This window comes from Bacteroidia bacterium (genome assembly GCA_039924845.1).
Classification (GTDB): domain Bacteria; phylum Bacteroidota; class Bacteroidia; order DATLTG01; family DATLTG01; genus DATLTG01.
Window position 1 is genome coordinate 1 of record JBDTAC010000089.1, and the last position, 57671, is coordinate 57671.

Sequence of the window (57671 nt, forward strand, 5' to 3'; positions counted from 1 at the left end):
GAATGTAGATCCAGAAGATTCACGCTCGTATTATTCTGTTTCTTCGCGTTTGGAAAAAGAAGTTCCGAACTCTTGGAAACCCAATCAATAAGATAATTTATCCAATTCAATAGCGCATTACGAACAAACGGGTCCTGAAATTTGGGAACAAACGGAGGGGAAAATTACGCATTTAGTTGTTGGAGTTGGAACAGGCGGAACTATTTCTGGAACCGGAAAATTTTTAAAAGAAAAAAATCCGAATATAAAAATTTGGGGAATTGATACGTATGGCTCTGTTTTCAAGAAGTACAAGGAAACAGGAATTTTCGATAAAAATGAAATTTATCCATACATCACGGAAGGAATCGGCGAAGATTTTTTACCGAAAAATGTGGATTTTAGTATCATCGATCGTTTCGAAAAAGTAACGGATAAAGATGCAGCATTGATGACGCGCGAAATCGTAAAAAAAGAAGGGATATTTGTTGGAAATTCAGCCGGAGCAGCTATGGCTGGCTTAATGCAATTGAAAGATCAATTGAAAGAAACAGATGTTGTGGTAGTTATTTTTCACGATCACGGAACGCGTTATTTAGGTAAAATGTTTAATGATGATTGGATGCGCGATCGCGGATTTTTGGAAATTAAAAAACCAAAAGCGATTGATTTAATTCGCAAACACATTAACAGTCCTTTACTTACAGTAGATGCGGATGCGTCGATAAACGATGCCGTTCAGATTATGACGAAATACGATATTTCTCAAATTCCAGTAATGCGAAAAAATGAAATAATTGGTGCATTAAACGATAATCACGTATATACGCAATTGCTTGCTAACGCAGATTTGAAGCAAGAAAAAGTAGAAAAATTAATGCAAAATCCATTCCCGTTTGTGGAGTTGCAATCGTCTATTGAAGAGGTTTCTAAAAAAATTACAAAAGAGAATAACGCTGTGTTGGTAAGGGATTTGGCAGGAAATATCCACATCATTACCAAACACGATATTATTGATGCGATTAGTAATTGATGAAATTATTTTCATCGTAAAATGAAAAATACTTTTCAAAAAAATAATTTTTTCGATCAGACAAATCGAGAAATTATTTTACGCGAAATTCCGAAAAAAATAATTTCGGTAGTGCCTTCTCAGACTGAATTACTCTACGATTTAGGTTTAGATGAAGAAGTAATCGGAATCACCAAATTTTGTATTCACCCCGAAAAATGGTTTCGCGAAAAAACACGCATTGGCGGAACAAAAAAACTTGACATCGAAAAAATAAAATTGCTAAATCCGGATTTAATTATCGCGAATAAAGAAGAAAATGAAAAATCGCAAATTGAAGAATTGGCGCGCGATTTTAATGTTTGGATCAGCGATATAAAAACGCTGGATGATGCGCTACAAATGATTCTTCGAATAGGAGAAATTACTAATAAAAAAGAAAGAGCTGGAGAAATAAAACAAAAAATAGAAATCGAATTTGAAAAAATAATTTTTCGGCAAGTGAAAAAAAAATTTTTGAGAACGGCTTATTTCATTTGGAAAAAACCGTTTATGGTTGCTGGTGAAGACACCTTTATAGATGAAATGCTGCGTATTTGCGGACTGGAAAATGTGTTCCCGAAAAATATTTTTTCAGACACAAGAAATACGCGTTATCCTGAAATCTCGGCAGAGCAATTGAAAGCGGCAAATCCGGAAATTATATTATTGTCGTCGGAACCTTATCCATTCAAAGAAAAACACATCGAAGAATTTAAATTGATTTGTCCGCAAGCAAAAATTAAAATTGTGGACGGTGAATTATTTTCGTGGTATGGCTCGCGTTTGTTGGAAAGTCCTGCGTATTTTGCAGAATTAATAAAAGGTTTTTAGTGCCATCAAAAAAATAATTTTTCGAAAGCATTTTATCTTCACAAAAAATTCACGTGGTAATTTTATATTTATCCTTTTAAAATCTTGTAGATTTGCAAGAGCTTATTGCTAAGCATTTATGAAAATACAAAATGTTCGCTGTAAAAAAATAATTCTCGAAAGCATTTTTTCGATTGCTTTGATGACTTTTTTTATGAATACGGTGAGTGCTCAAAAAGTAGGATTGGTGCTGAGTGGAGGAGGAGCGAGCGGTTTGGCGCACATTGGCGTTATCAAAGCCTTGGAAGAAAATCACATTCCGATTGATTACATCACTGGAACTTCTATGGGTGCTTTAGTGGGCTGCATGTACGCGATTGGATACACGCCTGCGGAGATGGAAAAAATTGTTACGTCGGATCAATTTAAACATTGGGCGTACGGACAAATCGAAAATAAATACATTTATTATTTTAAGAAAAAAGAAGAGGATGCTTCGTGGATTACAATTAAACTTTCTTTGGATTCGGCTTTAGAAACAACGCTTCCGACAAATATTATTTCACCCATTCCAGTAGATTTTGCTTTGATGTCAAAATTATCCGCACCGGCGGCTGCGGCTCATTATAATTTTGACAGTTTAATGGTTCCCTTTCGCTGCGTAGCCGCGGATGTAGAAGATAAACAAACTGTGGTTTTTAGAAGAGGAAATTTAAGCGAAGCCGTTCGTGCTTCTATGTCTTATCCATTTTATTTAAAACCGATTTCAGTAGATGGAAAACTTTTATTTGACGGAGGTTTATACAATAATTTTCCATCAGATATAATGAAAAAAGATTTTTCGCCCGACTATGTTATTGGCAGCAATGTTTCAGGAAATGTTCCTCCGCCTAAAGCAGATGACATCATTTCGCAAATTAAAAGTATGCTCATGAGTAAAACAGATTATGCACTGAACTGTCCAGATGGGATTATTATTAATCCAAAAACAGACATTGCTTTGTTTGATTTTGATAATCCTCAAGAGCTTATTGACAGCGGTTATGCGGCTACAATGCGCCAAATTTCAGAAATTAAAATATGTATCCAACGTCAAGTAGACCCAACAATTTTAGCAGAAAAGCGCGCTGCTTTTATCCACAAGGAACAGCCTTTGAAATTTAAAGATATTGACATTAAGGGATTAAATCGTGTTCAAATTGCGTATGTAAAAAAAATATTGCGACATAAAACCAAAACGATTCCTATTGATAGCTTAAGACCAGAATATTTTCGCTTGATAGCGGATGATAAAATAAAAAGTATTTATCCGACGGCAAGTTACAATCCAGATGGATCTTACACGCTCAATTTAAAAATAGTTCAAGAAAAAAAATTATTGGCAAAGTTTGGTGGCGATTTTTCAAATCGTCCGATTAGCGAAGGTTTTGTGGGATTGCAATACAATTATCTTGGCAAAACGGCCACATCCATTAGCGGAAATACGTATTTCGGAAAATTATATACTTCGGCACAGTTAAGTTCGCGTATTGATTTTCCGTTTAAAGAGCCACTTTATATTGAACCGATGATGACTTATAACCGCTGGGATTATTTTAAAAGTAGCACTGCTTTTTTTGAAGATGTAAAGCCATCGTACTTGATACAAAACGAACAATATGGAGAACTAAATATTGGTTTCCCTTTTGGTAACAAAGCAAAAATGGTTGCTACAGGTGGGATTGGAGACATTGTAAATAATTATTATCAGACAACACTTTTTACACAATCGGATACCGCCGATCAAACCAATTTTAGAAATTTTTATACCCGATTAACATTTGATGTGAATAATTTAAACAGAAAACAATACGCGACTGAAGGTGCTCGTTTTTTTGTAAAGGCAACGTATGTAAACGGCATCGAATACACACAACCCGGTTCCACATCCATCAACAAGCAACAAACTACAGAAGGACATCAATGGATCCAGCTAAAAAGTGCGTTTGACAATTATTACAAACGACGAGGTACGTTGCGTTTAGGCGTTTATTTAGAAGGGGTTTATTCTAACCAGCCATTTTTTAATAATTACACATCCACCATTTTAATTTCTCCTGGTTTTCAGCCTACGCCTGAAAGTCAAACACTTTTTTTAGAAAACTACCATGCAAATATTTATGCCGCAGGCGGTTTAAAAAGTATTATCACAGTTAAAAAGAATATCGAACTTCGTTTTGAAGGCTACGTTTTTCAACCGTATCAAGCCATTAGCAAACAAACGGATTTAACAGCTGTTTACGGAAAACCACTTTCGATAAGGCATTATATTGCAACGGCAGCAGCTATTTACGAAACGCCTTTCGGTCCATTTAGTTTGAGTATTAATTATTACGATAGCCATACAGTAAACACTAATTCGCTCAGTTTTTTATTCCATTTCGGATACATTATTTTTAATCGAAAATCAATTGATTAATAAATACGGTTTTATTGAAAATTAAAAAAATACTTTTTGACAAAGAAATGCTATATTTGCACTCTTTTTTTAACCTATTATGCTGAAACGAATTCATATCATTTTCTTTATTTTAGTACTTGCTGGAACCTTTTCTTCGTGTAGCAAATACAATAAAATGATTAAAAATGCGGACATCAGTAAAAAATATGAAATTGCTATTGACCTCTACAATAAAGGCGATTATGTTAGAGCTTTGCCTTTGTTTGAAGAATTAATGACCGTTTACAAAGGCACAGATAAAGCAGAAACCGTTTATTACTATTACGCCTATACCAATTATAATTTAGGTGATTATGTATTGGGCGGTTATTATTTTCACGCCTTTGCGAAAACATATCCAAATAGTCCGCATACAGAGGAATGCGAGTACATGTATGCCTATTGTTATTACTTAAATTCCCCCACGTATAGTTTAGATCAAAGCGATACAAAGACTGCCATTCAAGCCTTTCAGGAATTTGCCAATCAATTTCCGAACAGTGATAAATTAACAAAATGCAATCAGTTGATTGATAATTTGAGAGCTAAATTACAACGGAAAGCCTACGAAAATGCCAAATTGTATTATTACATCGAAGATTATAAAGCAGCCATCGTTGCCTTCAAAAATGTATTAAAAGATTATCCAGATATCAAACAAAAGGAAGAAATTAATTTTCTGATTGTGAAAAGTAATTACTTGCTTGCCATCAACAGCATCGATTTAAAAAAGCCGGAAAGACTTCAAAATACAGTAAGTGCCTATCTTAAATATGTGGATATGTTTCCACAAGGAGCATTTTTAAAAGATGCCGAGCAGATTTACAACAGTGCTTTGAAAGAACAACAAAAAATAAAAAAACAATCATAAAAACACACCCCATGGATTACAAAAAAACACACGCAGAATTGACTACAACTACCAGAGATCTTCGTCAAATTGACTCTAAAACTGGCAATGTGTACAAATCACTTGTGGTTATTGCCAGAAGATCCAATCAAATTAGTGCGGAGATAAAAGAAGAATTAACGAATAAGTTAGCTGAATTTGCTACTCATACCGATAATTTGGAAGAGATCTTTGAAAACAGAGAACAAATAGAAGTTTCTAAATATTACGAGCGTTTGCCGAAACCTACTTTAATCGCAACACACGAATTTTTGGAAGACAAAATCTATTACCGCATACCCGATTCGGAACCTACAAAATAAGTTTTAACCGTTCGAAAAATTAATTTTTCGAACGCAATTTTTTTGTCATGCTTTACGGACGAAATATACTGGTCGGGATTTCCGGCAGTATTGCTGCCTATAAAAGTGCTTTCTTAATTCGGTTGCTGGTAAAGGCAGGTGCGAATGTGAAAGTAATAATGACACCTGCCGCCAAAGATTTTATTACTCCGCTCACACTTTCTACGCTTTCAAAAAATACGGTTTACTCCGAATTTAGTAAGCCAGATGGATCATGGGTAAACCATGTGGATTTAGCTCTTTGGGCGGATGATATCATCATTGCTCCAGCATCTGCTAATACCATTGCTAAAATGGCACATGGGCTTTCCGACAATTTATTGATGGCAGTGTACTTATCTGCTAAATGTACTGTTTGTGTTGCTCCTGCAATGGACTTAGACATGTATAAACATCCTTCTACAAAAGAAAATTTTAAAAAATTGGCTGCTTTTGGGGTTAAAGTGATTCCTCCTGGAACTGGCGAATTAGCAAGTGGTTTACTTGGCGAAGGACGCATGGCAGAACCAGAAGATATTATTCGTTTTATAGACGAACAGAAATTGCTTTTACATAAAAAAAAAGTATTGGTAACAGCTGGTCCCACTTATGAAGCCATTGATCCTGTTAGGTTCATAGGTAATCATTCGTCTGGAAAAATGGGCTTTGCCATTGCAGAGGAATTTGCAAAAAATGGAGCGGATGTTACCTTGGTTACTGGTCCGGTTGCCTTGCAGCAGCAACATCCAACTATTAAGCGGATAGATGTTACATCCGCCGACGAAATGTTTAAAGCCTGTACAACAAATTTTAAAAATAAAGACATTGTTGTAATGGCGGCTGCGGTGGCGGATTATAAACCGCTTGTTGTTGCGAAACAGAAAATAAAAAAAGCATCCGAAACCTTTACTATTCCATTAAGTAGAAACAAGGATATTTTGATGGAACTCGGTAAAATGAAATCGAATAAACAAATTTTAGTTGGCTTTGCGCTCGAAACAGAAAACGAGCTTGCCAATGCCAAGGAGAAAATGAAGAAAAAGAATTTAGACATCATCGTGCTCAATTCCTTGCAGGATAAAGGAGCCGGATTTAAAAACGATACAAATAAAATAACGCTGATAGACAAATATAATAAAACGACTACTTTTGAGTTAAAATCCAAAACAGAAGTAGCCAAAGACATTGTTCAAAAAATTATTTTTTTACAGGCACACAACCATGCGTAAGTTATTAAGTATTATTTTAGTTATTCTCAGTTCTATTTCAATTGTTTCTGCTCAGGAATTAAATTGTCAAGTATCTGTTGTATCGCCTGCCATATCTGTATCTGCTACCAAATTGGTGCTGCAAACCCTGCAAACTTCTATCTTCGACTTTATGAACAATACGCGTTTTACCAACGATGTTTTTAAAAACGACGAACGTATTGAATGCAGTATCCTTATTAATGTTACGCAACAGGTTTCTACCGACCAATTTCAGGCAACCATTCAAATACAATCGCGGCGACCTGTTTACAAAAGCTCATACAATTCGACTATGATTAACTTCATTGATCAGGATTTTGAATTCTCATACCTGCAATATCAACCGATGGAATTTGTTAAAACAACAGTGAATCCCAACTTGATGTCCGTTTTGGCTTTTTATGCTTATACTATTATCGGAATGGATTACGATTCGTATTCTTTGAATGGTGGTTCGCCTTATTTTCAACAAGCACAAACCATTGTAAACAATATGCAAAACGCTGCTGAAAAAGGCTGGAAGCCTTATGAAAGCGACCGGAACCGCTATTGGCTCATCGAAAACATTTTGGATCCTTATTTTAAGCCTTTGCGGGAATGTATTTATCGCTACCATCGCCTTGGCTTGGATATTATGTCGGATAACAAAGATGCCGGTAGAGCTGTCATCCTACAAAGTTTGCAGTTATTGCAAAAAGTTAACAATGATAAGCCTGGTTCTTTCGGTTTGCAATTTTTCTTCAATGCCAAATCCGATGAAATTGTCAATATATTTAAACAAGCTTATCCCGAAGAAAAAACGAAAGTCGTCAGCGTCCTCACGGAAGTAGATCCCGCCAATTCCAATAAATACGACACCATTACGGGGACACAGTAAAAAGAACTGTCCAAAAATTAATTTTTCGAAGCTCTTGTTTCAATTAACAAAATTTAATTTTTACTCGCCTAAATTATTTTTGAAGAAAGCCATACTCATTGCCCACGTTTCGGAAGCTGCATGTTTGTTATAACTTGCGCGGTCGTCGCAATTAAAACCGTGATCGACATTAGAAATCACTACATTGGTATACGGTTTCTCCGCAGCTTTTACAGCATTGATTACAATGTCTATCTGTTCAGCAGAAATGTGTTTATCCAAACCTCCCCAAAAGAATAAATGAGGCGCATGTAAATCTTTCGCTTTATCCGCATAATCGGATGTTTTTCCTCCGTAAAAGGAAACAGCCGCAGCAAGCGGTAACACAGCGTTTGCCAAGAAGGAAACTCTGCCTCCCAAACAAAAACCAATACTTCCTATTTTCGCGTGTTTTACATTGGGTTGTTTTTGTAACCAATCGTACGCGGCTTTCATATCAGCCGACATCCCCTCTACGCTCATCGCTTGAAAATGGGGCATAATAGATGTCATATCTCCATAACTGGCTTCAAAGCCGGGCGCGGCACTGCGGTGGAATAATTCTGGCGCAATAGCCACATATCCTTCTTTCGCGATGCGATCTGCAATGCTACGAATGTGTGCAGTTATTCCGAAAGCTTCCTGTAAAACAAGCATCGCCGGAAACGGACCTTTGCCTTCGGGCATCGAAACGTAAGCTTGCATACTTGTACCATCGCTTACTTGTAAACTTATTTTTTGTGTAGCCATTTCTTTGAATTGGTATTGATAGTAGCGCATTTATTTCCCTTCCACCAATTGCTTGATAGCAACTAAAATCGAGTTCCAACCTTCGCCTTTGTTATAGGTATCGATGTATCTTTTTTCGCCTTCAGCTGCGTTTTCGAAACCGTCTTGTAGCACCATTAAATGAGTTACTCCGCCCTTCTCCGACAAATCATACGTAACGTTCAAATAATTTTCAGGCACATCAGGATAAGACGCATTGGGGTCTATCACCGAGTATTTTAACTGACGATTGGTTTGAATGTGCAACACAATTCCTTTTACGAATACCACTTCTTTGCCTTCTACCTTGGCGCGCCAAATTAAAGGATTACCCACTTTCCAGTCGGATACCGCTTCGCAACCAAACATATACATTTTTGTTTTTTGTGGATTCACCAACGCATCCCATACTTTAGCCAATGGTGCATTGATTTTAATATCGCTTTTTACGATTAATTGATGACTCATATTCAGGAAATTATTAGGCGTTAAATTGTTGTAAGTGATGATCGAGATGTTTGTACATGCCTTTACTCCATTCTTCGGACGTTGCTTTTCCAAAAAAGGAATGCGGCTGTGTAGTACATTTTGCTGCACCACCTTCGGAGAATTGTGTTACAAGTGATTTCAACTTGCTTTTTTCTTTTTCAAAATCACGTTTGTCAGTAATTATAAACTCTTTACCTGTCGGACTGTTTTTACCATACGATTTATCATTATACATCATTGGTTTTACGAAAGGTGCAAGCACTCTGCCGATAAAAATACGTGGAATAACCAATTGTCCAGTTGCTGTTTCCATACTAACAGAACAATGTGCCAGCATTTGTGCTACATTCATCTTCCCCCATTGGCGTTGTGAAGCAGGATTTAATTTATCTATCCGTTGTTGTATTTCTTGCGCGGTTGCTTTATCAAATAAGTTTTTCATTTGTGCTGAATGTTATGATGTTTGTTGTCAAATGTAGCTGAAATAAATTCACCTCAACAAGAAACCACACCAAAACGCGGTGTGGTTTCCTGAAAATTAAACGGAATTTACTCTTTAGCAATCTTAATGCTTCTGCCTTTTGGCGAAAAGGAATTGGTAACTACCTTAAAGCCGTACTGACTCAGTTGTTCCTCTTTGCCGCGATAATGAGCGAGCAAAACATCTCGCATTTTGGAAACTAAATACGTGAGGGTGTTCGGACTACTGGCTGTTTGCCCCTTCTCGATACCTAAAGCGATGCGCGCTGCTTGCATATCCTTTTCGCTTTCTTCGCGTAAATGTATGCTGCGAATGCGGTTGGTTTCGGCTTCGGTAGCAAGCGATTGTAAATCTGCCAAATCGGATTGGGCAATCGGACTTACTTCCTCATTTGTTGCGCTCTTTTCCATGATGCGTTGAGCGAGACGCAATAACTCTTCCGGCCTGTTGTGCGGAAGGGTTACACTTACGGTTCTTTTCGACATTTTCTTTTGTTTTTAGGGTTAAACTTGTTTAAAAACGTCAAGTACTAACTCATTATTGTTTAGTATGTGTTAAAATTTACTAAAAAAGAACTAATAAACAGATAGTATCAGTTCATTCTTGCCAAGTATCAACTCATCCTGAGAAAGAATAAGCTGTTAGTGTCTTACTAAGAGCTGTTAGTGTCTACTTAAGAACTGTTAGTGTGTTACTAAGAGCTGTTAGTGCCTTACTAAGAACTGTTAGTACCTACCTAAGAACTGTAAGTAACACACTAAGAACTGTTAGTGCCTTACTAAGAGCTCTAAGTGTCTACCTAAGAACTGTAAGTTACACACTAAGAACTCTAAGTATCCTGCTAAAACTTCATTCTTTGATGTACTGAGAAAGAACTCTTTTAGAACCGTTACTAAACGGATAGGTCTCAGTAACAAAATACAATAACAAAACAGAATGCTTTTAAAACGAGCATACTGACGCGCTATTTTCACTTTAATTATTATCTTTGCTCGATAACATTTTTCAACATGGAAACAAAACAGACTTCTATTCTCGCTCCTGCGCTTATCGCTGGTGTTATTGCCGCTGCTGCGTGCATTATTTATTCGTTAATTTTGAACGCTGCCATTAAAGGCTTGCCGCCAAAGGGAACGCAATACGTCAGTTATTTACTGTTAATACTGGTTATTTTTTTCGCTACAAAGCAATTTAGAGAAAAGAAAGCGGAAGGATTTATTTCGTACGGTAAAGCGCTTGGCTTTGGAACACTTATCAGCGGAGTTACGGCTGTTTTGTATGCGCCCTACATGTATATTTACATGACCTTTATTAACCCAAATCTGATTAATCAGATTATGGAACAAGCTCAAATAAAGATGGCAAATACCCCAAATATGACACCTGAAGCTATGGACATGGCGATGAAAAGTATAAAAATATTTACCAGTCCTAGTGTTATGGCGATTATAACCATCGTGGGATTTCTTTTTATCGGCTTTATTATTTCCTTGATTACTGCTGCTATTCTTCAAAAAGACAAACCTGTTTTTGAAACTCCCGATACACAAGCTTGATATGAATATTTCCATTGTTGTTCCTTTGTATAATGAGGAAGAATCCTTGACCGAATTGTGTGATTGGATAGCACGCGTGATGCAAAAAAACAATTTTTCGTACGAAGTTTTGTTGATTGACGATGGGAGCAAAGATAAATCTTGGGAAAAGATAATTGACATTTCGGCTGCTAATCCGAATATCAAAGGAATTAAAATGCGCCGAAATTATGGCAAATCTGCCGCGCTTCATGTTGGTTTTGAAGCTTGTTTAGGCGATGTAGTTATTACGATGGATGCCGATTTGCAAGATAGCCCGGATGAAATTCCTGAATTATACGAGTTGATTTTCAATCAAAAAAACGACATTGTTTCAGGCTGGAAAAAGAAACGGTATGATCCGATTACCAAAACCATTCCCACTAAATTATTCAATTGGGCAACGCGCAAAATGTCGGGTATTTATTTACACGATTTTAATTGCGGCTTAAAAGCGTATCGTCAAGAAGTGGTTAAAAACATTGAAGTTTACGGAGAAATGCATCGCTACATTCCGGTGATTGCAAAATGGGCGGGTTTCACAAAAATTGTTGAAAAAGAAGTACAACATCAAGAACGAAAATACGGCGTTACGAAGTTTGGTTTGGAACGCTTTGTAAACGGTTTCTTAGATTTACTTTCCATCACATTTGTAACTAAATTCGGAAAAAAACCAATGCACCTTTTCGGATTATTGGGTAGCATTTTATTTATGATAGGTATTGCAATTGCCGCCTATCTCGCGTATGCGAAATACGTTTGGTTGGATTACCGCATGACCGACAGACCTTTATTTTATTTCGGGTTACTTGCCATGATTATTGGTACGCAGCTTTTTGTGGCGGGCTTTTTAGGCGAATTAATTTCCAGAAATTCTCCGGAAAGAAACGATTATCAAATTCATAAAAAAACAGGTTTTTAATTGTAGAAAAAGATGAAGTTGAACGAAGTAAAATTTGATTGCATTCATTTTAGAGGCGATATTCCTTGCGCTCCAAATAAAAAAAGAGGACAGGTTTGTCCAACGTGTACAGAATACAAAGCGATTAAAACAAAAATTCTAATTATTAAATTAGGTGCGCTCGGCGATGTTATCCGTTCTACACCGCTTATAACACGTTTCCGAAAAAAATATCCGAATGCACACATTACTTGGATAACACATTCTCCGGCTATTTTACCTGCGGATAAAATTGATAAAATTTACAAATTTGATTTCAATGCAGTATATCATATCACGCATCAACAGTACGATGTTGCAATTAATTTAGATAAAGAAATTGAAGCTTGTGCACTTTTATCGGATGTACAAGCGAAAGAGAAATTTGGCTTTATCTGGAAAAACAATCACATCGACATTGCGAACGAAAAAGCGGAACACAAGCTAATGACCGGACTTTTCGACACACTTTCCATTCAGAATAAAAAGAATTATTTAGAAGAAATTTTTGAAATCTGCGGATTTGATTTTCAACAAGAACCGTATTTGCTCAATTACAACAAGGATTTGGCAGAAAAATGGACAGTGCTTCGCGAAAAAGCAGGAACTAAGATTATTGTCGGATTAAATACTGGTTGCGGAAAACGTTGGAGCACGCGCCTTTGGCCTTCTGATTATTGGTTGGAATTAATTGTTCGTTTGCAAAAAGCAAATTATTTTCCCGTGTTGTTGGGCGGAGAAGATGAGAATGAAATGAATAATTTGTATCGTGATAAAACAGGCGCGTATTATCCTGGCACTTTTTCGTTGGAAGAATTTATTGCGCTCACCTCTAATTGTGATATCATTGTTACTGCTGTTTCGATGATGATGCACATTGCAATTGGTTTGAAAAAGCCGATGCTTTTATTCAATAATATTTTCAATAAACACGAATTTGAATTGTACGGAAAAGGAATTATTGTGGAACCTCATACAGGTTGCGATTGTTATTACGGAAATACATGTATTCGCAGCAAAAATTGCATGCAAGATATTTCCGTAGAAAAAGTTTTTTCCACCATCGGCGAACTAAGCATTAAGCTGAAATGAACATCGCTTACCTTTCCACTTTTTATCCGTACAGAGGCGGAATCGTTCAGTTTAATACAGCTTTGTACAAAGCTTTACAAAAAGAGCACAAGGTAAATGCATACACGTTTACGCGTCAATATCCTGATTTATTATTTCCTGGAAAAACGCAATACGTAACCGAAAATGATACGTCGGACAAAATAGAAACCTTCCGAACGCTTGATACCATTAATCCTTTCAGTTATTATACCACGGCTCAAAAAATAAAAAAAATGCAGCCGGATATTTTATTGATGAAATATTGGATGCCTTTTTTTGCACCTTCGCTCGGAACCGTTTCAAAAATGCTGCGTAAGAAAACAAAAATCATTTCGGTTTTAGACAATGTGATTTCGCATGAAAAAAGAATTGGAGATAGAGCGCTTACTAAGTATTTTCTGAATCAAAATCATGGTTTTGTGGTGATGAGTTCGCAAGTAAAAAATGATTTACTTTCTTTTTTACCGAATGCGAATTATGTTTTTCATCCGCATCCGTTGTATGATAATTTTGGAGAAAAAATTAGTAAAGAAGCCGCTTGTGATTATTTAAAACTCGATAAAAACGAAAAACACATTTTATTTTTTGGATTTATTCGAAAATACAAAGGCTTGGATACATTGCTGGAAACCTTGGCTGATGAACGTTTGAAACAACTCAATGTAAAATTAATTATTGCTGGAGAATACTACGAAGACAAATCTTTTTACGAAGAACTCATTCAAAAATATAATCTTCAAGACCGATTGATTTTGAAAACAGAATACATTCCTTCGGAAGATGTGAAACAGTATTTCTGTGCTGCGGATATTGTGGTACAACCATACAAAACAGCTACACAAAGCGGTGTTACGCAAATTGCCTATCAATTTGAACGACCGATGTTGGTAACGGATGTGGGCGGTTTGTCGGAAATTGTTCCGCACAATAAAGTAGGTTATGTAACGGATTCGGCACCTACGGCAATTGCTGATGCTTTACTCGATTTCTATAATAATAAGCGGGAACAAGAATTTTCTGCGAATGCAGCTATTGAAAAAAAACGTTTTCAATGGGATTCTATGGCGAAAGCCGTTATTGAGCTTTCAAAAAAATAATTTTTCAAATCTGTTTTTGAACAGATGAACATATAATGAGATTTATATACAGAATTTTTAACAGAAGCTGATTTATTCTTAATATTTGATTGCTGGTAATTAAAGTAGCATTATATAGATTCAATATATGAGTAAGCGAATAGGGAAAATTGAACAATTAGATTCATTAAGAGCATTTGCAGCATTTAGCGTAATTATTTATCACTTTCTCCCTGTATTTAATTTAGGGAGTTTTCCATTGGGATGGATTGGAGTAGATTTGTTTTTTGTTTTTTCTGGGTACTTGATTACTGCAATTTTACTGGAACAAAAATCAATAGTAAATAAAAAATTTATAATTGTTAAAAATTTTATTATAAAGAGAGCACTGCGATTATTTCCTGCTTATTATCTGTTTATAACCTTTTTTTTATTTCTTATGATTGTCTTTAGATTGTATATATGGGACAAAGGAGATGCTGTTTACTATTACACTTATACGCAAAATATTTTGTTCTTTAAGAACGGAATGAAAGGTACTCAACTAAATCATCTATGGACACTTGCAGTTGAGGAGCAATTTTATATATTTTGGCCTTGGTTGGTGATATATATTGACAATAAAAAACTGCTCAAAATTCTTTTTGTTACTATAATAATAACTTTACTTTTCAAATCGTTCACCGAAATAGATCGCATAAGAATGTTAACTTTTTATCATTTCGATACACTCGGAAGTGGTGCATTGATAGCCGTTTTAATCAAAGAAAAAGGGCAGTATTTTTTATCTCCTCTCTACAAGTTTAAATATTTGATTATCTTATTATCTATGATTACATTAACAATAAGTCTGTATTTCAAAATTCCTCATTTGTTTATAGTATCTTCTGTTCTTATGCTATCAGTTAGTTTACTAATCGGTTCGCTTTTTGGTTTTAAAGGTATTGTTGGTAAAATTCTCAATTTACCTAAACTTAAATATTTAGGTAAAATTAGCTACGGACTTTATTTATATCACAAGCCGATTCCTTATTTCATTAATTTATTCAATCAAAGGATTTTTAGGTTAAATAATTTTATAGCTCTCATACTTGGCATTTCATTAACAATAATAATAGCTCATCTATCCTACAATTTGTTAGAAAAACGTTTTTTGAAATTAAAAGAAAAATTTGATTTGTAAATCACTTACAACGATATCGTCTCCAAATTGTTCTATATAAATTTTTCAAAAAAATAATTTTTAAAATCTGGTTTTGAGAAGCAAAAATATCACTTCAAAAAAATAATTTTTCAAACGATATTTTTATAAAAAAAAAGTTCCGCGATTTTTGAACCGCGGAACTCAGAGAAATTAACATTAATCAAACTACTATTAACTAAAACAATTGTAAACGAAAAAAACATTTTGTTGGGACAAATTTACGAACAAGATTTGCTTGCTTGTGTTAAAAATGAATTAGATTTTTATTAGAAATTTAATTTTTTAATTCGGGTGTAGGCGTATTAAAACCTTCCTCTTCGTGCCTTTTATCCACATTACGATACGCCCAAGCAAAAATCAATGGAAATACCAATAAGGAAAAAAACATCGAAGATAAAATTCCGCCAATGACTACGCGTGCTAATGGTCTGGAACTTTCTGATCCAATTCCTGTAGAAATTGCAGCAGGAAGTAAACCCATTGCTGCCATCAATGCCGTCATCATTACTGGGCGAATCAAAGAAACTACACCTAATTTTACAGCAAAGTACAACGAGTTTTTTTGTTCACGCATTTTTTCCATATTTTGTTTGAATGCTGTAATCAATAATACGCCTTCGAGAATACAAATTCCGAAAAGGGCAATAAAACCAATACCAGCAGAGATACTGAAATGCGTTCCTGTAATAAGCAAGGCTGCCACACCGCCGACGATGGCAAAAGGCACATTTAGAAAAACCAATCCGGCATCTTTAAAGTTACCGAACATCGCGAAGAGCAAAATAAAAATCAAAATTAAACTAATAGGAACCACTTGGGATAAGCGTTTCGAAGCACGTTGTTCGTTTTCAAAATCGCCTTGAAATTTCATAGTGTATCCTTTTTTTAACTGAATTTGAGTATTCACTTTTTCTTGCGCTTCGGCGACAGCACTTCCCATATCACGTCCTTCCACAGAAAATTTTAAAGCAGCATAACGTTGGTTACCGTCTCTGAAAATAAGACATGGACCTGTTTTAAAAGAAATATTAGCAATTTCCTTAATCGGAACTTCGGAACCGCTCATCGTCGGAACCATTAAATTCCCAATGTCCGTTTCGTTTTTTCTAAATTCTTCTGGAAAACGCACGCGAATGTCAAACTGCTCGATGCCTTCGTACAATTGAGATGCAGGCGCGCCGCCAATTGCCATTTGGATAACGGCATTCGCATCGGCTGTACTTACGCCGTACAATGCCATTTTTGTTTGATCCAAATCAATGTCTAATTCCGGTTGTCCGATATTTTTGATGGCTCCCAAATCCGTTATTCCCGGTACTGTTTTTAAAATAGTAACGGCTTGATTGATTTTATCTTCCATATAATTGAGAGAATCGCCCCAAATTTTCAAACAAATATCTCCTTTAACGCCCGAAACAGCTTCTTCTACATTATCAGAAATAGGTTGAGAAAAATTCAAATCCGCACCTGGAATGATTTCTAATTTTTTTCGCATCACTTCAATTAAATCATTTTTTGAAATGGTATCTGTCCAATCGCCTTCCGGTTTTAAAATCACATCAAATTCATTGTTGTAAAATCCAGTTACATCCGTTCCGTCATCAGGTCTTCCGGTTTGAGAAACCACATGTTCAACTTGTGGAAAAGATGCTAATATTTTACGTGCTTGTGTAGAAACTTCTACTGATTTTTGTAAAGAAGCGCTGTATGGTAGTTGAATTCGTACCCACATCGCACCTTCATCCATTTCCGGTAAAAATTCAGAACCTAAAAATTTAAAGGAATACAAACCAGCCACAATTACTATTCCTGCTATAATCAATGTAGTTTTACGATGTTTTGAAACGGCATCAAATGATTTGATAATCATACCAAACATTATATGCGTGATAGGATTGTGTTTTTCGTGTACGTTTTTAGTTAAGAGAACACTTACTAAAACAGGTACCAATGTTATAGTATATAAAAGCGCTCCCAACAGCGCAAATCCAAGCGTATAAGCGAGCGGAGAAAATAATTTTCCTTCTACTTTTTGGAAAGCGAAAATAGGTAATAAGGCGGTGATGATAATTATTTTTGCAATCAAAATGGCTTTTCCTAATTCCATCCCTTTCAATTTAATCATTCCCATTTTACTGAGTTTGTTAAATTTCTCCATTCCAATATCAATCACTTTTTGATCCAACATCACAAATAATCCTTCCACCATAACAACTGCACCGTCTATAATAATTCCAAAATCTACAGCACCTAAGGAAAGTAAATTGGCAGACATTCCCATCGTGTTTAAACACATGAAAGCAAACAAAAGCGAAAGAGGGACAATGATGGCAACAATTAGAGTAGTTCGCCAATTGAACATAAATAGAAAAACCAATAATGTTACAAGAATGATACCCTCTGCCATGTTGTGCAATACGGTATGTGTAGCAAATGTGGTGAGATTTTTTCGGTTGTAATAAGGAACTATTTTTGTGTCGGGTGGAAGAATTTTAGTATTTAACTTATCAATTGCTTTGGTGAGGTTAGCGATCACATCGTCTGGATTTTCTCCTTTACGCATTAAAACAATTGCTTCCACTGCATCGGGATTGTCCCTGATGACACGATGTCCTGCACTGTCAATGACATCAGTTCTGCCGACTTGCCCTAAACGCGGTTGATTGGAAATGACAACATTGGCAACATTTTTCACTAAAATAGGAACTCCATTATCGTTTTTTATAATGATATTTTTTATCTCGTTGATATCGTTCAGCAAGCCAATACCGCGAACAACATAAGCCTGCGAATTTTTTTCTATCACATCACCGCCTACATTAATATTTGTTCGGTTGATAGCTGTATAAACATCTAAGGGTGTCAATCCTAAATCAACTAATTTTTGTGGATTCACTTGTACCTCATACGTTTTTACCATTCCACCAAAACTCACTATGTCACCAATACCTGGCACAGCTCTTATGGCACGATCACATACCCAATCTTGTAGTGTTTTTAATTCGCGGGGTCCGCGGATTTTACTTTCTAAAGTATAACGATAAATTTCTCCCGTTGGTCCTGTTGGAGGTTGTACTTGAGGTGAAATTCCATTTGGTAAATTGGCATTCGACAATAAACTGTTTACCTGAATGCGTGCATCCATATCGGTAATATGGTCTTCAAAAACAATGTCCACCACAGAAAGTCCAAACACGCTTGTTGAGCGCAAACTGGTTTTGTTTTGCACCGGATTCATAGCGATTTCAACCGGAATGGTAACAAATTTCTCTACCTCTTCGGCACTTCTGCCAGGCCATTGTGTGATAATGGTAATCTCCGTATTAGTAATATCAGGATATGCTTCAATTGGCATATTTTTAAAAGAAATAATGCCGGCAACAATTAAAATAGCCGTCGCGAAAAAAATAAAATACTTATTTTTTAAGGAAAAAAATAATATGCCTTTTAATAATTTATTCATGGTTTAGATTACTTAACCGTTCAATGCTTGATAAATCAACAATGTTTGAGAACCCACAACCTTGTCTCCTTCTTTTAATCCTGATTCGATAAATGTTTTGTTCCCAAAAGTTGTAGCAACTTTTACAGGTTGGATGAGTATAGTAGATTTGTCTTTATAAACTAATACGTAATTCTGACTGTTGTCAAAAACAATGGCGTCGGAAGGGACACATAGCATTTTTGTATTTTCTGTTTTAGTGATAGTAACGCTTGCAAACATAGATGGTTTCAATGCGTAATCCGCATTAGGCAAGCTGATACGTACTTTCATCACTTTATTTACTGGATCTAAAACGTTTAATACTTTGTCAATTTTTCCGTGAAAACTTCTGTCTGGATAAGCCAATGTTTTTACTTCCACGCTATCACCCAAATGCACATCTGCAATGTTGGATTCATAAACATTTGCAAGCACCCACACATCTTTTAAATCTGAAATTGTAAAAAGATTATTTCCGTTGTCCGGACGGATATCCATTCCTTCGTTGAGGTTTTTTTGAACCACGTATCCATCAATCGGAGAACTTACTTTGTATTCTGCATCTGCTTTACCTGCCGTTGCTCCAAATATTTTTAAATATTGACTTACCATATCCAAATTGGCTGTTGCCGCTTTGTAATCGTTTTGCGCAGTGATTAAATCTTTATCTGAATACACATTTGTTTTGTAGAGTTCTTGTGCAACGTCCAAATTCTTTTTTGTCATGGCAACATTTGAAACGGCTACATTGTATTGATTTTGATACGTACTCACATCGCCACTTTGAACGGTAGCAAGTATTTGTCCTTTTGTTACGTAATCTCCAACTGAAACACGCACGGAATTAACATGACCGCTTACCAAGGGAAAAACATTGGCTACTTCATCCTGATTAAAAGATATAATTCCGTTTAACTTCAACACAGAAACTTCATTCGTAAGTTTTACAGTATCCAATTTAAGTTGCGCTAATTGTTCTGCGCTAAGCGGCATTGTGTTTACATTTTCGGGAGTTGTTTCCACTTCTTTTTTACCGCAAGATGTCAGCAAAAAGAAAAGCATCGAAATACTTGACATCAATAATAAGAACTTTATTTTTTTCATGATTTTATTTTAAATAATGTGCCCCAGTTCTGAAATTGAAATTTTGCACCGCGTTGAAATAATTATTGTCTAATTGGATAAGACTTAATTTGGCAGACATATACGTTCTCAATTGATCTAAAAAATCGAGTAAATTAATGTAACGTTTGTTGTAATTTTTATAGGCATCCGTTAATAAATCATCCAATTGTTTGGAATATTCAGGATCAATATTTTGCACACGAGATTGAACTTGCGCGTAAGTAATGTAAGCATCTGCCACTTCGTTTTGAACGCTTGAATTTTTGATGCTGTCCGTTGCTTGAGATTGTTGAAGCGTAAATCTTGCTGCTTTTATATTGCCTTGATTGCGATTAAAAAAAGGTAAATCAATGGCTAAGCCAATGCCTGTGTAATTGTTGATATAACTTCCTTGTTGAGAATACGAAAATAAAAAATCAGGGTCTGGAACAGCTGTTGATTTTTGAAGTTTCACATTCATGCGTTGTAAATCCACGTCTTTATTAGCAAGCAAAATATCTGGTCTTGATTTCAAAGTGCTATCCACAATTTGAGTAAAAGGTGGAAGTGTATTTTTTTCATGCGTAATATCAGATAATGAAATGTAAGTAGTAGCCGAATAGCACAATAAAATTTTCATATCAGCTTGGGCATTATTCATGTTAGAAAGCGTGTTTATTTCTTGATTTTCCAAATCATTTAACTCTGCTTTAAGTCGTAATACGTCATCTCCAGAAGCTGCGCCCAGTTTGAACATTTGCTCGGAACTTTCTATCAAGTGTGTTAATTCACTTTGCTGGCGGTGAAACACATTTATTTGTTGTTGGAGATACAAGATGTTTCCGTAATCTGTATGCAATTGCAATTTTAAACTTCGGATGACATCTTCAAAAGCCAACTCAGCCTCATCGGCAGAAAGTTTTGCTAAGCGAACCGTATTGGTATATTTTCCGACAATCGAAAATTCTTGTTGTATTTGTGCGTCCACATTTCCATTATCGCCACGATTAAAAAAAGAATGTGTGATCGGATCGTAAAAACCTGTTTGTACAGAGATATTCGGATTGTACCACAATTTTGCCTGAAGCACATTGGCTTGCGCGATGTCTACATTGTATTTAGCAGCAATCAGAACTAAACTTTTGCTCACAAAACGTTGTTCCACCGCGTTCATATCCAAATGTACGGTGTCGGTATATAATTTCAGACTATCCGCTTGTGCTTTACTATCAAAGGAAAGTGTGAGTAAAAAGAGGCTTCCGAAAATTATTTTTTTGGTTGTTGTGTTTATCATCTTCTAAAAAACAGAGCGCAAATTTATAAAAAGACGAAGGAGGTAAAATTAAATTCTTATTAGAATCCCGTTAAAAGAGCGTTAGGAGGCGCTAAATTGTGTTAAATGTGAGTTCTACAGAAGTTCCTTTTCCGATTTCTGAAGTAATATTCAAAGTTCCTTGGTGCAACTGAACAATACGATTGACGAGGGAAAGTCCGATTCCGGAACCGGTATAATTTCGAGCGTTTTCTGCACGGTAAAACGAATCAAGCACTTTTTTTTGCTCTGCTTCTGGAATGCCAATTCCACTATCTAAAATGGTAATGCGAATTTTATCTGTCGCATATTCTAAATGTCCTGTTACAATTTTATTATCTGAAAACTTAGAAGCATTTTCAAAAATATTTTCGAAAGCGATGTGCAGCAATTGTTTATTTCCTTTGATAATAAGCGCAGAAGCATCTTCTGGCATGTTAGTATATTCGATGTGAATTTTTACTCCGGGAATTTTTTTTTCGACTTCACTTTTCGATTCCCACAATAAATCATCCAAACGAACTTCTTCGGTTACTAAATCTGTATTGTAGAAACCTGTTTGCGCCATGTCTAATAAACCATTCGTCATTTTGCTCAAACGTTCGGCTTCTGAAAGCACGGAATTCAATACTTTTCGGTATTCCACTTCATTTCGTTCTTTACTTAGGGAAACATCAATCTCACCAATAATGGTGGTAAGTGGCGTTCGTAATTCGTGCGAAGCATTGCTCACAAAATCTTTCTGCACTTCAAAAGCAGTTTCCAAACGCGTTAACATATTATTGAAAGTAACTGCTAACTCTGCAATTTCGTCCTTCCCGTTTCCTTGATTGACGCGCAAATGCAAATTAGAAGCACCAATGGCATTCACTTCTTTCACAATGTTAGACATTGGTTTAAGAGCTTGAATGGAAAAAAACCTTCCCGAAAGATAAACGATAATCAAACTCAAAATAAACCCCAGAAATAATTCTTCGCGCAAATACATTAAACGCTCCATGCCTGGCAAATCAACGGCAGAAGCCATTACGATAAATTGTCCTTGATTGTCGTCGTAACAAATTCCAACCACTTGTCGGTTGTCGATTTCGTATTCTACTAATTTATTTGCGCGTGCTAAATTTATTTTATCATTCGTAAAAATTCCTTGTTCAGATACATCAATAAAAGCAGGATTATCATTTTTGTCGTATAGTTTCACAATTTCGTTTGGGAGCGATTGTAAAAATTTATTTTTGATATCTTGAAAAAGTTTCGGACTCAATTCGTCTTGTTCCAAAAAAACTTCGCCAGCAATAAAAGCACGTTCTTTTAATTTCACATAAAAATCTTGTTTCGTATTTAAAACGGTAAAATAATAAATTAAAAAATTGAGAAAAAGCAGGATAATTGCAATGATGAGCGTATAGGTGAGCGTAAGTTTGTTACGTATTCTCATTTATTTTCGTGTTCCACCCGAAGCACATAACCCATGCCGATTACGGTGTGAATTAATTTTGGAGAAAAATTTTTGTCAATTTTATTTCTAAGATAATTCACGTAAACGTCCACCACATTGGTTCCTGTATCGAAAGAAATTTCCCAAACGTTCTCTGCCAATTCTGCACGCGAAAGTACTTTGCCTTGGTTTTTCATGAAAAATTCCAATAAAAAATATTCTCTCGCGGTCAGATTAATGGGCTTTTCGGAACGTTTTACAGTTTTGTTATCAGCATTTAATTCTAAATCAGCAAGCGTGAAAATTTTGTTGGTTACTTGTACATTTTTTCTTCGAGTAAGTGCGCGCACGCGGGCAAGTAATTCCTGAAATTTAAATGGTTTGGTAAGATAATCATCCGCACCAGCGTCCAATCCAATTACTTTATCGCTTGTCGTAGCAAGGGCTGTAAGCATTAAAACTGGTACTTGCTGATTGGATTTTCGGATGTGCTTACACACTTCGATACCGTTTAATTGAGGTAATAAAACGTCCAAAATAATAATGTCAAACGTATTTTCGAGCGCCAGTTTTTTTCCTTCTTCGCCATCGTGCGCTAAGGTTACTTTGTAATTTTGTTCATCTAAACCGCGCTTTATAAGCAATGCTACTTTGGGTTCGTCTTCAACAAGTAATACTTTCATGAAAATTTATTTTGTGATGTAAGAAAATCAATACAAAGCAACCTTCCATTTAACGGAATCTGATTTGCGAAATTAGAAAAATAAAATTTGGGTTCGAAAAATTATTTTTTCAAATCAGAAAATAGCTTTCAAAAAAATAATTTTTCGAGCGGCTTTTTTCCCAACGAGCGTAAATACCAATCGATGTAATTGCTTATTTGTGATTTGCTAAATCATTTTAATGCGTCATATTATTTCTGTATTTTTGCGCTTCAAAAAAATAATTTTTCAGGAGTGCCGAATCGCTATTTTCTACAATTGTCTTATAAAGGAACGCATTACCACGGTTGGCAAGCGCAGGAAAATACGCCGAAAACTGTTCAACAAACATTGGACGATGTATTGACAAAGATTTTGGCAGAAAAAATAACGGTGGCAGGTGCAGGTCGTACAGATACTGGCGTGCATGCGCAGGAATATTTTGCGCATTTTGATTCCGAAAAAAAAGATGTACACATTGATCCGCAAAAATGGCTGTTTAAATTAAATGTGCTATTACCGGAAGACATTGCGATTCAGAAAATAATTCCTGTCCAAAGCAATGCTCATGCTCGATTTGATGCACATTCCAGAACATATCGCTATTTTGTGAATCGAAAAAAAGATCCTTTTTTAGCAGATAGCGCCTACTATTTGTACGGAAAATTAGATTTGGAAAGTATGAACAAAGCTGCTGCTATTGTGGTAAGAAACACTGATTTTACGAGCTTCAGTAAAGTAAATACACAAGTGAAAAATAATATTTGTGCTGTTAAAAAGGCTGATTGGGAAGAGCAAGGAGACTTACTTATTTTTACGGTTCAAGCAGATCGTTTTTTACGAAACATGGTTCGTTCCTTGGTGGGAACGATGTTGGAAATCGGTTTCGGAAAAATAAAAGCAGTAGAAATGCAAACTATTTTTGATGCAAAAAATCGCTGCGAAGCTGGACTTTCAGTTCCCGCACACGGCTTGTATCTCACAAAAATAGACTATCCTGAAAAAATTTGGTTAAGTTAAAATCATCTATTATTTATAAAAAACGTGTCGAAAAATTCTACTAAAAAAAAATCGGTTGCAGGCAAAATTTTTGATTACCGCCTTCTGAAAAGAATTTTGAGTTATGTAAAACCTTATAAAAATATTTTTGTTTGGTCGATGATTGCGACCACTTTACTCGCCTTTGTTTCCCCTATTCGCCCGATGTTAATCGAATACATGCTCGATCATTATGTGGTAACACCACATGCTGATAAACTATTAACAGCTACGTGTTTTTTAATAGGGTTGCTTTTTTTGGAAGGTATTTTACAGTTTTTAAGCACGTATTCTACCAATTGGTTGGGACAAACCATTATCAAAGATTTACGCTCTAATTTGTACAATCACATTATCGGATTGCGGTTAAAATATTTCGACCAAACTCCTATCGGAACCTTAGTTACACGAGTTGTTTCCGACATCGAAACCATCTCAGATATTTTTTCGCAAGGCTTAATCATCATTATGGGCGATGTTTTGAAAATACTGGTTATTATATTGGTGATGTTCAGCAAAAACATAGGATTAACGTTTGTTTGTTTACTTCCCATCCCTATTTTATTGGTGGCTACGTATTGGTTTAAAAATTCTGTCAACAATTCTTTTCAGGATGTTCGTACTCAAATTGCGCGGCTAAATGCCTTTGTACAAGAGCATATCACAGGCATGGCGATTGTTCAAATTTTCAATAAAGAAGAAGCGGAACTAAATAAATTTGAAGCCATTAATAATCAACATAAAAAAGCAAATATTCGTTCCATTTTGGCGTATTCGATTTTCTTCCCAGTGGTCGAGATTTTGTCATCTCTTTCGCTTGCGCTGATTGTTTGGTGGGCAGGAAAAGGAATTTTGCAACACACCACCAGCGTGGGTGAATTGGTTGAGTTTATATTGTTTACAAGTATGTTGTTTCGTCCGATACGGATGCTCGCTGATCGTTTCAATACCTTGCAGATGGGAATGGTTAGCTCTGAGCGTGTTTTTCAAGTATTTGATGCCAACGTGGCAATGGAAGATTCTGGGAAAATACACGAAAAAAATATGCTTGGAAACATCGAATTTAAAAATGTTTGGTTTGCGTACAATGATGAAAATTGGGTACTAAAAAATATTTCTTTTACTGCCAAAGTAGGTGAGAAAATTGCTTTGGTAGGAGCTACTGGCGCAGGGAAATCGTCCACCATCAATATTCTAACACGCTTTTATGAATTGAATAAAGGCGAAATTCTAATTGATGGCATCAACATAAAAGAGTATACCGTTCAAAACCTAAATCGCAATATTGCTGTGGTTTTGCAAGATGTTTTTTTGTTTTCGAATAGCATTCTTAATAATATTTCACTCAACAATCCAGCAATCACGCGCGAGCAAATTATCGAAGCCTCTAAAATTGTTGGTGCGCACGATTTTATCAGTCGTTTGCCTGGCGGATACGATTACAATGTGATGGAACGTGGTGCTATGTTATCTGTCGGTCAGCGGCAATTAATTTCATTTATTCGTGCCTACGTTTACAATCCGAAAATTTTAATTTTGGATGAAGCCACCTCTTCCATTGATACAGAATCCGAAAAATTAATTCAATATGCCACCGATAAAGTAACGCAAAACAGAACATCTATCATCATTGCGCATAGGCTTGCTACTATTCAGAAAGCGGATAAAATAATTGTGATGGATCACGGAAAAATAATTGAATCTGGCAATCATCAGGAATTACTCAAGCAAAACGGGCAGTATAAAAAATTGTTCGATTTGCAATTTAAAAATGAAGCTGTAATAAGCATGTAAAAAAACACGTTTGAAAAAATATTTTTTTGAACCGTTTATTTTTTTGAAATTGAAAATCCTAAATTTTCCACTTCTCTCAATTGTTCTTCTGAAAAAATAGAACAATCGTTTTTTTTATATCTCTCACCTGAGCCTGAAATAGTTGGAATACTTGCCAATGAGGCTAAAATGGAATCATTTATTTCATGTCCAATAAAATTCATGAGGTTTTTTATTTCAATTTTTGGTTGTTTGCACAACTTTTCGTGATACAATAAATGAAACCGATCGTCTAAAAGCTCTCTTCCTTTTTCGATTGCGTTTGTATTTGATTTTATCCAATAATCCAATTGTTTACGAGCTATTTCTTTTTCATCATCATCTGCTTTTAGATGAATGTTAAATCGATAGCCCCAATTTTTAAGTTGTTGTTTATTATCGCTGAAAGCCATGTCTAATCCATGCCGTATTACATGAATGTATTTTAAATTTGGAGAATAATTAGCGATTTCTTCGATATAAATTTGCGTATTCGGTTCTTTCCATCCCCATATAAAATTAGTTTTATTCGTACGAATAATAGGTTCCGAAAATAGTTTAGAGTAATAATCAGAATTACTTTTAATGCTAGGATTGGTATAGGCTGCGAATGCAATGTGTAATTTCTCTGAAAAAGATAAATGTCCGTTCGTCATGTATTTTTCAAACAGCTTCAATCGTTTGTTGACATTGTTTTGAGAAGTATTTTCAAACCACCTCGGGTTTTTAAAAAGTCGCGTGAATACTAAATTATCGTTGGCTACATTCAAATCATCGCCCATAAAAATACCTGCATCCATCAATATTTGAGCTACTACTCTAGTTCCGCTTCCGCCCAATGCACCGATGGCAACAATTGTATTTTGTTTCATAGCGCTCGAAATTACACGCTTTTATTTCATTCCGAAAAAATTATTTTCTAAAAGACTTTTATACCTTTGTGTGTATTCATTTCAACACGTTTGAAAAATTATTTTTTTGAAGCCTAAAAAAATGCTGTTAAGAACTGAGAATTTAGTCAAAAAATACAAACACCGTACCGTAGCAAAAAATGTTTCGGTAGAGGTGAAGCAAGGAGAAATAGTAGGTTTGCTCGGTCCAAACGGCGCTGGCAAAACAACTTCTTTTTACATGATTGTGGGAATGATAAAACCCAATTCTGGAAGTATTTTTTTGGATGATAAAGACATTACCTCAGAGCCGATGTACAAGCGTGCTCAACTCGGAATTGGTTATTTGGCGCAGGAAGCATCCATTTTTAGGAAATTAAGTGTAGAAGATAATATTCTCGCGGTGCTTGAAATGACGAAGCTTACAGAAGATCAACAACGTGAAAAATTAGAATCTTTGTTGGACGAATTTGGATTACAACACATTCGGAGTAGCCGCGGCGATTTACTTTCGGGCGGCGAACGCAGAAGAACCGAAATTGCAAGATGTTTGGCTGTAAATCCTCATTTTATTTTGTTGGACGAACCTTTTGCAGGCGTTGATCCGATTGCTGTAGAAGACATTCAAGAAATTATTTCGAAACTCAAAGATAAAAATATTGGTATTTTAATTACCGATCACAATGTGCACGAAACATTAGATATTACTGATAGAGCGTATTTACTTTTTGAAGGAAGTATTTTAAAATCGGGAACAGCCGAAGAATTGGCTGCAGACGAGCAAGTACGAAGAGTTTATCTTGGTAAAAATTTCGAATTGCGGAAATAATTTTTCAAAAACACGATCAAAAAATTATTTTTTCAAAGCCTCAATAAAACAGAATTAAATTGCAGCAATTTTGATTTCGTAGCTTTCCATAATTTGATTCGCCAATAATTTTTTGCAGGCTTCAGTTACTTTCACATTCGCAGTTTCCAACGACTCTGCTTCAATTTCTAAACTGATATGTTTTCCGATACGCACATTTTCGATTTCGGGTAAACCTAAATTTTTCATACTTCCGCTTACGGCTTTTCCTTGTGGATCCAACAATGCCTTCAATGGCATCACATCTATTTCGGCTTTAAATTTCATTTGGTTTCAAAAATTTATTGTTTATCAACGAAAAAATAAGGTACAAAAATAAGATAATTGGGATGCCGACAAAGCGACAAATTATCAACAACAAAAGAGAAATACCGAGAAATACAAAACGCAAAGAATTATTTTTGAAGGAGAAATCTTTGAATTTCAGCGCAAACAAAGGAATTTCAGCAATCAATAAATACGACATCAGTGCGGTAAAAATGATCAGAAAAAAAACATTTAAAAAAATATTTGTCCACATAATGCCCGCCCAATGCGCCTGATATTGCATGATGAGCGGAAATGAAGCAACGAGAATGGCGTTGGCAGGCGTTGGTACGCCGATAAAAGAATTTGTTTGACGCGTATCTAAATTAAATTTCGCTAAGCGGATAGCCGAGAAAACGGTGATGACAAAGGCAAAAAATGGAAGAAGCGGATAATTGCCGAGCAAAGCGCGATTAAATAATTCGAATAAAATAACGCCTGGCGTTACGCCAAAAGTAACCATGTCGGCGAGTGAATCCAATTGTTTTCCGATTTCGGAATGAACGTTTAAAACGCGTGCCAACAAGCCATCTAAAAAATCGAAAATGGCCGCTAAACCAATCATTGCGGCTGCCCATTCTAAATAACCGCTAAACGAAAATACAATGGCTAAACATCCGCAAAATAAATTTAAAGAAGTAACAAAATTCGGAATGTGTTTGGTCATAATGAATGACGTTGTGGGTAAAATTTATTTTTTAATTGTAGAAAAAATTTCTCAAAATATTCATAACTTATTGCTGAAACGATTACTGTTACTGCAAAAATAAGCACCGATTTTAAAATAAAAAATGCGATAGATGAATTTTCAAAATTGTATTCTGCTGCAAGTTTACTAAAAATTGTAATGACAATACCATGATAACAATAGAGTCCGAAAGAAATCTTTCCGAGGTAATTAATAACGTTTGAAAAATTATTTTTTTGAAGTGTCTTTTTTCGAAAAGATTGATCAAAAATAATGAGTGCAAATAGCGTTGAGAAAATTAATTTTTCAAACACAATCATCCACATATTGGAATAAAAGCGATCGTAAAAAAAAATATTTAGGATTAACAAAAAATAGATCGCAGAAAAATAATTTTTCGAAATGCTTTTCAAAAAAACAAAAATTTTATTTTTTCGAAAAGCGCTTATTGCGAAAAGCGAACCAATTGCAAAATCAGCCATTACGCTGAATGAGTGAAAATAAAGCATTGCACTATTGTTGCTGAAATAATATCTAAAAAAAAGAGAAAAAACAAGAATCAAAAAACAAATTTTGACAGCATGGTTGGAAAAGAATTTCAAGGTTAAAGACCAAAAAATATAAAATTGTTCTTCCACGGCGATAGACCATAAAAATACGAGGAAAAATAGAAAATCAGCTCCATGTTTTACGATGTAAAAGTTGAGCGTAAAAGATAAAAAATATATTAAGGAAGGCAGTGGATGTGCAGAATTTGAAAAATAAAAAGAAGCCGAAAATCCAATTAATACAATTAAGAAATAGAGTGGCCAAATGCGCAGCGTGCGTCTGAAAAAAAAATTTTTCCAATCGAAATTTTGGTAAAAATAATTTTCTTCAAAAATAATCCATGTGATGAGAAAGCCTGATAATACAAAGAAAAAATCGAGTCCGAGGAAACCACAACGCGCATGATTTGTCAAAAAAAGAATCCAAGAAGACGCAGAAGTTCCGCTTTTCAACACAAAAATGTGAGAAATAAAAACCATTAAAAACGCACAAAAACGAAGTGCATTTAAACGGTCGAAATATTTTTTTTTGAAATTGTCCAATTCCATTGATTTATTGGGCACAAATTACATTGTTTTGTCCTTTCCTTGCAATTTTATTATCATTTTTATGTTATTGAAAATTACTTGTTTGGTGGATTTCAAAAAAAAACTTAATTTTATGGGTTATATGAGGTACAAAAAAATAATTTTCGGTTTGCTGAGTGTTACAGTTTTTTGCGAACCGGCTTTTCTTAATGCGCAAAGCAATGCTCCCAAATACAGCAATGAATTTTTAGCTGTTGGAGTAGGGGCGAGGGCTTTGGGAATGGGCAATGCGTATGTTGCTATTTCGGATGATATCACTTCCGGATATTGGAATCCAGCGGGTTTGTTAGGCATCAAGAGCAATGCGCAGTTATCATTGATGCATGCGGAATATTTTGCAGGAATTGCCAAGTACGATTACGCAGGTTTTGCGGTACGTGTGGACAGCAGCAGTGTTTTAGCGTTCAGTGCAGTTCGTTTTGGGGTAGATAATATTGCCAATACTACTGATTTAATTGATGCGAACGGTTTTGTGAATTACGACAACATTACATCTTTTTCGGCGGCGGATTATGCTTTTTTATTTTCTTATACGAAACAATTGGGTATACCTGGATTGCGAATTGGCGCAAATGCAAAAGTGATTCGTCGAATTGTAGGCAGTTTTGCTGGAGCTTGGGGTTTCGGTTTAGATGCCGGCGCGCAATACGATTATAAAAAATGGAAATTCGGACTGATGGCACGCGATATTACCAGTACTTTCAACGCTTGGAGTTATAATTTAAGCAGCGATATGCAAACGGTTTTTCAAGAAACTGGAAATGAGATCCCTCAAAATGGATTAGAAATAACGCTTCCGCGAGTCATTCTTGGAGCAGCACGAAAAAATTATTTTTACCACAATAAAATTTCTTTACTGACGGAATTGGATGTGGATTTAACGTTTGACGGTAGAAGAAATGTGCTTTTCAGTGGAGAACCAATGAGTGCCGATCCGCATATTGGTTTTGAACTTGGCTATTTAGATATGATTTTTTTACGTGCCGGAATCAATAATATACAAGAAAGCACCGATATTAACGGCTTGCCGGTAACCAATATTCAGCCAAATATGGGCGTGGGGATTAAAATAAAAGCGTTTACGATTGATTATGCTTTGTCCAATATCGGCAGCACCGGTGTGGGTTTGTATTCCAATATTTTTTCATTGAAATTTGATATTAATAAAATACCGAAGTGATAAAGAAATTTTTACTAACGTTTTTTTTATTGATTTCCGCTACCGGATTATTTGCCCAAACGTTCGGTAACGAGTGGATTAATTATTCTCAAAAATATTACAAAATAAAAATTAGCTCGGATGGAGTGTATCGTGTAGATTCTACCACACTTGCCAATGCTGGCATTCCGCTTAACACCATTCATCCTAAAAATTTTCAAATTTTTGCGAAAGGAATCGAACAATATATTTATTGTTCAGATGCCGGCAGCGTATTTAAAAATGGCGATTATTTAGAGTTTTATGCACAACACAACGATGGCACTTTTGATTCTTTAGCCTATTCTAATATTCCCTATTTGCCCAATCCTTATTACAGTTTATTTAACGATACCGCCACTTATTTTTTAACGTGGAATTCTTCGTTAACTAACAAAAGAATGTCTGTGCAAACAGATACCGCATTTTCCTTATATACGCCCTCGAACTATTTTTTTAAGGAATCTGTTTATGACAATCCGGTTGTTTATTACAGTGGACAAACCTATGATTTGGGTACCGATGCTGCGACTGATCCGCATTATACTACTTCTGAAGGATGGTTTGATAACGAAATAGACTTAGGAACCTCTGGAACACAATCGCTGGATTTGTCTTATCCATTCATTAGCGGACCTGCTGCTGCTGCAAAGGAAGTGTTGTTTGGCGAATCTCAATCATCTGCGTTTACTTCGGCAGATCATCACATCCAAATTCAATTTCATACCAATTCTGGAAGTACGCTAATGTTGGAGGATACTACTTTTTATGGGTATGCGCAAAATCAATATTCATTTTCAATTTTAGCTTCTAATTTAGGAAGCAATGCTAATTTTATGCTTACGAGTGTTTCTGACCCTGGTTTTGTTTCGAATCGTTTGGCTATTGGATATGTTTATGTGAAGTATTCGCACTTGCCTGATATGGAAGGAAAATCCTCTTTTAGCTTTATAGTTCCGAACACATTGCAAGCAAAATCGTATCTTAATTTTGGAGATTTTTCTGCAAGCTCAATTCCGATATTGTATGATTTAACAAACCATTCACGTATTGCCGTTATCCAAAATGGAAGTAATTATCAAACGCTCATTATCAATTCAGGCGGAGAAAAAAAATGTTTTTTAACATCCGATAATCAAATCCAAAAAATTAATTTTTTGAAGCCGGTAAATTCGAATGGAAATTTTACCAATTTCTCTACAATAACTGCCGATTCGGCTTATATAATTGTGAGTCATCCGAGTTTATATTCAGCAGTAAGCAATTATGTGTCGTACCGTAGTTTCGATCCGAATGGAGGTCATTTTAATGTGGTGTATGCAGATGTAAATGAATTGTATGATCAATTTGCTTATGGTATTGATAAAGATCCATTGTCTATTCGGAATTTCTGTAATTATGCCATTAACAAATGGCCCGGAAAACCAAAATATTTATTTTTAATCGGAAAAGGAATACATTCTGCACTTTTCCGACAAGATACATCCAGTTACAATCATACGTTGGTTCCTTCTTTCGGAAACCCTTCTTCGGATATTTTATTTACCTCTGGGTTAAATGGGACTTTTTTACAACCTGCTATTCCTACAGGGAGGTTGGCTGCTAACGTTGCGAGTGATGTAACAGCTTATCTCAACAAAGTGAAGCAATTTGAAACGGCTCCTGCTGCGCTGTGGAAAAAACAAATATTGCATTTTGGAGGAGGTTCAAGTGCTGGAGAACAAGCGCTGTATGCCTCTTATTTGAATAATTATAAAAACATTATTCAAGGAACTTTTTTTGGTGGATATGTACATACATTTTTAAAAACAACATCTGCTCCGATACAAATTACAATTTCAGATTCAGTGAAAAGCCTGATTAACAATGGAGTTTCTATAATGACGTTTTTCGGACATGCATCAGGCGGGAACTTCGATCAAAATTTAGATGTCCCTTCTGCCTATAACAATACAGGAAAATATCCCATGTTGATTGCTAATTCCTGTTTTGCTGGAGATATCTTTCAGCCACTTGGACAAAGTTATTCTAGCACCAGCGAAAGTTTTGTGTTGATTCCGCAAAAAGGCACTATCGGATTTCTTGCCAATGTGGAATTGGGGGTGAGCTATGCTTTAGATGATTACTCAAATCAGTTGTACAAAAACATCACTTATCAAAATTATGGAGGAAGTATTGGAAACGATATTCAGAAAACCATTACTGCTATTCAAGGAACAGGCATAGATCCTTACATTAGTTTTACTTGTTCAGAAATGACGCTTCACGGAGATCCTGCCATCGTAGTTAATTCTCCTGCCTTACCCGATTATGCGGTAAGCGATTCAAGTCTTTATTTTTCACCACAAAATATAACAACTCAGATAGATTCTTTTCAAGTGCATGTGGTCATTTCTAACAACGGAAAAGCTATCAATACGCCAGTTACGGTAAATGTGAATCGTATTTTTCCGGATAATTCGACGCAACTTTACACGCGTATACTTCCGAATATTTATTATCAAGATACACTCTCTATTACGATGCCGGTAAACAAAATAAAAGGTGCCGGATTAAATAAATTTGAAGTGATGGTGGATCCTGCTAATTTAATCAACGAGATTACGAAATCCAATAATAGTATTGGGAATGGAAATATCAATAATCCTGCTGTTCCAACGCTCATTACTTCTGGCGACATTATTCCGATTTATCCTTATCAATTTGCCATTATACCCAACGATACGGCAACCTTGAAAGCATCTACCGGAAACCCTTTTGCACCAGTCAGAAAATATATTTTTCAAATAGATACAACAGATACTTATAACAGTCCATTTGCCAGAGCGCAAGTGATAACAAGTGCTGGAGGCGTTGTAAATGCGTATCAAAAAAGCTGGTCATTTAATTTAGTTTCTCCAACTCCAAATAAATCAACAAAACTCCTTTTTCAAGACAGTACCGTATATTATTGGCGCGTCAAGCGCGATACTTCAGATACGAAGGATTATCCTTGGCAAGAAAGCTCTTTCCAATTCATTACTGGCAAAAGAGGTTGGGAGCAAGCACATTATTTCCAATTTAAAAACGATGGTTATAATTACATCAAATACAATCGTCCGATGCGTCGATTCGATTTTACGCCTACTGGAAAAACATTGGAATGTGATAATTACGGGCAAATTCCTCCAAACTACAATCTCACCCAATTGTATGGTGTTGAATATAAATTAGATTTGAGTTTAGCTGATTATGGTGGTTGTGGAGTTACTCCTGGCATTATGATTGCTGTTATTGATCCTGTTTCACTTATTCCCTGGGGAACGCATTACATTGATAATACCACTTCGCCAGCAACGGATAATAATCCAACCCACAGTTTCGGAAACGTAAATAATTTAGGTGCTTGTCGAGCTCGTGTAGAATATTATTTTGAGTTTCAACAAAGTGACCCTATTCAAATGAAGAGTTTGGCAACGATGCTCGCGGATTCCGTTCCGAACGGTTATTATATTTTGGCGTATTCCTGGATTCAAGGGAAATGCCAATCATTTTCAGATCCCTCTGCTTACACTGCTTTGCAAAATATAGGAATGGCAAACGTACATTCTATTCCAGATACCTATCCTTTTATCTTTTTTACAAAGAAAGGAAGTCCAACCAGCTCCATTGAAATGGTGGGAGATTCTGCGAATGCTGCTTTAACGCTTATTACAAATCTTACCAACAATAGCAGTTCTGGAAGTATTACAGGTCCGTTGATAGGTCCTTCTGCCCGTTGGGATTCGCTTGCTTGGCGGCAACACGCAGAGGAAAGCCCGACGGCAGACAGTGTCCGTTTGAACATCATTGGAATCAATCAAAATGGTATACAAACGGTACTAAGAAATAATATTTCGCCATCTTTTTCCAGTTTGAATTTATCGTTTATAAATCCAGTTACCTATCCCTATTTAATGTTGAATACATTTATGAAGGATACCATGAAGCATACACCCGGACAACTAAATAAATGGCAAGTATTTTATGCTCCAGAACCAGAAGTAGCAATCAATCCTAATAAATATTTTAGTTTTCATGCAGATACTATCCAGCAAGGTGATTCACTCAAATTTAAAGTAGCGGTACAAAATATCAGTGAATTTAATATGGACAGTATGCTCGTTACGTATTGGGTGGTGGACAATGGAAATGCCATTCATCCGCTTGCATCGCAGATGACGCGTAAATTGCCAGCCGGCGATACCTTGATTAGCTCTGTAAAAGTTCCGACGACTAATTACGTGGGAATAAATAGTTTGTGGATAGAAGTCAATCCATTGAGCCATCCGCAAACACGCTTAGAGCAATATCATTTTAACAACATTGCAAAAATTGCATTTTTTGTTGGCACGGATCATATCAATCCGATTATGGATGTAACTTTTGATGGCGTCCATATTCTCAACAACGATATTGTTTCGGCAAAACCAAATATCTTAATAGGATTGAAAGATGAAAATAAATTTTTGGCATTAAACGATACGTCTGATTTTGCCGTTTATATCCGAAACACCAATCAAGCCACATCGCAGCGCGTATATTTCGGACCGCAAATGACTTTTCAGAAAGCAGTATTGCCGAATAACAGTTGTAAAATTAATTATATGCCTTCTTTTTCTGGAGATGGAACGTATGAATTATCGGTGCAAGCGACAGACCGATCGAGTAATTCATCTGGAACAAATAATTATAAAATAGATTTTCAGGTAATTAATAAACCGATGATTACCAATATGTTAAATTATCCAAATCCATTTTCTACTTCTACTCGATTTGTCTTTACACTTACAGGTTCTGAAATTCCTCAAAACATCGAAATACAAATCATGACTATCACTGGGAAAATTGTGAAAGAAATTTCAGCATCCGAATTAGGTTCTTTACACATTGGCAGGAATATTACAGAATACGCTTGGAATGGGAAAGATGAATTTGGCGATCGCTTAGCGAATGGCGTTTATCTATACCGTGTGATTACGCAACTGAACGGGAGCGAAATGCAAAATATGCAAACCGATGCTGATAAGTATTTCACGAAAGGATTTGGTAAAATGTATTTGATTCATTAAGCACAAAAAAAGGGTTTGAAAAATTAATTTTTCAAACCCTTTTTTTAATGAAAATAATTACGCTTTTACTTTTGAAAGAATCGGAAATTTAAGTTGTGCGTAAAAGAAACTTCCGAATAATACAGCGTTGAAAAAAAGATCTCCGCAAACCGTTCTTCCAAAAAATGGAATTCCTGAAACGTAGGTGGTTAATAATCCTGCTGATCCAGCCAGAAAACCTGTTTGTGCCCAAACTCCAAAATTGGTAATGGCAAAAAATAAAATAGAACTGAGTAACGACAAAGCAATAATGTTTCCTGCTTTCGTGGTGTTGCGCATTTGAATTCCAATAACCGAAATCAATGCAAAACTTCCGTAAACAAAAATCATTGTGTTGTGAAAGCCTGTTCCGCTGATTAATTGTAACATAACATCGCTTAAAAACATCGCCAATAAAGGAATTATAAAAGCTAATTTTTTATTTTCGAAACGCATTCCACCAAAAAGTGCAATGGCTCCAATAGGCGTAAAATTGTACGGATGCGGCAATAAACGAGTTAAAGCGGCTGCAAAAACAGCCGCAGAAATAAAAATAAAACGAGGGTTTACAATGGTTTTCATGATCGAAAAATTTATTTTTTAAAACATCAAAAACTTAAGTAGCTTTAATTTCTTTTAAACCAATCATTTTTTCTGTTTCGGTATCCCAAATTTTAAGTCGGAAACAAGCAATGATATCTTTTATTTTAAGAGAAGTTGTTTTGGGATGTTGCAATTCTGGAACTTTTTTCATCGCCTCAGGCAATCTGTAAAAAGGAATTTTTGCATTGATGTGATGAATGTGATGATAACCGATATTGGCAGTAAACCAATTCATAATACGGCTCATTTTCATATAACTGGAAGATGCCAAAGCTGCATTTTCATACGTCCATTTAGCGTTTTGTTTAAACATTACGCCAGGGAAATTGTGTTGTGCATAAAATAAATAAGATCCCAAAGCAAAAGCGATGGTAAAAGGAAGAATCATCACCAATAAAAAGGTAAGCCAACCAAAAAACCAAACCAATAAAAACGCGGCGGTAAAATGTAAAATAATAGTAATTAAGGAATCATAATGACGTTTTGGGCTACTTATAAAAGAACTTACACACATTCCGTAAAAGAAAACAGTTAAATAACCCAAGGCAATCGTGATCGGGTGGCGCGATGCAAGATAAGATAAACGTTGTAATTTAGTCGAATTGAGATACCTTTCCTTCGTCATAATAGGGTAAGAACCCACGCTGGCGCTGAAAAGTTTAGAGTTGTGTTTGTGATGATAATTGTGCGAACGCTTCCAAATGCTGGGAGGAGCGAGGATATACATACCTACTACTTCCATAAACAATTTTGCCGTTTTTGATTTACGAAGAATGGTTCCGTGTTGGAAATCATGGTAAATCACAAAGGTTCTACCAATCAATAAACCACTCAAAATGCTCAGTGCTATCCGTATAAAGATATTGAGATGCGCAAAGGTGAGTGTTACCGAAGCGGCAAGGAAAAGTATGGTGCTGAGTGTATAAAGCCAACTTTTAAATTTACTTTCGTTCGTAAACTCCTTGGTTGCTTTTATAAGTTCTTTTGCTGTTAGCATATTCATAACAATAAGATTGTTAATTATAAGAAGACAAAGATACGCATTTATATTTTCTTTCAAAAATCGGACATGTTTTTTTATGCACAGTTTTAGGTGTTGAAAAAAGGCATTCGAAAAATTAATTTTTCGAAACACTATTTTGCATTCAATTTAGTATCGTTACTTTTGCGAGGTAGCTAATTAACTGTTATTTATCTTTCATTTTTATGAAAACTACCGAAGATTCTTCTCCTTATCAGTCGCTCGAAAAAATGCCTGTTCGAGAATTACTTATCAACATGAATAAGGAGGATAAAACGGTTCCCGATGCCATTCAAAAAGCCATTCCACAAATCGAAAAATTAATTTCTCAAGCTCTTAAAAAAATGAAAAAAGGCGGCAGATTATTTTACATCGGTTCTGGAACCAGCGGCAGATTGGGCATTGTGGATGCGTCGGAATGTCCACCAACGTATGGCGTAGCGCAAGGCGTGGTGGTTGGTATTATTGCTGGCGGAGATAGTGCCATTCGTAAAGCTGTGGAATTTGCAGAAGACGACGAAACGCAAGGTTGGAAAGATTTGTTGAAACATAAAATTACTGAAAATGATACCGTTATCGGGATTACGGCTTCTGGCTCAACGCCTTATGTTGTGGGCGTTTTAAAGAAATGTACCGAAAAAAAAATTCTGACAGCTTGTATTACGTGTAATAAAAAATCAGTGGTAGCAAAGCTTGCCGATTGTCCGATTGAAGTAATTGTAGGACCGGAATTTGTAACGGGCAGCACGCGCATGAAATCTGGCACGGCGCAAAAATTAGTGTTGAACATGATTTCTACTTCCTTGATGATACAACTCGGTCATGTAAAGGGAAACCGAATGGTAGACATGCAATTGAGCAACAATAAATTAATTGATCGCGGCACAAAAATGATCGCGGAAGCGCTTTCTGTTTCGTATGAAAAAGCAAATGCTTTACTCCTAAAACACGGTAGCGTGAGGAAAGCAGTAGATTTTGTTCAAAAAAAGTCTTTAAAAAATTAATTTTTCGAAGCAAATATTTATGCAAGATATTGAGCCATTTTACAATTGGAGACATCTGTACATCGCGGAAGAAGATACGCTGTCGCCCTTTTATGGCAGGGAATACAGCGAGTTTGAATATTCTCATACTATTTATAATTATTACATTCATCCGCAGTGGGACGATTTTGGTTCACCTACATTGGTGATGAAAATTATTTTTGTGGATTACGATCAAAACTATGCTGTGATTGAATTGTTGGGTGAATGGAACGATGCCATCAACAATGATATTATGCTTTTAAAGCGCGATATCATTGAACATTTAATGGAAAATGGGATCCGAAAATTTATGTTGATTGGCGAAAATGTATTGAATTTTCACGCGTCCGACGATTGTTATTACGAAGAATGGTTTGATGAAATTGAAGACGGTTGGATTGCTTTGATAAATTTCAGAAGCCACGTTATTAAAGAGTTCCAGCGCGAAAATATTGATTATTTTTTAGTTGCTGGCGGCGAATTAAATCAAATGGATTGGCGTACCCACGCTCCGCAAACTTTATTTGAAAACATCGAACACCTTGTTCAGAAAAGAATTGGTTAATCTAAAATGTAAAATTCTTACGTTCAAAAAATTAATTTTTCAAATGCATTTTAATCAACTTGCCATTCAATCGGTTTTAATCCATTTGTTGTCAGTAATTGATTTGTTTTTGAAAAGTGTTTGCAACCAAAAAATCCGTTGTATGCGGAAAATGGAGAAGGATGTGCAGCTTTTAAAACGTGGTGTTTTGTGGTATCAATTAATTCTTCTTTGGCTTGTGCGTATTTTCCCCAAAGTAAAAAAATCAATCCTTTTTTACGTGCGGATAATTCCCCGATTGCTGTATCTGTAAAGTGTTCCCAGCCTCTTTTTTGATGTGCTCCAGCTTCATTTTCTCTTACTGTAAGTGTTGCGTTTAATAATAAAATGCCTTGATCTGCCCAAGGTTCCAAGTTTCCTGTTTTTGGAAAAGGAATATTTATATCAGCAACTAATTCTTTAAAAATATTGACAAGCGACGGTGGTTGTTTGATTCCGTTGCTTACGGAAAAACAAAGTCCGTTGGCTTGTCCGTAGCCGTGGTAGGGATCTTGTCCGATAATAACCACTTTTACTTTTTCGAAAGGCGTACGATTGAAGGCTGAAAAAATTAATTTTCCAGGAGGAAAAATTCGATGCTTTTTTTTCTCTTCCATCAAAAATAATTTTAATTCCTTAAAATAATTGGCATTGAATTCGTCTGCCAATATAGCCTTCCAACTTTTTTCAATCTCTGGTTCTGTTTTCTCATTCATAAAAATATTTTTTTAAAAATAACTGATAATTCCAAAATGTATTTTACCAGATCGTATATCAATCGGGTTGTTAAATTGCTTTCCGAGCGCGTAACTGATGGAGAAAATACCGGCTTTTGTTTCAAAACTAATTCCTCCGCCAAAACCAAAAGGAGTATCCCAGATATTGTGATTAATGCTTTGATTTTGATAATAAGCTTGATCAAAAAATCCGTATAAATAGGAATTTTGTTCCAATAAATAATGGTATTCGATGGTGGCGATTGCGTAGGAAGAGGCATAAATAGATTGTTCGTCAAAGCCTCTCAATGCGTGCAATCCGCCAATGCGGAATAAATCACTTTGAAAAAGAGAGGATCCATACAAATAAGCAGCTTGCAAACCGTATTGGATAGCGCTTCTAACACCGACAGGTTGAAAAAAAACGGCAGTTAAATCGGCATTGTATTGGTTAGACGAAAGTTTTAAATCCTGATAAACAATCGGATTCAGATTCGGGTTTATTTTAATGGTTTTTGAGCCAGCCGCAATATCTGCGTTCAGTGCAAATCCTCTTCTCGGATTTAAACGATAATCCAAACGCTCTGTTTTATAGCCAATTCCGTATAAATAAGCGGTATTGTCTGCATAAGGAGGTAAAACAGTTTGAAATTCTAACCCGCTCGTAGAAAGCAATGTGGAGCTTTTGTTCTCGACAAAAACCTTAAAGTAATCACCACCTGTTAATAAATATTGAAGCGCAAAATTTTGATCTACTTGCAGATAAGTGGAATCTTGTTTGTACAATTTTAAGCCATAGGAAACTCCGAATGGGGTTGAAAAAAGAAAAGGATACGACAATTGAGTGATTAAATTTTGCGTTGCAGCTCGTAATCGTTGCCAATTCAAATCAATTTGCTCGCCTTTGCCAATGGCATTTTGAAGATTGAGTTGAACATCTCCCGTCAAAATTAATTTTCCAGTATTCGGATCGGGTAAAAAACCAATAATACCATCAAATTTACTTGCTTTTTTAGCTGTTAGAAATAAATATATTTTAGTGTCTTTGTCTGAAAAAATAATTTTCAAAGGCTTTGTTTCACTTACAAAAGCAAGCTCTCGCAGTCGCGCCGAAATTTTTTTAACAACCAATTCGTTATACACATCACCAGGTCGGATGTTCAAATAATTGTATAAATAACGAGTCGAGATTTTCGCATTTCCTTTTACAATGATGCTGTCAATATGTATGAGTTTATTTTTTGTGAGGTTTAACTTTGCAGAGAGAGAGTTATTATTAATATCTATGCTGTCTAATTTTACACTGGCAAAAGGAAATCCGTTGTTTTCGGCATAAGCCAGAATTTTTTCCTGAATTTTTACGATGTCTTTAAAATAAAGTGCTTTATTGGAATATATTTTTTCGCGAAAGCCGATTTGGCTCAAAATAGCTTCGCTTACATTTCCTTTGCCCAATTTTGCCCATTTATATAATTCTCCCGTAGTGATATAAGCGGTTAATCGGTTGCTGTCTTGCACCATACTATCCAAAGATGCCGCTAAATAAGCTTCATCGTATAAACGAAATAAGATTGTTCCAATTTCTTTTTTTCTATCATCGGTATTTAGAAATGCCTTTTGAAATTTAATTTTTGAAACAATTTGGTTGTCTGAATGCACTTCCAAAAAATAATTTTTTGAAGTTTCTGGTTTTAGATTTTTTTGCGCTTCCGCTTGAAATCCTTTTAAACACAGTAAGGAAAGTATAGTTATTTTAAAAAATAGTTTCAAGAAATAAAAAATAAATTAGAAAAATAATTTTTGGCACAGCATTTGCAAACTTCTCAACAGAACGTAAAATTTAAAGAAATAGTCTTCATTACTTCTTCATCTTAAACGTTTTATTTTGAACTAAAATTAATTAAAAATAAACTTTAAAAACCAAAAACCATGAAAATTAAAAATTTAATTGCAGCAGGTGCATTGTTAGTAGCATTCACCTTTGTAGGAACAACTGTTGTTGCACAAACAGCTCAACAAGATCAAAAAGCAATCAATCATGAACAAAACAAAAAAGCAAAAAACATTGCTCAAAGAGATCGCGCGGAGAAAAACGGACATCCGAAACAAGCCGTAAAAGATGAGAAAAAAATTCATCAAGACAACAAAGCGATTCATCACGATCGTAAAGAAAAAAAGGCAGCTGAAAAGAAATAAAAATTAGCTCAGCAAAAAAAGCGACCAGAAATGGTCGCTTTTTTTATGCCGTTAAAATTGTTTTTTGATTGTTATCAGCATTTTTGTTCACAAATAAAAGTGCTGTCATAAGCCTCCAACTGAATGGTTGTATGAGAAATATGAAAATGATGTGTTAATTCTTTTCGTACATTTAATAAAAACTGATCGCTCACTTTTTCTTTTATCACCAAATGTGCGGTAAGTGCATTTTCTTTCGTGCTCAATGCCCAAATGTGTAAATCGTGGATGTCGGAAACTTCGTGTAAATTCAATAAAAATTGACGAATTTTTTCGCTGTTAATTTCATCTGGAACACCGTCCAAAGACAATCGCAACGAGTCTTTTAACAAACCATAAGTACTCCAAACAATAAGAATACAAATCACTAAACTCATCGCGGTATCTACCCATTCATAACCTGTATAAATAATTAAAATGCCCGAAATCACTACACCTAATGACACAATCGCATCGCTCGCCATGTGTAAATAAGCACCTTTTATGTTTAAATCACTGTCTTTGTCTCTCAAAAAAAGCAGCGCCGTTGCGCCATTGACAAGTATTCCAGCAAAAGCCACCATCGAAATTAATTTCCCTTCCACCGTGTGAGGCGCGTGTATTCGACTGATGGCTTCCCAAGCTATAGCGCCCACACCGATTAATAATAAGGAAGCATTTGCCAATGCCACTAAAACCGTAGTTTTCCCGTAACCGTAGGTGTATTTCGAATTGGGTTTTCGCTTGGATAATTTTTCGGCAACTACTACCATAATTAATCCGGCTACATCTCCAAAATTATGTCCTGCATCCGTTAATAATGCTAAGGAATTGCTGATAAAACCCGCAATAATTTCAATCACAACAAAAGATGCATTTAAAAAAATACCTATCAGAAATAGTTTTGTAATGTTTGCTGGATGAGCGTGGTGATGCCCATGTCCGTGATGACTGTGGTCGTGATGTTCGTGCGAATGATCGTGATGTTCCAAGATAAAAAATATTTTTTCAAAGATATAAATTTAAACAGCCGCTACGAAGTTTACAGAACTGCTATATTTGTAAACCTGAAAATGAAAATTTTAATTCTCACACAATATTTTCCGCCCGAAGTAGGCGCGCCTCAAAACCGTTTATTTGAGTTGGCGGTCCGTTTGCAAAAATTGGGTGCAGAAATTAGCGTATTAACAGCGATGCCGAATTATCCGCAAATGCAGATATACAAAGCATATCAAGGAAAAAAATATTTTTTTGAAGAGATGAATGGATTAAAAATTCACCGTTCCTGGATTTATGTAAGTTCAAGTAAATCAATTGTTCCACGACTGATGAATTATTTTTCATTCGTTTTTTCTTCGATGTGGATAGGTTGTTTTAAATTGGAAAAATTTGATTTCGTTTTATGTGAATCTCCACCTTTATTTTTGGGAATTACGGCGTATGTATTGAAGAAAATAAAACGTTCGAAATTAATTTTTAATGTATCCGATTTATGGCCCGAAAGCGCTGAGAAATTAGGGCTTGTAAAAAATAAATTTTTACTTTCTTTATCTTCTAAGTTAGAAGAATTTATGTATCGAAAATCCGAATTAATTAGCGGGCAAACTCAAGGGATTGTAAAAAATATTTCGGATCGCTTTCCTGAAAAAAAGATTTTCTGGTTGCCGAATGGAGTGGATTTGAGTTTTTATAAATACGATGAAATTGATGCTGAAAAATGGCGTCAAAAAAATAATTTTTCGAATACTGATTTTATTCTTTTGTATGCCGGAATTATTGGTCATGCGCAAGGTTTAGAAGTAATTTTAAAAGCAGCTGAAAAATTAAAATTACATCCGAAAATAAAATTTATTTTACTTGGCAGCGGACCTGAAAAAATAAATTTAGAGCAATTAAAAAATCAATTACAACTCGAAAATGTTTTCTTTTTTGATGTCGTTGCAAAAACGGAAATGCCCGAGATTATTGCTACTTCGGACGTTTCGATTATTCCGCTTAAAAAATTAGATTTATTTAAAGGCGCTATTCCATCAAAAATATTTGAAAATTTAGCGATGAAAAAAGCCATTTTACTCGGCGTAGAAGGTGAAGCGAAAGAATTATTTATCGACGAAGGAAAATGCGGCTTGGCTTTTATTCCCGAAGACAGCGCCGATTTGGCGAATAAAATTTTAGAACTTTACAACCATCCAATATCTTTGAAAACCTTTGGTGAAAACGGTTACAATTATGTTCAGAAAAAATTTACACGCGATAAAATTGCAACAGATTTTTGGAATTTTATCAATTTGAATCAATAAAAATGATAGAACAACGCATGTTTTGGCACAAACGCATTCACTATTTTTTAGTGCTACTAATTGCTTGTGCATTATCTTCGGTACTTATAACGCCTGTTTTTATTGTGCTGTTGTGTATCAATTGGGTGGCAGAAGGTAATTTCAAAAAAAAGTTTTCCGACAACAAAAATAAGAGCATCGCATTTTTATTTTGTTCCTTGTTATTTGTGTACATGATTGGGCTGTTGCACACCACGAATATGCAAGCGGGCTGGTTTGACATTCAAGTGAAGTGTTCGCTTTTTATTTTTCCACTGCTTTTAGCGAGTTCTACTTTTACGAAAAAAGAAAGAGAAACTATTTTGTTGTCTTTTATTATCGGATGTTTTATTGCGGTGCTCATTTGCTTGACAAACGCAGTGTATCGCTATTTTGTCTTCTCAGAAAATAATTTTTTCTATGAATCTTTTTCAAATATTATTCATTTGCATCCGAGTTATTTTTCGATGTTTTTAAATACAGCCAATGCATTTTTACTTTTATATTCTCTGAAAAACCAAACTGTTTTATCGAAATCAAAAAAGGTTTTAATTGCGTTTATTGTATTATTTTTTGCGATAATCATTGCATTGCTTTCTTCTAAAATGGGCATTATCACGCTGATTTTACTCGTGTTTTTATATTTTATTTTTTACATTATTCAACACAAAAAAATAATTTTCGGATTGGCAGGAATTGGTATTTTGATTTTATTGTTTTTCACAATGCTGAAATTTGTTCCTGAAATAAAAGGTAGAATCTATGGATTGGTAAGTGTTGTAAGCGATAAAAATTCAATTACCAATTCAGATTCAGAAAGTACTGGCGTACGCATTTTGGTGTGGGGCGCGACGAAAGACGTAATCAAAGAGCATTTTTGGACAGGTGCTGGAACGGGCGATGTAAAAGCGGTGTTGATGGAAAAATACAAACAGAAAGGTTTAACCGGCGCTTATGAACATCAATTAAACTCGCATAACCAGTATTTGCAGACGTTTGCAACGCTTGGTATTTTTGGCTTTCTAATTTTACTGGCTAATTTTTTTATCCCGATTTATATCGGAATTAAAAGAAATAAAAAAATGTATCTTATTTTTTTAATGATTATTATGTTGAATTTTTTATCTGAATCGATGCTGGAAAGGCAAGCGGGAGTGATGTTTTACGCATTCTTTAATTCTTTTTTGTTTTTTAATTTTGAGACCGAATAAATATGTTTAATCACGAAAAGCATTCTTCATCCAAAAAAAAAGTAGCCAACGATTTAGGTTTCGGACTTAATTCGGCAATCAACGGAAAGCGTGCGCTCAATAAAGACGGCAGTTTCAATGTTGTTCGAAAAGGCGTTCCGTTTTTCCAATCGTTCGAAGTATTTCACAAATTAATTGCCATGTCCTGGCTAAAATTTAATTTTTTGGTCTTTGCTTTTTACACTTTTGCTAATTTATTTTTTGCTGTTTTGTATTGGCAAGTAGGTGTTAGTGAGCTTTCCGGAATTGACGGAACAACTGCTTTCGAAAAATTTATGAATGTTTTCTTTTTCAGTGCACAAACTCTTACTACGCTTGGTTACGGGAAAATGGCACCAATTCAAATCGAATCGAGTATGATTGCTTCTATAGAATCTATGGTTGGTTTATTGGGTTTTGCATTGGCAACAGGCTTGCTGTACGGACGTTTTTCACGACCAGTGGCAAAAATTATGTATAGCAAAAATGCACTTATTGCACCGTATAAAGATTCTACCGCATTTGAGTTTCGAATGATTAACGGACGAAGTAATCAGTTGATAGAAGTGGAAATGGAAGTGATACTTTTTATCAATAATAAGCATACGAAAACACGTGAATATTTGCTCTTGCCCTTGGAACGCGATCGGCTTAGCCTTTTTCCGATGAATTGGACAATTGTGCATCACGTGGATGAAAAAAGTCCTTTGTATGAAATTACCGAAAAAGAATTATTGGAGCGCGATGCCGAATTTATCATTCTTCTGAAAGCCTTTGACGACAGCTTTTCTCAGACTATTTATTCGCGCCATTCATACATGGCTGATGAACTTATTTGGGGACAAAAATTCGCAAATATGTTAAGCATTTCAGAAACAGGAATGCGTATTTTGCACATTGATAAATTAAATGAAACGTCCGTTTAATTCAGAAAAAAAATTTTTGAGGCACAAATAAGCGTTTGAAAAATTAATTTTTCTATTTATTATCCCTTAAAATAAATTTGATAGGTAAACTCATTTGAGTCGCTACATTTTTACCATCTTGTTTTGGAGGAATCCAATTCGGCATTTCTTTTATCACTTTTAGTGCTTCAGCATCTAACTCGAGCGCATTTGTAATTCCTCTTAAAATTTTCACTTGTGATATTGTTCCTTTATCTGAAATAACAAAGGAAACATAAATAGTGCCTTCAATTTTTTTTGTCTTTGCAGAATAAGGATAAACTGTATGCTTCTTTAAATAACTTGTCAATGAATCTTGTCCGCCTGGAAATGTTGGCATTTGTTCTACGATTATATAGGGTTTGCCTGTGTTCAATGTTTTCGGTGTGTTAGATGTGTCCATGTAGCAAACTGTGGATGGCTTATGTAATTTGTTCTGCGTGCTTTGCGCTTTTACAGATTGAAATCCAACAAAAAGAAAAAGTATCCACACAATTTTTTTCATGAAACGAAAGTTTACGTTTTAACAAATGTAGAAAAATAATTTTCTAAAAACAATTGGTATGACGGAAGAATTGCTGCACCATATTTGGAAATTTCGCTTGTTTGATACTCAAAATTTAGTGTTGGAATCAGGCGAAAAATTAGAAATTCTAAATGTCGGATCACACAATACAGATGCTGGTCCGGATTTTTTTAATGCGCGTATTAAAATTGGAAACACGCTTTGGGCGGGTAATGTGGAGCTTCATATCAATGCTTCGGATTGGTACAAACACGGTCATCAACAAAATAAAGCCTACGATAATATTGTGCTGCACGTGGTTTTTGATGCAGATGTTATTGTAAATAGAAACAGCGGAGAAGCTTTTCCTACATTGGTTTTGAAGAATAAAATAAATCCTCGTTATTTAAGTAATTACGATTATTTGAAATCCGCAAAAGTAGAAATATCTTGTGAAAAAATATTTTTTGAAACAGATATTTTTGTGTTGAATAATTGGTTGGATCGTTTGATGATAGAGCGTTTGGAACAAAAATCGGAAATGATTACGCGCTATTTAAAATTAAATCACAACGATTGGGAAGAGACATTTTACCAATTTTTGGCGCGTAATTTTGGTTTCAAAATCAATGCAGATGCGTTTGAATTACTCGCTAAATCCTTGCCAAATGCCTATTTGGCGAAACACAAAAATAATTTATTTCAGATAGAAGCTTTGTTGTTCGGTCAAGCCGGATTTTTAGAAAAAAAATTCTCGGACGATTATCCGCAGCAATTGCAAAAAGAATATTTTTTCTTGAAAAAAAAATTCCGACTCCAAAATTTAGAACCACATTTATGGAAAATGTTGCGCCTGCGTCCTGTTAATTTCCCGACTGTTCGTTTGGCACAATTCGCAAAGTTGATAAGCATTTCATCGCATTTATTTTCAAAAATAATGGAAACAGAAACGCTGGAAGAAATTGAAAAACTACTGACTGTTGAAACGAGCGACTATTGGAAAACACATTTTCATTTCGAGAAAAAATCGCGGAAGCAAACGAAAAAGCTCGGTAAAATGGCAATTGAAAATATCGTCATTAACACGCTTGTTCCTTTCTTGTTTGTGTATGGAAAACATAAAAGCGAAGAGGAATTTGTGGAGCGAGCTTTGACCTTTCTTCAAAAAACAAATCCTGAAAAAAATCACATCACGGAAACGTGGAAAAAATTGGGAATGAAAATGGAGAATGCTTTTGTATCACAGGCTTCCATTCAATTGAAAAATGATTATTGCAGCCAAAAAAAATGTTTGCAATGCGCCGTCGGAAATTATTTGTTGAAGAAAGATTCATAACTGTTTTCTGTTTTGTATTTTCGCGCTGATTTTAAGTGTGCGGAAAATGAAACTTGTAAAAATATCAGCTATTTCTTATTTGAATACGAAGCCGTTTGTGTACGGAATTGAGCATTCTGGCATTTTGAATGATTATGAAATGCAATTTGATATTCCTTCGGCTTGTGCCGAAAAATTACTGAACAATCAAGTAGATATTGGCATTGTTCCTGTGGCGATTATTCCGCTTTTAAAAGAAGCTCATATTTTGACAGATTTTTGTATTGGAGCTGTTGGCGCGGTAAATTCGGTGGTTTTGTATAGTTGCGTTCCTTTGCAGGAAATTGAAACGGTGGAATTGGATTATCAATCCAGAACTTCGGTGATGTTGACGAAAATATTAGCCAAAAATTTCTGGAAGATAAATCCGACGTGGATAAATGCTGAAAAAAATTACGAAGAAAACTTTTCTGGAAAACGTGCTGGAGTTGTTATTGGCGATCGCACTTTTGCGCTTAAAAATAAATATCCTTTTACGTATGATTTAAGCGAAGAATGGATGAAATTTACCGGATTGCCTTTTGTTTTCGCGTGTTGGGTGGCGAATAAAAAGCTTCCTGAAAAATTTATTTCTGAATTTTCTCAAGCTATCAAATACGGAATTGAACATCGAAAAGAATTAATTTTGGAGCTTCAAAAAATTAATTTTTACGCCACCGATGTAAAGCATTATTTGATGAAATCCATCAGCTACGAATTGGATGCGTCCAAGAAAAAAGCATTGGATTTATTTTTATCCTATTTGAAAAAATAATTTTCCAAACCTCCTAAATAAAATTATCAACATTTGTTAATAAAAACAAGGTTTTTAAAGCGGTTCCTTATTTTGTATTCTAAGCATTTTTAGTATATTTGTTACGCATTAAAATAAAATAAAAATATCCCCAAAATGGAAGAAATTGTGAAAGAAAATAACAATGCTGATTATTCAGCGGATAGTATTCAGGTATTAGAAGGTTTAGAGGCGGTTCGCAAGCGTCCGTCGATGTACATTGGCGATACAGGCGTAAAAGGCTTACATCATTTGGTGTACGAGGTGGTAGATAATTCCATTGACGAAGCGTTGGCAGGACATTGTAAAATCATTGATGTAACTATCAATGCGGATAATTCGATTACCGTAAAAGACGATGGTCGCGGAATTCCGACAGGATATCATGCGAAAGAAAAAAAATCGGCACTCGAAGTGGCAATGACGATTTTGCACGCAGGAGGTAAATTTGATAAAGATTCCTATAAAGTTTCAGGTGGATTGCATGGAGTGGGTGTGAGCTGCGTAAATGCGCTTTCTACACACATGAAAACAGAAGTGCATCGCGATGGAAAAATATATGTACAAGAATATTGCATAGGGAAACCGCTTTATCCTGTGAAAGAAGTTGGTGAGACCACTACCAGAGGAACGATTCAAACGTTTAAACCGGACGAAACTATTTTCACGACAACAGTTTATCATTATGATATTTTAGCGGCACGTTTGCGCGAACTTTCTTTTTTAAATAAAGGAATCCGCCTTAATCTCACCGATTTAAGAGAAAAAGATGCGGAAGGAAATGTGATTACTGAACTGTTTTATTCTCAAGAAGGTTTAAAAGAATTTGTTGCTTTTTTGGATTCGACCAGAGAAAAATTAATTGAAGATTGCATTTGCATGGAAGGCGAAAAATCCGGTATTCCGGTGGAAGTAGCGATGCAATACAATACTTCTTTTACAGAGAATTTACATACGTATGTGAACAATATCAACACACACGAAGGTGGAACGCATTTAGCAGGTTTTAGAAGAGCTTTAACACGTACGCTTAAAAATTATGCCGATAAATCGGGAATGCTTACCAAATTAAAATTTGACATCAGTGGAGACGATTTTCGCGAAGGATTAACGGCTGTTATTTCCGTGAAAGTACAAGAACCGCAATTTGAAGGACAAACAAAAACAAAACTCGGTAACAATGAAGTAATGGGCGCTGTGGATACAGCCGTGAGCGAAATGCTTGCCAATTATTTGGAAGAACATCCGAAACAAGCGCGTTTAATTGTAGATAAAGTTATTTTGGCGGCAACGGCTCGTCATGCAGCGCGTAAAGCACGCGAATTGGTACAACGTAAAAATGTACTTACTGGCGGCGGACTTCCTGGAAAATTGTCGGATTGTTCGGAACGTGATCCTGCGATGTGCGAAATATTTTTGGTAGAGGGAGATTCCGCAGGTGGAACAGCGAAACAAGGTCGTAACAGGGCTTTTCAAGCGATTCTTCCGTTGAGGGGAAAAATCCTGAACGTGGAAAAAGCGATGGAGCATCGTATTTACGACAGCGAAGAGATAAAAAATATTTTTACGGCATTGGGCGTTTTCAGAGGCACAACAGAAGATCAACGTGCTTTGAATATGGAAAAATTGCGCTACCATAAAATAATTATTATGTGCGATGCTGATGTGGATGGAAGTCATATTACGACTTTAATTTTAACTTTCTTTTTCCGACACATGAGGGAATTGGTAGAGTTCGGACATATTTATATTGCAACGCCTCCTTTGTATCTTGTTAAAAAAGGAAAAGAACAACGCTATTGCTGGACAGAAGAAGAACGCACTATGCATATCAAAGAATTAGCTGGAGGCGAAGGAAAAGAAAATACAGTAGGCGTACAACGTTACAAAGGTTTAGGAGAGATGAATGCAGAGCAATTGTGGCAAACTACTTTAAATCCTGAATTCCGTACCTTGCGTAAAGTTACCATTGAAAATGCTGCAGAAGCAGATCGTATTTTCTCTATGTTGATGGGTGATGAAGTTCCACCACGTAGAGAATTTATCGAGAAGAATGCTAAATACGCGAAGATTGACGTGTAATTTAGTTTGAAGATTTTCTGATTTATAGGATTTAAAAAAGCCGTTCGAAAAATTATTTTTTTGAACGGCTTTTTTATGGTTGAAAAATATTTCGCTTATCATGCTGACGAAGGAAGCATCTCTTTAATTATAGATTTTTCACCGCGTTCAGAATGACAAAAGAATTTTATTCGAAATCAGATGCCGTCAAAAAATATTTTTTAATGACTATCGGGAACTTTGCACCAAATAATAAATTTTAATTTTTCTTATTAGGTTGTAAAAAGTTGTCGCCAATATATTTGTAATTAAGAATTATTTGATATTTTGTCATATCATTTTTAATTTCTTTTAACTCTGGCATAATTTCAATATAGTCGTACATATGTTTAGCAAGAACCATCAGAAGTGTATCAATCGCAGAGATTACCATTTCTTTTTGCTGTTCAATGGTTTTATTCTGTTGAATTTGAATTACACTAAGTCTACTTGCGTGTGCATAGCAACATAGAAATTTATATTGTTGTCTAAAAAAAGCTTCGCTAAAACCTGCCTTCATAGCTAAATCATGCCATTTGAAATTTAAACGCCATTCTCCTTTTAGAGCTTTTTTTTGGTCATGTTGTTCAAGTAATTTGAAAATCGGATTTTCAGCAAGTTCTCTTTTTATAGTTGCAATTGCTTCTGCTTCCACTTGTTTCTTTATTTTATCTTCTTCCGTTGTTGCTGTCATATCTTTACGCTCAATATAACCAGCTAAGTCCCAACACAAAAAACGAAATTGTTTAAGAGTTTCATTATTCTCTGCAATAAATACATAGTTTAACGCTAAATATGTTTCAAGCGCAGCTCTAGTTAAAACAAATATCGAAGAATAGTCTAATTTGGGTGCAAATAAAATTTCACCATAGCTAAATTGATAACCATTAAGTAAATTCCTTACACTCAATATATGATTAATTATCTTTTGACCAAGTCCTTCTGAGTAATATATCGGAGAATTTTCGGGAAATTGTTTTCCTTTCATTCTATTACCTATTTCAATAGCTGTTTTTATAAGCAAATCTAATTTAGCTGTTGCTATAGTAAATTCAAAATGTATTTCTGAATAATTATCCATTTTAAGCTAAAAATAATTTTTCAAAGCTTTACCAAAACGCCATTTTGTAAAATCGGAATTAAATTTGTTTTATCAAAAGCCAAACAATATTTTATATCTTTTTTGAGATGTAAAGCAGCCAAACGCTGGCGGTGAGAAGAGTTTCTTAAATATTTATGCGGATTTATTTTTGCCGTTTGATACATGTATTTCGATGCTAAAGCGGCATCATCCAAAAAAGGAAAATTTTCGTGTTTCGATAATTCTTCCGCCACAGCGCCCGCAAACAAAGTATCTTCCAAATTAAAACGATTTTTCCAACCCGAACACAAAAGCAACACACTTTTATTTTCTTTTTTCAAAAAATCGCACAAAATGGTAAAATTTAAAAAAGAACCAACGACCACTTTATCCGCATTTTTTGCCGCTTCAATGGCTTGTGTTCCGTTGGTGGTAGTCAAAACGATAGATTTTCCTTTAATGCGCTCCGTCATATAATCGAACGGAGAATTTCCGAAATCAAATCCTTCCACTTTAATCGCATCGCGTTCGGCACCAGCTAAAAAGCCTTTTTGTTTGTAATCCAAGGCTTCTTCAACTGTTGCAACAGGAATAATTTTTTCGGCACCATGATGAAAAGCCGTGCAAATAGCCGAAGTGGCGCGCAACACATCAATAATTACAACGATACTTTCTTTGCGTTCGTAAACGGGATACAAGCTGGGCGAAAAGCAAACTTCTACTTTATTCATCGTGCTTGTTTTTTATTTTTTGACGAGCGTTTTTCTAATTATTTTTCAAAAAAGGAATTTTACAAACCTTTGCCTTGATGGCTTTATCGCGGATTTTAATAAATATCTCCGAATCGGGTTTTGAAAAATTAATTTTTACGTAGCCCATTCCGATGCCTTTATTTAATGATGGCGATTGCGTTCCTGAAGTAACTTTTCCGATTACATTTCCTTCCATATCTGTAATTTCATAATCATGGCGCGGAATTCCACGTTCTATCATTTCGAAACCAATTAATTTTTTGGTAACACCTTTTTCTTTCTGTTCTAAAAATATTTTTTTATTGGTGAAGTCTTTTGTGAATTTCGTAATCCATCCCAAACCTGCTTCTATTGGCGATGTTGTATCGTCAATATCGTTTCCGTACAAACAAAAACCCATTTCCAAACGTAACGTATCTCGCGCGCCCAAACCGATTGGTTTGATGCCAAATTCCTTTCCAGCTTCAAAAATCGCATTCCACATTTTATCCGCTACTTCATTTTCAAAATAAATTTCGAAACCACCAGCGCCTGTGTAGCCTGTATTCGAAATCAGTACGTTTTCAATACCGTTAAATTTTCCTTTTTTAAAAGTATAATAAGGCATTTCCGACAAATTAATATCCGTTAATTTTTGCAATGCAGGTAAGGCTTTCGGACCTTGTACCGCCAACAAAGAAGTTTTGTCGGAAATATTATGCATTTCTACATTCTTCGTATTGTGTTTCGAAATCCAATTCCAATCCTTCTCAATATTAGAAGCATTTACCACCAACATATATGTTTTTTCATCAATGCGATACACCAACAAATCATCTACAATTCCGCCTTTATCGTTTGGCAGGCAAGAATATTGCACTTTTCCATCTGCTAACACCGCCGCATCGTTAGAAGTAACGCGTTGAATTAAATCCAATGCATTTTCACCTTTCAAAATAAATTCGCCCATGTGCGACACATCAAATACTCCAACAGAACTGCGAACTGTAAGATGTTCGTCATTCAAACCGGAATAAGATACAGGCATATTGTATCCTGCAAAAGGAACCATTTTAGCACCCAAAGAAATGTGTTTATTTCCCAGTGCTACATTTTTTATTTCAGTGGCAGTTGTTTCCATTTTATTTTTTTTCTTTTTATGAAAATTCGTATTGATTCTTTTATTCGTAACCGTTACAAATGTATTTATTTTTTAATGAAAATAGTTTCGATATCAACTCCAAGTTCAATTTTTGAACAGTCGAAACATTTCGGATTGTTTTTTCGTACACCCATATAAGTTTCAGAAATAAAAAAAGAACTCTATACGACAAAAATTACAAAACCTAATCTATGCGCCAGTTAAAGATTTCCAAGCAGGTTACTAACCGTGAAACTGCTTCATTGGATAAGTATTTGCAAGAAATAGGACGCTTGAGTCTTATCTCGGCAGACGAAGAAGTTGTACTTGCCAGAAAAATAAAGGAAGGCGACCATGCCGCACTCGAGAAATTGACAAAAGCAAATTTGCGTTTTGTGGTTTCGGTTTCCAAACAATATCAAAACCAAGGACTGAGTTTACCGGATTTGATTAATGAAGGAAATTTGGGTTTAATAAAAGCGGCGCAACGTTTCGACGAAACAAGAGGATTCAAATTTATTTCCTACGCCGTTTGGTGGATTCGACAATCTATTTTACAGGCTTTGGCAGAACAATCGCGAATTGTGCGTTTGCCATTAAATAAAATTGGCTCGCTTAATAAAATAAATAAAGCTTTTGCGAAATTAGAGCAGGAGTTTGAGCGCGAACCTACACACGAAGAAATCGGGAACTTATTGGAATTAAGCGAATTGGAGGTAAAGGAATCTGTCAAAAATGCAGGCAGACATGTTTCCATGGATGCGCCGTTGAGTATGAGCGACGACAACGATAATACGATGTACGATGTATTGCGAAGTGATGAAAGTCCAAGTCCCGAATTCGCCTTAATGAACGAATCCTTGAGACGCGAAATTGAGCGAGCTTTAACCACACTAACAGGACGTGAAGCCGATGTAATTCGTTTGTATTTTGGCTTAAACGGCGAACATGCTTTAACGCTCGAAGAAATTGGCGAACGCTTTGATTTAACTCGAGAACGCGTACGACAAATAAAAGAAAAAGGCATCCGAAGATTAAAGCACACTTCGCGCAGCAAAATTTTAAAAACATATCTGGGATAAAATCGGAATGTGTTTGAAATGTGTGCGTTGTTTCCTTCTTTCGTATTCTGATATCAAAAGGGTCTTTGAAAAATTATTTTTTCAAAGACAAATAAATGCTTTGATTTTAAGTAGTATCCAGCTCATAGAAGTGATCATTGAATAAACAATTATTAAAAATTTAGGAATGAAAAAAAAATTACTCGCAAAAAGTGTAACATTACTTTTAGTTGCAACTCTGTTAAGCCCAAACATATTTGCACAAAACTCCGGAACAAATTGGTTAATCCATTACAACTATTCAAAAGACAGAGTTTTTTTGGAGAATAAAGGGCAGTTTTCAAATGAAGGAAATGGGAATTCGGCTATTAAATATGGGTTTGACGACGGTCAATCAAAAATTTATTTTACGGATAAAGGCATTCTGTACCGCTTCGATAAAAAGGAGGATACACCTCAAAATAATGAAGCAGGGGACAAGGATGAGCATAAAATAACCGTTAAAACAGACATTGTTTCTGCTATTTGGGAAGGCGCTAACAGCAATGTGCAAATCATAGGTGAATCTCCAAGGTCTGATTACTTTAGCTATAGCATTAATAATAATGGAATCTTACGAAATATCAATCACATTGCAGCATTCCAAAAAATAATTTATAAAAACCTTTATCCTAACATTGATGTAGAATATATTTTTCATCCTGATGAAGGAATTGAATATTCCTTGATTTTGCATCCAGGTGCAGATATTAATCAAGTAAAATTAAAATATTCGGATGGACATCGAGTACGTTTGGTAGATGGAGATACTCATATAACTACCTCATTTGGCGACATTATAGATCACGCACCTCTTGCATTTTATTCAGACAACCATTCCAATATTATATCCTCTCGTTTCGTAAAAAATTCGAATACCATTTTTTTTGGCTTAGTAAATTATGATACTTCAAAAGAAGTAACAATTGACCCTTGGACCATTGCTCCAGCATTTTCGAATAGTAATAAAGTTTGGAATACACAGGTTGATGCTGCAGGAAATGTATATTTATATGGAGGTGATAGTCCTTTGGCTTTAAAGAAGTACAGTGCTGCAGGATTACTTCAATGGACTTACAATACACCTTGGGATTCAGCTAATTATTGGATGGGTACGATGATTACCGATTTAGCTGGAAACTCTTATGTTACTTCTGGTTCTAACGGTGAGATTTCAAAGATAACTACTGGAGGAGCTTTGGTTTGGCACAATAATCCTAATGGACTTTTCGGACCACTTTTCGAATATTGGCATTTGGCCTTTAATTGCGATCAAACTCAGTTAGTAGTTGGCGGAATGAAAACTCCGAGTGCGTTTTCAATCAATGGCTATCGAGGCGCCATTATGACTATTAATCTCGCCAATGGAAGTATAACGAATACGATTATTGTTGGCGGCTTTTCTGGATTAGCTACAATTCATGAAGTCAGAGCTATTTGCCCTTCCTCCAATGGTAATTTTTATTTTATGACCTTAGATTCTATCGGATCGGTAACTCCCGCTCTAACATTAAACTATAAATCCATTAATGGGTATAATTTTTCTTATGGTAGTCCAAGTTACACCGTTAAAGGCAACTTGGGTTTAAATGCGATGAAGACAAACGGAAATTTCATCTATACACAAAATGGAAAAACTGTTGACAAACGTAATATAAGTAATGGAGCTATCATAGCAAGTTCTCCTATTCCAGGTGGAATTTCATCCTCCTTTTTTGGAGCAAGTTCTCCGGGTAACAGTGGATTAGATATAGACAGTTGCGGCAATGTATATGTTGGCTCTGGCAA

The 57671-nt window shown here is 35.4% G+C and carries 49 protein-coding genes and 1 pseudogene (1 of these 50 running past the window's edge); 28 read left to right on the plus strand and 22 right to left on the minus strand.

The window, feature by feature from the left end; all coding sequences use genetic code 11:
* The 7 genes and pseudogenes from ABIZ51_10760 (at window position 1) to ABIZ51_10790 (ending at window position 7679) form a co-directional block, all read left to right on the plus strand.
* Window positions 1-1012: pseudogene (locus tag ABIZ51_10760) on the plus strand (pyridoxal-phosphate dependent enzyme).
* A 21-nt stretch (window positions 1013-1033) separates the two neighbouring features.
* Window positions 1034-1864 carry a helical backbone metal receptor gene (locus ABIZ51_10765; protein MEO7089262.1) on the plus strand — a complete coding sequence of 277 codons (831 nt, stop codon included), beginning with the start codon at window positions 1034-1036 and terminating at the stop codon, window positions 1862-1864.
* A 118-nt stretch (window positions 1865-1982) separates the two neighbouring features.
* Entirely contained in the window at window positions 1983-4301 is a 2319-nt protein-coding gene (locus ABIZ51_10770; GenBank protein ID MEO7089263.1) for a patatin-like phospholipase family protein, read from the plus strand.
* Between the two features lie 79 nt (window positions 4302-4380).
* Window positions 4381-5193, plus strand: coding sequence for an outer membrane protein assembly factor BamD (bamD, locus tag ABIZ51_10775; protein ID MEO7089264.1), 813 nt, complete (start codon window positions 4381-4383; stop codon window positions 5191-5193).
* An 11-nt stretch (window positions 5194-5204) separates the two neighbouring features.
* A complete protein-coding gene (locus tag ABIZ51_10780) occupies window positions 5205-5534 on the plus strand; it encodes a DNA-directed RNA polymerase subunit omega (GenBank protein MEO7089265.1) in 330 nt (109 codons plus the stop codon).
* A 47-nt stretch (window positions 5535-5581) separates the two neighbouring features.
* Window positions 5582-6781 carry a bifunctional phosphopantothenoylcysteine decarboxylase/phosphopantothenate--cysteine ligase CoaBC gene (gene coaBC / locus ABIZ51_10785; protein ID MEO7089266.1) on the plus strand — a complete coding sequence of 400 codons (1200 nt, stop codon included), beginning with the start codon at window positions 5582-5584 and terminating at the stop codon, window positions 6779-6781.
* Complete coding sequence (locus ABIZ51_10790) at window positions 6774-7679, plus strand: DUF4835 family protein (protein ID MEO7089267.1); 906 nt, start codon at window positions 6774-6776, stop codon at window positions 7677-7679. The genes coaBC and ABIZ51_10790 overlap by 8 nt, the downstream gene beginning before the upstream one ends.
* Before the next feature lie 60 nt (window positions 7680-7739).
* Here the strand turns inward: ABIZ51_10790 and ABIZ51_10795 are convergent, their stop codons facing one another.
* From ABIZ51_10795 to ABIZ51_10810, 4 genes are all read right to left on the minus strand, one after another.
* Window positions 7740-8447 carry a dienelactone hydrolase family protein gene (locus ABIZ51_10795; GenBank protein MEO7089268.1) on the minus strand — a complete coding sequence of 236 codons (708 nt, stop codon included), beginning with the start codon at window positions 8445-8447 and terminating at the stop codon, window positions 7740-7742.
* A 30-nt stretch (window positions 8448-8477) separates the two neighbouring features.
* Window positions 8478-8933 carry an SRPBCC domain-containing protein gene (locus tag ABIZ51_10800; protein MEO7089269.1) on the minus strand — a complete coding sequence of 152 codons (456 nt, stop codon included), beginning with the start codon at window positions 8931-8933 and terminating at the stop codon, window positions 8478-8480.
* Between the two features lie 13 nt (window positions 8934-8946).
* Complete coding sequence (locus ABIZ51_10805) at window positions 8947-9396, minus strand: DUF1569 domain-containing protein (protein MEO7089270.1); 450 nt, start codon at window positions 9394-9396, stop codon at window positions 8947-8949.
* Window positions 9397-9503: 107 nt separating this feature from the next.
* Window positions 9504-9920: a hypothetical protein gene (locus ABIZ51_10810; protein MEO7089271.1), complete on the minus strand. Its 417-nt coding sequence runs from the start codon at window positions 9918-9920 to the stop codon at window positions 9504-9506.
* Between the two features lie 525 nt (window positions 9921-10445).
* Here ABIZ51_10810 and ABIZ51_10815 point away from each other — a divergent pair.
* The 5 genes from ABIZ51_10815 (at window position 10446) to ABIZ51_10835 (ending at window position 15321) form a co-directional block, all read left to right on the plus strand.
* A complete protein-coding gene (locus ABIZ51_10815; protein MEO7089272.1) occupies window positions 10446-10991 on the plus strand; it encodes a DUF4199 domain-containing protein in 546 nt (181 codons plus the stop codon).
* Between the two features lies 1 nt (window position 10992).
* Window positions 10993-11931, plus strand: a complete 939-nt coding sequence (locus ABIZ51_10820) for a glycosyltransferase family 2 protein (GenBank protein MEO7089273.1) — start codon at window positions 10993-10995, stop codon at window positions 11929-11931.
* Window positions 11932-11943: 12 nt separating this feature from the next.
* Complete coding sequence (locus tag ABIZ51_10825; GenBank protein MEO7089274.1) at window positions 11944-13041, plus strand: glycosyltransferase family 9 protein; 1098 nt, start codon at window positions 11944-11946, stop codon at window positions 13039-13041.
* Window positions 13038-14159, plus strand: coding sequence for a glycosyltransferase (locus ABIZ51_10830; protein MEO7089275.1), 1122 nt, complete (start codon window positions 13038-13040; stop codon window positions 14157-14159). The genes ABIZ51_10825 and ABIZ51_10830 overlap by 4 nt, the downstream gene beginning before the upstream one ends.
* A 127-nt stretch (window positions 14160-14286) precedes the next feature.
* Window positions 14287-15321, plus strand: coding sequence for an acyltransferase (locus ABIZ51_10835; GenBank protein ID MEO7089276.1), 1035 nt, complete (start codon window positions 14287-14289; stop codon window positions 15319-15321).
* Window positions 15322-15616: 295 nt separating this feature from the next.
* On the opposite strand, the gene ABIZ51_10840 is transcribed toward ABIZ51_10835, so the two are convergent.
* The 5 genes from ABIZ51_10840 to ABIZ51_10860 form a co-directional block, all read right to left on the minus strand.
* Window positions 15617-18805, minus strand: coding sequence for a CusA/CzcA family heavy metal efflux RND transporter (locus tag ABIZ51_10840; protein MEO7089277.1), 3189 nt, complete (start codon window positions 18803-18805; stop codon window positions 15617-15619).
* A 12-nt stretch (window positions 18806-18817) separates the two neighbouring features.
* Window positions 18818-19930: an efflux RND transporter periplasmic adaptor subunit gene (locus ABIZ51_10845; protein MEO7089278.1), complete on the minus strand. Its 1113-nt coding sequence runs from the start codon at window positions 19928-19930 to the stop codon at window positions 18818-18820.
* 4 nt (window positions 19931-19934) lie between these two features.
* The gene (locus ABIZ51_10850; GenBank protein ID MEO7089279.1) at window positions 19935-21224 is read right to left on the minus strand and encodes a TolC family protein; all 1290 of its coding nucleotides are present in this window, start codon (window positions 21222-21224) and stop codon (window positions 19935-19937) included.
* A 91-nt stretch (window positions 21225-21315) separates the two neighbouring features.
* Window positions 21316-22680 (minus strand): HAMP domain-containing sensor histidine kinase, encoded by a 1365-nt coding sequence (locus ABIZ51_10855; protein MEO7089280.1) that lies wholly within the window; start codon window positions 22678-22680, stop codon window positions 21316-21318.
* Window positions 22677-23363 (minus strand): response regulator transcription factor, encoded by a 687-nt coding sequence (locus ABIZ51_10860; GenBank protein ID MEO7089281.1) that lies wholly within the window; start codon window positions 23361-23363, stop codon window positions 22677-22679. The genes ABIZ51_10855 and ABIZ51_10860 overlap by 4 nt, the downstream gene beginning before the upstream one ends.
* A 204-nt stretch (window positions 23364-23567) precedes the next feature.
* Here ABIZ51_10860 and truA point away from each other — a divergent pair, with 204 nt between their 5' ends.
* Both truA and ABIZ51_10870 read left to right on the plus strand, forming a co-directional pair.
* Window positions 23568-24401: a tRNA pseudouridine(38-40) synthase TruA gene (gene truA, locus ABIZ51_10865; protein MEO7089282.1), complete on the plus strand. Its 834-nt coding sequence runs from the start codon at window positions 23568-23570 to the stop codon at window positions 24399-24401.
* Between the two features lie 24 nt (window positions 24402-24425).
* Window positions 24426-26213, plus strand: coding sequence for an ABC transporter ATP-binding protein (locus ABIZ51_10870; GenBank protein MEO7089283.1), 1788 nt, complete (start codon window positions 24426-24428; stop codon window positions 26211-26213).
* 35 nt (window positions 26214-26248) lie between these two features.
* Here ABIZ51_10870 and ABIZ51_10875 read toward each other — a convergent pair whose 3' ends face one another.
* Window positions 26249-27103, minus strand: a complete 855-nt coding sequence (locus ABIZ51_10875; GenBank protein ID MEO7089284.1) for a sulfotransferase — start codon at window positions 27101-27103, stop codon at window positions 26249-26251.
* A 121-nt stretch (window positions 27104-27224) separates the two neighbouring features.
* On the opposite strand from ABIZ51_10875, the gene lptB reads away from it, so the two are divergent.
* Window positions 27225-27950, plus strand: coding sequence for an LPS export ABC transporter ATP-binding protein (gene lptB, locus ABIZ51_10880; protein ID MEO7089285.1), 726 nt, complete (start codon window positions 27225-27227; stop codon window positions 27948-27950).
* Between the two features lie 54 nt (window positions 27951-28004).
* On the opposite strand, the gene purS is transcribed toward lptB, so the two are convergent.
* From purS to ABIZ51_10895, 3 genes are read right to left on the minus strand one after another with little or no spacing between them, the layout of a single operon-like run.
* Entirely contained in the window at window positions 28005-28256 is a 252-nt protein-coding gene (gene purS / locus ABIZ51_10885) for a phosphoribosylformylglycinamidine synthase subunit PurS (protein ID MEO7089286.1), read from the minus strand.
* A complete protein-coding gene (pssA, locus tag ABIZ51_10890; protein MEO7089287.1) occupies window positions 28246-28962 on the minus strand; it encodes a CDP-diacylglycerol--serine O-phosphatidyltransferase in 717 nt (238 codons plus the stop codon). The genes purS and pssA overlap by 11 nt, the downstream gene beginning before the upstream one ends.
* Window positions 28959-30080, minus strand: a complete 1122-nt coding sequence (locus tag ABIZ51_10895; protein ID MEO7089288.1) for an acyltransferase — start codon at window positions 30078-30080, stop codon at window positions 28959-28961. The genes pssA and ABIZ51_10895 overlap by 4 nt, the downstream gene beginning before the upstream one ends.
* Here ABIZ51_10895 and ABIZ51_10900 point away from each other — a divergent pair.
* Together ABIZ51_10900 and ABIZ51_10905 are read left to right on the plus strand one after the other, a co-directional pair.
* Entirely contained in the window at window positions 30061-31299 is a 1239-nt protein-coding gene (locus tag ABIZ51_10900; protein MEO7089289.1) for a PorV/PorQ family protein, read from the plus strand. The genes ABIZ51_10895 and ABIZ51_10900 overlap by 20 nt on opposite strands.
* Window positions 31296-36407 carry a C25 family cysteine peptidase gene (locus tag ABIZ51_10905; protein MEO7089290.1) on the plus strand — a complete coding sequence of 1704 codons (5112 nt, stop codon included), beginning with the start codon at window positions 31296-31298 and terminating at the stop codon, window positions 36405-36407. Before ABIZ51_10900 ends, ABIZ51_10905 begins: the two co-directional genes overlap by 4 nt.
* A 57-nt stretch (window positions 36408-36464) precedes the next feature.
* Here the strand turns inward: ABIZ51_10905 and ABIZ51_10910 are convergent, their stop codons facing one another.
* Both ABIZ51_10910 and ABIZ51_10915 read right to left on the minus strand, forming a co-directional pair.
* Complete coding sequence (locus ABIZ51_10910; GenBank protein ID MEO7089291.1) at window positions 36465-37007, minus strand: DUF6580 family putative transport protein; 543 nt, start codon at window positions 37005-37007, stop codon at window positions 36465-36467.
* 34 nt (window positions 37008-37041) lie between these two features.
* A complete protein-coding gene (locus ABIZ51_10915) occupies window positions 37042-38031 on the minus strand; it encodes a fatty acid desaturase (GenBank protein ID MEO7089292.1) in 990 nt (329 codons plus the stop codon).
* 203 nt (window positions 38032-38234) lie between these two features.
* On the opposite strand from ABIZ51_10915, the gene murQ reads away from it, so the two are divergent.
* Window positions 38235-39053 carry an N-acetylmuramic acid 6-phosphate etherase gene (gene murQ, locus ABIZ51_10920; GenBank protein ID MEO7089293.1) on the plus strand — a complete coding sequence of 273 codons (819 nt, stop codon included), beginning with the start codon at window positions 38235-38237 and terminating at the stop codon, window positions 39051-39053.
* A 19-nt stretch (window positions 39054-39072) separates the two neighbouring features.
* On the plus strand, window positions 39073-39639 hold the full coding sequence (locus ABIZ51_10925; protein MEO7089294.1) for a hypothetical protein: 567 nt from the start codon (window positions 39073-39075) through the stop codon (window positions 39637-39639).
* Window positions 39640-39689: 50 nt separating this feature from the next.
* Here the strand turns inward: ABIZ51_10925 and ung are convergent, their stop codons facing one another.
* Both ung and ABIZ51_10935 read right to left on the minus strand, forming a co-directional pair.
* On the minus strand, window positions 39690-40373 hold the full coding sequence (ung, locus tag ABIZ51_10930; GenBank protein MEO7089295.1) for a uracil-DNA glycosylase: 684 nt from the start codon (window positions 40371-40373) through the stop codon (window positions 39690-39692).
* Between the two features lie 12 nt (window positions 40374-40385).
* Window positions 40386-42143 carry a POTRA domain-containing protein gene (locus tag ABIZ51_10935; protein MEO7089296.1) on the minus strand — a complete coding sequence of 586 codons (1758 nt, stop codon included), beginning with the start codon at window positions 42141-42143 and terminating at the stop codon, window positions 40386-40388.
* Window positions 42144-42302: 159 nt separating this feature from the next.
* Here ABIZ51_10935 and ABIZ51_10940 point away from each other — a divergent pair, with 159 nt between their 5' ends.
* Window positions 42303-42569 (plus strand): hypothetical protein, encoded by a 267-nt coding sequence (locus ABIZ51_10940; protein MEO7089297.1) that lies wholly within the window; start codon window positions 42303-42305, stop codon window positions 42567-42569.
* Window positions 42570-42643: 74 nt separating this feature from the next.
* Here the strand turns inward: ABIZ51_10940 and ABIZ51_10945 are convergent, their stop codons facing one another.
* Window positions 42644-43579, minus strand: a complete 936-nt coding sequence (locus tag ABIZ51_10945) for a cation diffusion facilitator family transporter (protein MEO7089298.1) — start codon at window positions 43577-43579, stop codon at window positions 42644-42646.
* A gap of 81 nt (window positions 43580-43660) precedes the next feature.
* On the opposite strand from ABIZ51_10945, the gene ABIZ51_10950 reads away from it, so the two are divergent.
* The 3 genes from ABIZ51_10950 to ABIZ51_10960 are packed head-to-tail and all read left to right on the plus strand — an operon-like array spanning window position 43661 to window position 47060.
* Window positions 43661-44887: a glycosyltransferase family 4 protein gene (locus ABIZ51_10950; GenBank protein ID MEO7089299.1), complete on the plus strand. Its 1227-nt coding sequence runs from the start codon at window positions 43661-43663 to the stop codon at window positions 44885-44887.
* 2 nt (window positions 44888-44889) lie between these two features.
* Entirely contained in the window at window positions 44890-46116 is a 1227-nt protein-coding gene (locus tag ABIZ51_10955; protein MEO7089300.1) for an O-antigen ligase family protein, read from the plus strand.
* 2 nt (window positions 46117-46118) lie between these two features.
* Window positions 46119-47060, plus strand: coding sequence for an ion channel (locus ABIZ51_10960; GenBank protein MEO7089301.1), 942 nt, complete (start codon window positions 46119-46121; stop codon window positions 47058-47060).
* A 52-nt stretch (window positions 47061-47112) separates the two neighbouring features.
* On the opposite strand, the gene ABIZ51_10965 is transcribed toward ABIZ51_10960, so the two are convergent.
* A complete protein-coding gene (locus ABIZ51_10965) occupies window positions 47113-47583 on the minus strand; it encodes an energy transducer TonB (protein MEO7089302.1) in 471 nt (156 codons plus the stop codon).
* Window positions 47584-47641: 58 nt separating this feature from the next.
* On the opposite strand from ABIZ51_10965, the gene ABIZ51_10970 reads away from it, so the two are divergent.
* The 3 genes from ABIZ51_10970 (at window position 47642) to gyrB (ending at window position 51812) form a co-directional block, all read left to right on the plus strand.
* Window positions 47642-48919, plus strand: coding sequence for a DUF2851 family protein (locus ABIZ51_10970; GenBank protein MEO7089303.1), 1278 nt, complete (start codon window positions 47642-47644; stop codon window positions 48917-48919).
* A 46-nt stretch (window positions 48920-48965) separates the two neighbouring features.
* Window positions 48966-49712 (plus strand): menaquinone biosynthesis protein, encoded by a 747-nt coding sequence (locus tag ABIZ51_10975; GenBank protein ID MEO7089304.1) that lies wholly within the window; start codon window positions 48966-48968, stop codon window positions 49710-49712.
* Between the two features lie 135 nt (window positions 49713-49847).
* The gene (gyrB, locus tag ABIZ51_10980; GenBank protein MEO7089305.1) at window positions 49848-51812 is read left to right on the plus strand and encodes a DNA topoisomerase (ATP-hydrolyzing) subunit B; all 1965 of its coding nucleotides are present in this window, start codon (window positions 49848-49850) and stop codon (window positions 51810-51812) included.
* Window positions 51813-52050: 238 nt separating this feature from the next.
* Here the strand turns inward: gyrB and ABIZ51_10985 are convergent, their stop codons facing one another.
* The 3 genes from ABIZ51_10985 to gcvT are packed head-to-tail and all read right to left on the minus strand — an operon-like array spanning window position 52051 to window position 54762.
* Window positions 52051-52911 (minus strand): DUF5677 domain-containing protein, encoded by an 861-nt coding sequence (locus ABIZ51_10985; protein MEO7089306.1) that lies wholly within the window; start codon window positions 52909-52911, stop codon window positions 52051-52053.
* A 20-nt stretch (window positions 52912-52931) separates the two neighbouring features.
* Window positions 52932-53642 (minus strand): 2-phosphosulfolactate phosphatase, encoded by a 711-nt coding sequence (locus tag ABIZ51_10990; protein MEO7089307.1) that lies wholly within the window; start codon window positions 53640-53642, stop codon window positions 52932-52934.
* A 34-nt stretch (window positions 53643-53676) separates the two neighbouring features.
* Window positions 53677-54762, minus strand: coding sequence for a glycine cleavage system aminomethyltransferase GcvT (gene gcvT, locus ABIZ51_10995; GenBank protein ID MEO7089308.1), 1086 nt, complete (start codon window positions 54760-54762; stop codon window positions 53677-53679).
* A gap of 233 nt (window positions 54763-54995) precedes the next feature.
* On the opposite strand from gcvT, the gene ABIZ51_11000 reads away from it, so the two are divergent.
* Window positions 54996-55865 carry a sigma-70 family RNA polymerase sigma factor gene (locus tag ABIZ51_11000; protein ID MEO7089309.1) on the plus strand — a complete coding sequence of 290 codons (870 nt, stop codon included), beginning with the start codon at window positions 54996-54998 and terminating at the stop codon, window positions 55863-55865.
* Window positions 55866-56031: 166 nt separating this feature from the next.
* Window positions 56032-57671, plus strand: the start of a protein-coding gene (locus ABIZ51_11005; protein MEO7089310.1) for a gliding motility-associated C-terminal domain-containing protein. It continues 3580 nt past the right edge of the window; only the first 1640 of its 5220 coding nucleotides appear in the window; its start codon is at window positions 56032-56034; its stop codon lies beyond the right edge, outside the window.

Excerpts from the sequence above, each read along its gene's own strand:
- ABIZ51_10765 (MEO7089262.1), top strand. The coding sequence starts at position 1,034 with ATGAAAAATACTTTTCAAAAAAATAATTTTTTCGATCAGACAAATCGA.
- ABIZ51_10770 (MEO7089263.1), top strand. The coding sequence starts at position 1,983 with ATGAAAATACAAAATGTTCGCTGTAAAAAAATAATTCTCGAAAGCATT.
- bamD (MEO7089264.1), top strand. The coding sequence starts at position 4,381 with ATGCTGAAACGAATTCATATCATTTTCTTTATTTTAGTACTTGCTGGA.
- ABIZ51_10780 (MEO7089265.1), top strand. The coding sequence starts at position 5,205 with ATGGATTACAAAAAAACACACGCAGAATTGACTACAACTACCAGAGAT.
- coaBC (MEO7089266.1), top strand. The coding sequence starts at position 5,582 with ATGCTTTACGGACGAAATATACTGGTCGGGATTTCCGGCAGTATTGCT.
- ABIZ51_10790 (MEO7089267.1), top strand. The coding sequence starts at position 6,774 with ATGCGTAAGTTATTAAGTATTATTTTAGTTATTCTCAGTTCTATTTCA.
- ABIZ51_10795 (MEO7089268.1), bottom strand. The coding sequence starts at position 8,447 with ATGGCTACACAAAAAATAAGTTTACAAGTAAGCGATGGTACAAGTATG.
- ABIZ51_10800 (MEO7089269.1), bottom strand. The coding sequence starts at position 8,933 with ATGAGTCATCAATTAATCGTAAAAAGCGATATTAAAATCAATGCACCA.
- ABIZ51_10805 (MEO7089270.1), bottom strand. The coding sequence starts at position 9,396 with ATGAAAAACTTATTTGATAAAGCAACCGCGCAAGAAATACAACAACGG.
- ABIZ51_10810 (MEO7089271.1), bottom strand. The coding sequence starts at position 9,920 with ATGTCGAAAAGAACCGTAAGTGTAACCCTTCCGCACAACAGGCCGGAA.
- ABIZ51_10815 (MEO7089272.1), top strand. The coding sequence starts at position 10,446 with ATGGAAACAAAACAGACTTCTATTCTCGCTCCTGCGCTTATCGCTGGT.
- ABIZ51_10820 (MEO7089273.1), top strand. The coding sequence starts at position 10,993 with ATGAATATTTCCATTGTTGTTCCTTTGTATAATGAGGAAGAATCCTTG.
- ABIZ51_10825 (MEO7089274.1), top strand. The coding sequence starts at position 11,944 with ATGAAGTTGAACGAAGTAAAATTTGATTGCATTCATTTTAGAGGCGAT.
- ABIZ51_10830 (MEO7089275.1), top strand. The coding sequence starts at position 13,038 with ATGAACATCGCTTACCTTTCCACTTTTTATCCGTACAGAGGCGGAATC.
- ABIZ51_10835 (MEO7089276.1), top strand. The coding sequence starts at position 14,287 with ATGAGTAAGCGAATAGGGAAAATTGAACAATTAGATTCATTAAGAGCA.
- ABIZ51_10840 (MEO7089277.1), bottom strand. The coding sequence starts at position 18,805 with ATGAATAAATTATTAAAAGGCATATTATTTTTTTCCTTAAAAAATAAG.
- ABIZ51_10845 (MEO7089278.1), bottom strand. The coding sequence starts at position 19,930 with ATGAAAAAAATAAAGTTCTTATTATTGATGTCAAGTATTTCGATGCTT.
- ABIZ51_10850 (MEO7089279.1), bottom strand. The coding sequence starts at position 21,224 with ATGATAAACACAACAACCAAAAAAATAATTTTCGGAAGCCTCTTTTTA.
- ABIZ51_10855 (MEO7089280.1), bottom strand. The coding sequence starts at position 22,680 with ATGAGAATACGTAACAAACTTACGCTCACCTATACGCTCATCATTGCA.
- ABIZ51_10860 (MEO7089281.1), bottom strand. The coding sequence starts at position 23,363 with ATGAAAGTATTACTTGTTGAAGACGAACCCAAAGTAGCATTGCTTATA.
- ABIZ51_10875 (MEO7089284.1), bottom strand. The coding sequence starts at position 27,103 with ATGAAACAAAATACAATTGTTGCCATCGGTGCATTGGGCGGAAGCGGA.
- lptB (MEO7089285.1), top strand. The coding sequence starts at position 27,225 with ATGCTGTTAAGAACTGAGAATTTAGTCAAAAAATACAAACACCGTACC.
- purS (MEO7089286.1), bottom strand. The coding sequence starts at position 28,256 with ATGAAATTTAAAGCCGAAATAGATGTGATGCCATTGAAGGCATTGTTG.
- pssA (MEO7089287.1), bottom strand. The coding sequence starts at position 28,962 with ATGACCAAACACATTCCGAATTTTGTTACTTCTTTAAATTTATTTTGC.
- ABIZ51_10895 (MEO7089288.1), bottom strand. The coding sequence starts at position 30,080 with ATGGAATTGGACAATTTCAAAAAAAAATATTTCGACCGTTTAAATGCA.
- ABIZ51_10910 (MEO7089291.1), bottom strand. The coding sequence starts at position 37,007 with ATGAAAACCATTGTAAACCCTCGTTTTATTTTTATTTCTGCGGCTGTT.
- ABIZ51_10915 (MEO7089292.1), bottom strand. The coding sequence starts at position 38,031 with ATGAATATGCTAACAGCAAAAGAACTTATAAAAGCAACCAAGGAGTTT.
- murQ (MEO7089293.1), top strand. The coding sequence starts at position 38,235 with ATGAAAACTACCGAAGATTCTTCTCCTTATCAGTCGCTCGAAAAAATG.
- ABIZ51_10925 (MEO7089294.1), top strand. The coding sequence starts at position 39,073 with ATGCAAGATATTGAGCCATTTTACAATTGGAGACATCTGTACATCGCG.
- ung (MEO7089295.1), bottom strand. The coding sequence starts at position 40,373 with ATGAATGAGAAAACAGAACCAGAGATTGAAAAAAGTTGGAAGGCTATA.
- ABIZ51_10940 (MEO7089297.1), top strand. The coding sequence starts at position 42,303 with ATGAAAATTAAAAATTTAATTGCAGCAGGTGCATTGTTAGTAGCATTC.
- ABIZ51_10950 (MEO7089299.1), top strand. The coding sequence starts at position 43,661 with ATGAAAATTTTAATTCTCACACAATATTTTCCGCCCGAAGTAGGCGCG.
- ABIZ51_10955 (MEO7089300.1), top strand. The coding sequence starts at position 44,890 with ATGATAGAACAACGCATGTTTTGGCACAAACGCATTCACTATTTTTTA.
- ABIZ51_10960 (MEO7089301.1), top strand. The coding sequence starts at position 46,119 with ATGTTTAATCACGAAAAGCATTCTTCATCCAAAAAAAAAGTAGCCAAC.
- ABIZ51_10965 (MEO7089302.1), bottom strand. The coding sequence starts at position 47,583 with ATGAAAAAAATTGTGTGGATACTTTTTCTTTTTGTTGGATTTCAATCT.
- ABIZ51_10970 (MEO7089303.1), top strand. The coding sequence starts at position 47,642 with ATGACGGAAGAATTGCTGCACCATATTTGGAAATTTCGCTTGTTTGAT.
- ABIZ51_10975 (MEO7089304.1), top strand. The coding sequence starts at position 48,966 with ATGAAACTTGTAAAAATATCAGCTATTTCTTATTTGAATACGAAGCCG.
- gyrB (MEO7089305.1), top strand. The coding sequence starts at position 49,848 with ATGGAAGAAATTGTGAAAGAAAATAACAATGCTGATTATTCAGCGGAT.
- ABIZ51_10985 (MEO7089306.1), bottom strand. The coding sequence starts at position 52,911 with ATGGATAATTATTCAGAAATACATTTTGAATTTACTATAGCAACAGCT.
- ABIZ51_10990 (MEO7089307.1), bottom strand. The coding sequence starts at position 53,642 with ATGAATAAAGTAGAAGTTTGCTTTTCGCCCAGCTTGTATCCCGTTTAC.
- ABIZ51_11000 (MEO7089309.1), top strand. The coding sequence starts at position 54,996 with ATGCGCCAGTTAAAGATTTCCAAGCAGGTTACTAACCGTGAAACTGCT.